We start from the raw sequence: 55,980 nt of genomic DNA on the forward strand, positions 1-55,980 counted from the left end.
AAGAGCCCGAACCGGTTCCGGACCCCTCGACGTCGAGGCTGTGACCACTACATGAAGCTGGACTCCATGGTGGGGCCGAGAGCGGCGTCGCCGCCGGTGATGATCGGCTGGCAGTTGCCGTAGCCGGCACCGCCGCCCACCGGATCGGTGACGCGCACGACGGTATCGCGGATCTGGTGCAGGTGGATGCCGTACCGGCTGCCGTCGGCCCGTTCGAGCAGCGCGGGCACCAGATCATGCGGACGGGCGCGTCGGGGACCGGATGAAACCGCTGGTCCTCCCTACTGGCCGGAGCAGCAGTCGCCATCGCAGCAACTCGGCACGGCGGGTTTGACGGCTTTGACGATCGCCGAATGCATACCGTCCGCCACGGCGTGGGTCGTCGTGATCTCGATATCGCTGAATCCCGCGGCCGTCAATTGGTCTCGGTACTCGGTGAAGGAGAGTGCGCCCGCGATGCAGCCGACGTAATCGCCGCGTTCGGCGCGCTCGGCGGGGGAGAGGGTGTCCTCGGCCACGACATCGGTGATGCCGATGCGCCCGCCCGGCACCAGAACCCGCGACATTTCGGCGAAGACGGCGGGCTTATCGGTCGACAGGTTGATCACGCAGTTGGAGATGACCACGTCGATAGTGCTGTCGGACAGGGGAATCGCCTCGATGGTGCCTTTCAGGAACTCGACATTGGTCACTCCGGCCTTGGCGGCATTCGCATTGGCCAGGGCCAGCATCTCATCGGTCATATCGACCCCGAACGCCTTACCGGTCTCCCCGACACGGCGCGCGGACAGCAGTACGTCGATGCCGCCACCGGATCCGAGATCGAGTACGCGTTCGCCCACCCGCAGGTCGGCGACCGCGGTCGGATTGCCGCAACCGAGCGATGCGGCGACGGCCTGGATGGGAAGCTCATCGCGCTCGGCGGCCGCGTACAGGCTCGCACCGAAGTTCTCGTCGAGCTCCATGGCATCGGTCGCGCAGCAGTCGCTGCCGCCGCAACAGTCTTCGGCGGTGCCGCCCGCGGCCACCGCCGTCGCCGCCGCGGCGTAGCGGGATCGCACGGTTTCGCGCAGTGCATTGTCGAGTTCGGACATGGGGATCACCCTTTCGGAGCACCCTCAACCGGAGTATTTGCCCTGCTGACCGTGCTGTATTGACGACTGTCTAATCAAGTGTGGTGGGCTGGATCGACATCTGTCAATATAGAAATGTGTCGAAACAAGAACTCCCGGCGATCGCCCTGGCGGATTGCTGCTCCACCGCGCTGTCCGAATCCCTCGATGCGGACACCGCGATCACCCTCGCGGGAGCCTTCAAGGCCCTCGGCGACCCGGTGCGCCTGCGCCTGCTATCGCTGATCGCGGCCGGCGGCGGCGACGACGTGTGCGTCTGCGAGCTGACTCCGGCCTTCGACCTGTCCCAGCCCACCATCTCCCATCACCTGAAAGTGCTCCGCGAGGCGGGCCTGCTCACCTCCGAGCGACGCGGCACCTGGGTGTACTACCGCGTGATTCCCGCTGCGCTGCAACGACTCTCCGACGTGCTCGCGCCCACCGGCCTGACCGCCACGCCCGCGTGAGCGACACCATCGCGCCGCCACTCGCGCGCCGGTTGGCGGCCGAGTGCGTCGGAACCGCGGCGCTGGTCGCCGTCGTCGTCGGTTCCGGTATTGCCGCGCAACAACTTTCGCCCGCCGATGGCGGTCTGCGACTACTGGAGAATTCCACCGCGACGGTCTTGGGTCTCGCGGTGCTGATTCTGGTGTTCGGGCCGGTCTCCGGCGCGCACTTCAATCCGGCCGTATCCCTGGCCGATTGGCTGGCCGGGCGTCGCACGCGGACCGGACTCACGGGTTCGCAAGTCGCGGCGTACTCGGCCGCGCAGATCGCCGGGGCCATTGTCGGCGCGATCCTGGCGAACCTCATGTTCAACCAGTCCGCCGGCCAGATCTCGACTCATGATCGAGTCGACAGCGGTCATCTGATCGGCGAAATAGTCGCCACCGCAGGGCTTATCCTGCTCATCTTCGCCCTGGCGCGAACCGGGCGATCCGCGCTCGCCCCGGCGGCGGTCGCGGCCTGGATCGGTGCGGCCTACTGGTTCACCAGCTCCACCTCCTTCGCGAATCCCGCCGTCACGATCGGACGGATGTTCACCGATACCTTCGCCGGTATCGCACCCGCCTCCGCGCCCGGATTCATTGCCGCGCAATTGATCGGCGCGCTGCTCGGACTCGGCGCGGTCGCGCTGTTCCATCCCGCGCCACCCGTCGCGGCCGATGATGTAGTCGTTCCGCACTGATCCGTGACACCGATGAGTTTTCCGCTCGCGCACCGTCGACAGTCATAGCCAGACGACTCACCCCGGAGGAATCAGATGACCGCTGTACCCGAACTCGTCACCCTCGATCCGGTCGTGACGGCCGCCGTCCGCGCCACGGTCCCGCTGTCCGGGCTCCGTGACTTCTTCGATGCCTCGTTCGGTGCGCTCGGGGGCGCGGTGGCTGCCCAGCGGCTCGACATCAAAGGGCCCGCCTTCGGTCTCTATCGCGGAGCCGGTGGTGACCCGCTCGACGTCGAGGTCGGGTTTGCCGTCGGTGGTCCGGTCGAACCCACCGGTGCTGTCATCGCGAGTTCGCTGCCCGGCGGTCGGGTCGCGCGTGTCATTCACTTCGGTGGATTCGACGGACTCACCTCGTCCTGGACCGAACTTCAGGCGTGGATCGAATCGCAGGGCCTGGTGCCGGCCGCCCATCGCTGGGAGGTGTACATCACCCAGCCCTCGCCCGATATGAATCCCGATGACCTGCGCACCGAGCTCAATTGGCCGATAGTCGACTGATCTTCGGCGCTCGGCGACCACCCTTGACTTTCCTACCGGGAAAGTGGGACGCTTGACTTTCCCGGTAGGAAAGTGAGGGGGTTGTCATGGAAGACATTGCCGCGGATCAGGCTCGGGCCGCATTGGATGCGGCGGAGCGGGCTCGGCGTCGGGTGGCCGACGAGGTGGGACTGCCCCGGGGTTACTGGTGGGGCATGGCGGCCGGATGGCTGGTTTTGGGGGTGATCGGCGATGTGGGGCCGGGGTGGTTGGTGATCGCCGCGACGCCGGCCTTCGGCGCCGGGCACTCGTTCGTGGCTTCGCGTCTGCTCGATGGGCGGCGGCGCACGGACGAGGTGCGGGTTTCGGCCGATACGGCGGGTCGGCGGACGCCGTTCGTGGTGATCGCCATGCTGGTCGGATTGGTCTGTGTCACGGTCGGTCTGGCGCTCGCGCTGCACGCCGACGGGGCCGGACATCCGGGGATCTGGGCGGCGGCGGTGGTCGCGGCGATCATCGGATTCGGGGGACCGGAAATGCTGCGGGTGCTGCGGCGGTGGGTGCGGGCATGACCCGGGCGCGGTTCGACGAACTGATCCATCCCAGTACCAGGCTGTCGCTGGTGGCGACGCTGGCGGCGGCCGACTGGGCGGAGTTCGCGTTTCTGAAAGACCGTCTGGCGCTCTCGGATTCGGCCCTGTCGAAACAGTTGGCAACGCTCGAGGATGCCGGATATGTCAGCACCGAGCGTCGCCTCGACGGCAGCCGCCGCAAAGTCCGGGCGCGGCTGACGGACACCGGCAGGAAAGCCTTCCTGGGGCATATCGCCGCACTGCGGGAGATTGTGGCGGCCGCCGCGCCGCCATCGGATCCGATCTAGCTCGAGGAATTCAGCGCTTGTCCCGATACGTTTCGAGGATGCGGCGAATCGACGGCGTCACCGGGAGGTCGCCGTCGAGCGGGATCCACCGGTAGTCGTTGTAGTTGCTCAGCCGGATCGGCCCGACACCGGCCACCTCGACCGCGAAATGTTCGCGGCGGACCGGTTTCCCGGCATTCGACAGATAGTCGAAACCGCCCAGATGCGTGCGGATGTCGACCACCGTCAGTCCGGTCTCCTCGAGGACCGCGCGCGCCACCGCGACGGCCAGCGCCTCACCCGGGCGCACCGTCGTGCCGGGTAGGTTCAACGGTCGAGTACCGGCCACATACTCTTGTCGCTCCAACAGCAGCACCGCGCCGTTGTTCTCCAGGACGACGCCGAGCCGCAATGCCACGCCATCGGCTTCGGCCTTCGCCTGTAGTCCGGTCAGCACCGACTCGCCGATCGACTGCCGGGGCGAAACCTCGAAATCCCACACTTGTGCACCCACATCCCGTACCGCCGGACACCGTCGACCGGCACAGTTTCTACGCTACCGCTGGAAAACCACTGGAGTGGAAGGAGATCCGCAAGTTTCGGCGCATCTCCACGGGACGGTCGCGTATGCCGGAAAGTTTTACGCATCCGATACCGACTGTCACAGTGTCCACGAGGCTGAATCCCCGCGCCAGTCAGGGCGCACTTCGGCCGAATTCAGGTGAGCACTGCGGCGAGTCGGTCGGTGATTCCCAGCGCCCGGCGGCCAATCTCGACGCGAACCCGAGACGGGCCCTCGCCGCCTCGTCACTCGCGGAGCTCGATCAGGTTCGGCGTCGGGTCCGTCCGATGGGGATCCTGGATCGCGGATCCTGGATCGCGGAAGTCTTGAGGCGGAATGGAATTTGTCACTCCGGGTGGGGGTGTGCTGGACCTTGTCGGCGCGAAAGGCAGAGACTGGGGTTATGAATGATCTCGCGGTGCGGCGGGTCGGGAATGGTCCGGAGATAGTGCTGGTGCACGGTGGGGCCGGGCCCAGTACCACGTGGGCGGGACTGGCGGGGCTGGCCGCGCGGTGGACGCTGGTGCAGGTGTATCGGCGGGGGTTCGAGCCGAGTCCGCCGGTGCGGGGGCGGCATGACTTTCTGGTCGATGCGCAGGATCTGGGGGTGTTGTTCCGGGCGCAGCGGGCGCATGTGGTCGCGCACTCCTATGGGGTGCTCGGGACATTGCTGGCCGCGGTGGCGGATCCGGGGAGTGTCCGGTCGCTGACCTTGATCGAGCCGCCGCTGTACTTCCTGGCCGGGCAGGATGCGGATGTGGTGCGGCTGAAGGAGTTGGGGGACATGGTCCTGTGCGATGGACTCGACTCCGAACCCGAGGCGCTGCGGGAGTTTCTCACTCTCGCGGGGGCTCCCGGCATCGGTGCGGGCCGACTTCCCGAATCGGTGGCGGTTGCGGTGCGGCGCGCGCAGTTCGCCCGGCTGCCGGGGGAGATCACGCTGGATCTGGAAGTGTTGCGTACGAAGGAGATTCCCGCGCTGGTCGCCTCCGGTGCGCATCGGCCGGGGATCGAGCGAATCTGTGACGGGCTCGCCGCGGCCTTGGACGCACAGCGGGTGGTGGCACCCGGCGCGGGCCATTTCGTCGCGGCCGCACCGGGTTTCGCCGACACACTGGAGCGTTTTCTGTCCGGAACCGACGCGCTCGGCTAACAGACCATACCGTGGCGCACCGCGGATTTGACGTCGAAGTTGTCCGGATCGACAGCTGTTCTGACCACCGTCTGCTTCGGCACATCGACCAGGAAGGTCCAGCCGCCGGACAGCGCGACACCGGCGGCGTCGACTCGATTGACCTGAATGTATTTGTCGCTGTTCGGAATTGGACGGGCGGTCAAGCGGCCGAACCGCGTCTCGGGCGCCTTCGCGCGCACCAGTTCGATGGCCGAATCCATAGCCGTGCGCGAAGCGACATCGGGTGCCGTCGACTGCTGTGCTTGCATGATGGTCGTTCTCCTCGCGTTTCCAACCTGTCCGCGTAGTCATACCGGTTTCGCGGCCGGAGGGCACCCGATATCGTTTCTCCGGCCGCGGAGCAGACCGCGCGGTTGACTATTGTGCCGCGCCGAACCAGGTGGTGAGCGCCGCGCGCAGGTCGGCGGGGTCGGCGGGCTCGTCCACGCCGGCGGCCCAGGCGACACAGGCGTCAGGGCGGATCAGCACGGCGTCTGCGGGGCGGTAATCCGTTTTGCCGCTGTGGATTTCGATGCGGTGCGCCCACTCCTGCGCAACCTCCCGCAGTTCGGGGCGATCGGCCAGATCGAGGAATACCGGCCGCGCCGTCCGCATCAATTCCGCGATACTCGTGGTGCCGTCGTCGGTGTGCAGGGTCAGGTCGGGGGCGAACCCGCCGATGAGATGATGATCACCGGTGAGCGGGTAGCGAACATCGCTGCCCGCGATGAAGGCTCCCATCCGCTCGAGTGCGGGCCTGTCCGAGAGCAATTCCCGGAAGACCGCGCGGAGAGCATCGGCGGCGGGATCCTGCGCACGACGCAATGCCACCTGCGCCTGGGTGTGCAGCATGGTGCGGACCCCGGCGAAATGCCGTTCGCGATGGTAGCTGTCCAGCAGTCCCTCGGGGGCCCAACCCTGCACGGCGGCAGCGAGTTTCCACGCAAGATTGACCGTATCGAGCATGCCCGCGTTCAAGGCCACGCCGGTCGCCGGGAACAGATGCGCCGCATCGCCCGCCAGCAGAATCCGCCCGGCACGGTAGCTTTCGGCTTGGCGCGCCTGAAAGGTGAAGCGCGACAGCCGAGTCGGCGATTCGATCGGCACGTCCACGCCGAGCACCCGGCCGATGCTGATCCGCATCTCTTCCAGGGTCATCGGATTGTCATCGTCGTATTCGGTGAGCTCGTCCTCGGTGGTGAAGACGCTGAGGGGCCTGCCCTCGACGGCCGGTCCGAAGGCGAAGACGCCGCGATCGGTGCGCGTGAATCCCCACTCGACCCGGCCGAGCCCGGGAATGTCGAGCGCGCCGTTGTCGAGCACCCGCACTCCGTCGCCGACCATCACCGTGGCGAACCGGTTGATCTCCGGATAGGTGGTGCCGGGGAAGGCGAGTCCGGCCATGGCGCGCACCGAACTGCGCCCGCCATCGCAGGCCACCAGGTACGGCGCGGTCACCTGATAGGCGCCCTCGGGTCCGCGCACCTCGGCGGTCACGGTGTCATCGTCCTGCCGCACCGCGACGACCGCATGTCCGCGCAGCACCTCGGCGCCGAGTTCGACGGCCCGCTGTTCGAGCACGTCCTCCACGAGCGCCTGCGCGATCGGCATGGCGTGCATGGGCGACTCCGGCAACGGCGTGAAATCGAGTTCCACACCGCCCCAGGGCAGACTGGCCGGGACCAGATTCTTGCTGCCCACCGCCTCGAACCGATCCAGGATCCCGCGATAGCCCAGCAGTTGCAGAATCTGCCCGCCCAGCCCACTGGCCTTCGGAGTCGCCCGGCGCTGCGAATGCCGTTCGAGCACCAGCGGGCGCACCCCCGCCAGACTCAACTCCGAGGCCAGCATCAGCCCGGTCGGTCCGGCACCCACGATGATCACGTCGGCTTCCACACGCATATTCGTCACTCCCAGTGCCATGGATACTTGGTTCGAGGAGTGATTCTGCGCGATGACCCGGGGGTTGCCGCAACCTAGGGGATGCGATATATGTTGAAAGGGGAAGCGAGACCGACCATTTGGATCAGGTCGGGAGACGCCCCCGTTCGGCCGGTCGTGCGAGCACTCCGCCACCGGCCGGAATCTCCCGGATCAATGACGGCGGGGGCGTGGCCTGCCCCGACGAATCAGGCTGAGGCCGTACCGGTTTCGGCGATATTGTGATCCACTCCGTCAGTTCGGGCCGACCCGGGCTTGGTGAACCGCAAGGCGAGTCGGGCTATTCGATGCCGAGGGTGACCTCGGTCGACTTGATCAGGACCTTGACCTGGGTCCCCTCGGCCAGACCGAGGTCGTCCACGGCATCGCGGGTGATAGAGGAGGTGATCTCATCACCCCCGTTGAGCCGGATACGCACAACGGCCATGGCCTCGCCGCGCGTTACCGAAATGACCGTGCCGTCGAGTTGATTACGGGTGCTCAGTCGCATAGCCGGGAGCCTACGCAGCGGTGAAACCGATCGCCGGTATTTGCCGACCGAGGCCCGAGTGGCATTTCGGCAACATATGAGCATCGGCGGCGCGGACGGGGGGCATGATGTGGTGATCGCAAGGGATTCGGCCAACGACGGGAGGCACTTCGTGTTCGGTCGCTCCATTACCGCACCACTGTTCGCGCTGGCGGGAACGCTCGGCTGCAGCGGCCTCGTCGCCGCGACCGCGACCGCGCAGTCACCCGCTTCCATCAGCGTCGATTCCGCGCTGACCTATCGGATGACCACGCTGGCCATCGGCGGCAGCGCCGACTGCTCGGGCGGCGGCACCGCCGGAATCCAGGTCGTCGACGGTTCGCTGGAGCAGATGTTCTCCGGCGGCATCGGCGGCCCGATCGCGATCACGCTGGACGGACCGGTCCGGATCGACTGCGATGGCATCGCGCACCCCTGGTACGGCAACCTCATAGCACCCGGCCGGGCGCTGCCGAAAGACTCCGGCGGAATGCTCACCGTCAACCTCTCCCAGGGCTCGACGGTCATCGCCACCACGGGATCGCGACCGATTCATATCGTGAGCTGACCTGGACGCTCGAGCGCCCGGCGGGCCGCCCGGACGGCCGAGATCTCCTCCGGTGTCCACTTCTCCATGGGCACGTCATTGACCGCGCTCGGCGCGCCGCGATAGTGCTCGAGCAGCAGGTACTTCGCCATGATGTCTTCTCCTGAGTGCCGGGTGCGATCCGGTTCCGGGCCGCTTCTACTACGAGGACGGAGCCGATCCGGAGTTCTCGACATCCGGGGCCGGAATATTTCGAGTGACCACCGCGCGCTGCCCGTCAGGCGATCCGGCCGCGGCGCTGATGCCAGGGGTGCAGCACCCAGACCGCCGCGAAGAGGCCGGCGAAGGCGGTGCCCGCGATGGCGGCGGGTATCGGCCCGGCGACCGTATCGAATATCAGCACCGCGGTACCGATCAATGCCAGGCCCAGTAATCCGAGGCCCGCTATCGCGTAGCGGTGCGCCGCGGTCACCACATTCTCGATTCGATGTCGCCGGAACAGGATTCGATGCGCGGCCACCGGTGCGATCAGGCAGACCGTGGCCGCGATGGAGGCGGTGACCACCGCGAGATAGAGCACCCGCATCGCACCCGAGAGCACTTGAAAGCGATTCTGGAAGGGGAGCGTGAGCAGAAATCCGGTCAGGAGCTGCACGCCCGTCTCCACGACGCGCAATTCCTGAATCAGACTGCTCCAATTGCGGTCCAGCCGTTCGATTCCCGTCTCATGCCGCCCGTCGGCCACGCAGTCCGCGCAGAGCCAGCGCTCGCTCTCGGGTACGGCGGGCTCCTGGCCGGGTCCGAGGTGCCGCGCCCAGGTCTCGGACACGATGCTCTCCCTTCGTTGCTCACTATGTGCCGCATACCCGCTCGGACGCGCACGACACTCGCGTGAGCCCCGCGACGCGCACTGGGAACTCACTGTGGAAATGCTGAGATTCGGGTCGAATACCCAGGTCGCCCGGGTGTGGACGGCAGGATCGAACGAAATTCGCGATCCGCCCGCGACGCGACTTGCCCCTCGCACCCCAACCGGGTGCGGCGAACGCGCCGGATACCTGGAATAGTTGGGGCGGAACGCACAGGACCAATGCGAAAGCGGGGATTTTGGTGACTTCGACTGATGGTGTGAGCGGAGTGAGTACGGTGAAGGACGCGCCGCCGCCGAACACCCTCGAGCGCGATGTCCAGACCCTGGAAAAGGCGATCTACGAAGTCAAACGGGTGATCGTCGGGCAGGATCGGCTGGTCGAACGGCTGCTGGTAGGTGTGCTCGCGCGCGGCCATGTGTTGCTCGAGGGTGTGCCCGGTATCGCCAAGACCCTGGCCGTGGAGACCTTCGCAAAGGTGGTGGGCGGCAGCTTCTCCCGCGTGCAGTTCACCCCCGACCTGGTGCCCACCGACCTCGTCGGTACCCGTATCTATCGGCAGGGCCGTGAGGAGTTCGATACCGAACTCGGCCCGGTGGTCGCGAACTTCGTACTCGCGGACGAGATCAACCGCGCACCCGCCAAGGTGCAGTCGGCGCTGCTCGAGGTGATGGCCGAGCGGCACGTCTCCATCGGCGGCAAGACCTATCCGATGCCGAATCCGTTCCTGGTCATGGCGACTCAGAACCCCATCGAGAGCGAAGGCGTGTACCCGCTGCCCGAGGCGCAGCGCGACCGCTTCCTGTTCAAGGTGGTCGTGGACTACCCCTCCGTCGAGGAGGAGCGCGAGATCATCTACCGGATGGGCGTCACCCCGCCCGAGGCCAAGCCGGTGCTGGATCCGGACGAGGTGGTACGCCTGCAGAAGGTCGCCGCCAATACCTTCGTCCATCACGCGCTGGTGGATTACGTGGTCCGGGTCATCGCCGCCACCCGCAAGCCCGCCGATTTCGGTATGCACGATGTCGCAGGCTGGATCTCCTACGGCGCTTCGCCGCGCGCGAGCCTGGGCATCATCGCCGCCGCGCGTGCGGTGGCGCTGATCCGCGGCCGCGATTACGTGGTCCCGCAGGATGTGGTCGAGGTGATTCCGGATGTGCTGCGGCATCGCCTGGTGCTCTCGTACGATGCGCTCGCCGACGAGGTGTCGCCCGATGACGTGATCAAGCGCGTCCTGCAGACCGTCGGTCTGCCGCAGGTGGCCCCGCAGGCCGTCGCCCCGGGTGGCGCGCCCGCGCCGATGCCCGCCGCGCCGCCGGTCATGGGTCCGCACGGCCAGCAGTCCGCGCCCGGCATTCCGCAGCCGCCGCAGGGCCAGCAGGGTATTCCGCAGCCGCCGCAGGGGATGCCGCAGGCCCCCAACGGTCAGGTGCAAGGGGTTCCCGGCCAGCCGCAGCCCAAGTGAGGCGGGCCTCGGATTCGGTTGCGCCCGTGACGATCTCAAATCCCAGCGGCTCCTCGCACGCCCCACCCTCGTTCCGGCAGGGCGAACTGACGGACCCGCGTCTGGCGGCGGCGTTGAAGACCCTCGAACTCACCGTGCGCCGACGTCTGGACGGCGTCCTGCACGGTGATCACCTCGGTCTCATCCCGGGACCGGGTTCCGATGCCGGTGATGCGCGCATATATCAGCCGGGTGATGATGTGCGCCAGATGGATTGGTCGGTCACCGCCCGCACCACGCACGCGCACGTCCGCCAGACCATCGCCGACCGCGAGTTGGAGACCTGGCTGGTGGTGGACCTGTCCGCCAGCCTCGACTTCGGCACCGCCTTGTGCGAGAAGCGCGATCTGGCGGTGGCGGCCGCGGCGGCGGTCACCCATCTGACCAGTGGCGGCGGCAATCGCATCGGCGCGGTCATCGCCAATGGTGAAGAGCTGGTTCGCATTCCGGCCCGCAGCGGCCGGGTGCACGCGCAGACCATGCTGCGCAAGATCGCGACCACCCCGCACGCCCGCGACGGCGTTCGCGGCGATTTGCAGGGCGCGATCGAATCGCTGCGCAGGCCGCAGCGCAAACGCGGTCTCGCCGTGGTCATTTCCGATTTCCTCGGTGATATCGATTGGCAGCGGTCGCTGCGCGCCATCTCGGGCCGGCACGATCTGCTCGCGGTCGAGGTGCTCGATCCACGCGATATCGAACTGCCCGAACTCGGTGATGTGGTGTTGCACGATCCCGAGACGGGTCGCACCCGCGAATTCAGCGTCACCGCCACACTGCGCGCCGATTACGCGAAGGCCGCGCAGCGCCACCGCGGGCAGGTGGAATCGGCGCTGCGCAGTTGTGGCGCGCCGGTGATGGAATTGCGTACCGATCGGGACTGGATCACCGATGTGGTCAGGTTCGTGTCCACCCGGCGCCATACCTTCGGCGCCTCGAATGCGGGACGGGTGCCGCGACAGTGAGCCTTTCGAATTTCACCCATCAATGGTGGCTGGGTTTCCTGGCCGTGGTGGCGATTATCGCGCTGATCTATGTGCTGGTGCAGCGGCGTCGGCGCAGGCATGTGCTGCGTTTCTCCAATATGGAGATGCTGGAGAAGGTCGCGCCGAGTCAGCCCGGTTGGTTCCGGCACGCGCCGGTGGCGCTCATGCTGGTCGGCCTGATTCTGCTGACCTTCGCCGCCGCCGGTCCGACCGCCGCGAAGAAGGTGGCGCGCAATCGCGCGACCGTCATTCTGGTGATCGACGTCTCGCTGTCCATGGAGGCGACCGATGTGCCGCCGAGTCGAATTCAGGTGGCCAAGAAGGCCGCCAGGGAATTCGCGGACGGACTCACCCCGGGAATCAATCTGGGTCTGGTCACCTTCGCGGGGACCGCGTCGGTGCAGATGTCGCCGACCACCAATCGCGAGGCCGTCAAGGCGGCCATCGACAATATGAAGCTGGCCGAGCGCACCGCCACCGGTGAAGGGATCTTGACGGCTCTACAGTCGATCGACACCTTGGCCTCGGTGCTCGGTGGCGCCGAAACTCCGCCGCCCGCACGGATTGTGCTCATGTCCGACGGTAAGCAGACCGTGCCGGACGATAAGGACGTCGACAATCCCCGCCACGGTTTCACCGCCGCGCGACTGGCGAAGGAGAAGGGCGTCCCGGTGTCGACGATCTCGTTCGGCACCACCTGGGGCACCGTCGAGATTCCGGATCAGGACGGCAAAGGCTCACAGCGCGTACGGGTTCCGGTCGATGACGATTCCCTGCGCGAGATCGCCAAGCTGTCCGGCGGCGATTTCTACACCGCCTCCAGCCTGGAAGAGCTGACCCAGGTCTACGACACCCTCGAACAGCAAATCGGGTACGAGATGACGATGGGCGATGCCAGCCGGCCGTGGTTGCTGCTGGGCCTGGTGGTGACCGCCGCAGGCGTGGTGACCGCGCTGCTCTATCGTCAGCGTCTGCCGTAAATCGGTACCGCGCGCCGAGTCCCGAACACGAACAGATAGGTTTCCCTCTATGTCGAACATCACATCCCGATCGGTACTGGTGACCGGCGGTAACCGCGGCATCGGTCTCGCGGTGGCTCAGCGCCTGCTCGCCGACGGACACAAGGTGGCCGTCACCCATCGCGGGTCGGGCGTGCCCGAAGGGCTCTTCGGCGTGAAATGCGATGTGACCGATAGCGAGTCCGTCGATCGCGCCTTCACCGAGGTCGAGGCGCATCAGGGTCCGGTCGAGGTCATCGTCGCCAATGCGGGCATCGTGGAGCACGCGCTGTTCATGCGCATGAGCGAGGACACCTTCACCAAGGTCATCGACGCCAACCTCACCGGTGCGTGGCGAGTGGCCCAGCGCGCCAACCGCAATATGCTCAAGGGCCGCTGGGGCCGGGTGATCTTCCTGGGCTCGGTGATCGGCCAGGCGGGCGGTCCCGGTCAGGTCAACTACGCGGCGGCCAAGGCAGGTCTGGTCGGTATGGCGCGCGCCATCACCCGTGAGGTCGGCAAGCGCAATATCACCGCGAATGTGGTCGCCCCCGGCCTCATCGACACCGATATGACCCGTGAGGACATGACCCCCGAGATGCGCGAGAAGGCACTCGAATTCATTCCCGCCGGTCGCATCGGCCAGGCCGAGGACGTCGCCGCGGCGATCAGCTTCCTCGCTTCGGACGACGCGTCCTACATCTCCGGTGCCATTATCCCCGTCGACGGCGGAATGGGCATGGGCCACTGAGCTTGTCGCTGTAAGACACTGTGCTCGGCTCGACCCCGAACGCACCGACTCCCAGAACTTTGAACGAGGAGAACCGAACAACCCATGAGTGGATTGCTTGCTGGCAAGACCGTGCTCATCACCGGCATCATCACCGATTCCTCCATCGCCTTCCACGCGGCCGCGGTCGCGCAGGAGCAGGGCGCGAAGGTGATCATCACCGGTATTCCGGAGCGGCTGCGGCTGATCGACCGGATCGCCAAGCGGCTGCCGCAGGAGGTTCCCCCCGCCATCGGCCTCGATGTCACCAATGAGGAGAACCTGGGCGAGCTGGCCGACAAGGTCCGCGAGCTGGCTCCCGAGGGCATCGACGGTGTGCTGCACTCCATCGCGTTCGCACCGCGCACCCTGATGGGTCCCGAGGCCATGCCGTTCCTGGACGGTCCGGGCCCGGATGCCGCCAAGGCGTTCGAGATCTCGGCCTGGTCGTACGCCTCGCTGGCGCGCGCGGTCCTCCCGGTCATGAACGAGGGCGGCTCCATCGTGGGCATGGACTTCGATCCGCGCACCGCCATGCCGTACTACAACTGGATGGGTGTGGCCAAGGCCGCGCTCGAGTCGGTGAACCGGTATGTGGCGCGAGAGGTGGGCGAGGCCAAGCGCATTCGCTCCAACCTGATCGCCGCGGGCCCGATCAAGACCCTGGCCGCCAAGGCCATCGCGGGCACCGCCACCGATGACGCGAAGCAGCTGAATATGCTCAACACCTACTGGGACGGCGCGTCGCCGATCGGCTGGGATGTCGACGACCCGACCGTGGTGGCCAAGTCCGTGGTGACCATGCTGTCCGACTGGCTGCCGGGCACCACCGGTTCCATCATCTACGTCGACGGCGGTGCCAGCCACAACACCTGGTTCCCCGCCGACGGTTTCAACAACTGAGCTGAAGGAGTTGGCCGTGGCCGCGGATGCCGCTGCTGAACAAGTGGATGCGCTGCTACTGCTGTCCTTCGGCGGTCCCGAGCGCCCCGAAGACGTGATGCCGTTCCTGGAGAACGTCACCCGGGGCCGGGGCGTACCGCCCGAGCGTCTCGCCGAGGTCGCGGAACACTATCTGCACTTCGGCGGGGTCTCGCCGATCAATGCGCTGAACCTCGACATCATCAAGGCGGTCGAGGCCGAATTCGCCGCGCGCGGAATCGATTTGCCGGTGTACTTCGGCAACCGGAATTGGCATCCGATGGTGGAGGACACCGTCGAGGGGATGCGGGTGGACGGAATCCGTTCCGCCCTGGTGTTTCCCACCTCCGCGTGGGGCGGGTACTCCGGATGTCTGCAGTACCACGAGGACATCGCGCGGGCGCGGGCCGATGTGGCCAATGCGCCCGATCTGGTGAAACTGCGCCAGTATTTCGATCACCCGCTGCTGATCGAGTCGGTGACGGACGGGATTCGCGCGGCCGTGGCCTCGCTGCCCGCCGATCGGCGGGAGGGTACGCGGCTGGTGTTCACCGCGCACTCCATTCCGGTCTCCGCCGACAATGCCTCCGGTCCGCCGGGGGAGCAGCGGCTGTACAGCCGTCAGGTCGCCGAAGCCTCTCGATTGGCCGCCGCCGCAACCGGTTTCGAGGACTACGACCTGGTGTGGCAGTCCCGCTCGGGTCCGCCGCAGGTGCCGTGGCTGGAGCCCGATATCGTCGATCACCTGGATTCGCTTGCGGCACAGGGCGTGAACTCCGTCGTGGTGTGCCCGATCGGATTCGTCTCCGATCATCTCGAGGTGATCTGGGATCTGGACAACGAGGCGAAACAGCGTGCCGCCGAACTCGGTATGGCCTTCGCGCGCGCCGCGACCGCCGGTGGTGACGCCCGCTTCGCGCGCATGGTGGTCGACCTCGTGCAGGAACGACTCACCGGAGCCGAACCGGTCAAACTGAGCGATATGCCCAGTCTGGGTTGCACTCTCAATGGCGCATCCTGTGTCCCCGGATGCTGTGCTCTGCCTCCACGCCCCACCACGCACTGACCAGGTAACGCCCCGTGATCCCGGGCCATTCCTTCCCGTCACCCCGGTGCATCCCCTCCCGTCATCCCGGCGTGCCTGTGGCCGGGATCCACACGGGCACTGGCGAGTCGGGGAATATGTCGCCGCCTCGCATGCTTGGATTCGGTCATGACAAGTGCTGATTTGCTGGTCGACGCCTTCGGTCGGGTCAAGGAGAATGTGCACGGCGCGGTCGAAGGGCTGACCGTCGCGGAGCTGTCCGAGCAGGTGGAGCCGGGCGCGAACTCGATCGCCTGGCTGATCTGGCATCTGACCCGGGTCCAGGACGATCACATCGCCGATGTCGCGGGCCTGGAACAGGTCTGGACCGCGCAGGGGTGGGCCAAACGTTTCGACCTCGTCTTCGATGACGCCGCAACGGGATACGGGCAGGACGCCGCCGAGGCGGCCGCGCTGTCCGGTGTCTCGGCGGAGCTGCTGCTCGGCTACTACGACGCCGTGCACGAGCAGACCCTGGAATACGTCTCCGGTCTGGTGGACGCCGATCTCCCGCGCATTGTGGACACCCGCTGGGATCCGCCGGTGACCCTGGGCGTGCGCCTGATCAGCGTGGTGGACGACGATATTCAGCACTCCGGTCAGGCCGCGTTCGTCCGCGGCGTCCTGTTGCGTCGCCGCTGACCCCCTCACCGCCCGCGATGGCGCGGTGAAATGTAGTGTGTCGCAGGTGGACAGGGCTAATGATGGTCGCGCACAGCGTGACCGAGGTGTCGGTGCCGGTAACTCCCGCGGCGCGGTCGTCAAGAAGCGCGCCCTAGGCGCGCCCGACTACTTCGTGTGGGCGCCGGTGCTGAGCCTGTTCCTGGCCGCCGGCATCTGCATGACCATCGGCCAGTCCATGTTCCTGGCGGTGATCCTGGTCGTGGTGGCCGTGGTCATGGTCGTGCTCGATATGTGGTTCAACCGCTAGCTATTTCAGTACGTTCACCGCGCGGGCGATCACCAGGCTCACGGTGATCAGCGAGATGCCGGACTGCATCATCATGGTCAGCTTGGCCCAGCGCGACATGGGCATCACATCGGTGGGGCTGAACGCGGTGGCATTGGTGAAGGACAGATACAGGTAATCCAGGAACTGCGGCTCCCATTCGGGATCGGCCAGGTCGGGATTCTGCATCTGCACGAACAGGAAATCGGGATAGGGCTTGCGCGCATGCGCCCGCGCCGCGGGCCCGCCCCGATCGAATTCCCAATACCAGAGCGCGAATACCAGGAAATTCGACAGCCATACCGCCGCCCCCGCGGCGAGCAGCCCGGCGGCATTATTGCTGACCTCCCCGTCGATCAGCCCGTGCACCAGATGCCAGACGCCCCAGACCATGGCGAACCCGAGCAACCCCATCAGCCCGAGTCCGACGCGCCGCAGCCGCATCTCCTCCCGATCGAGTCGATACGGACTGGCGATGACCAGCACCACCAGCAGGACGAACCCGATGGCCGGCACCACCCACCGCGGCCCCGGGGTCAACTCATCGGGCAGGAAGAACTGCAAACCCAGCAACACCACCATCGCCGCGGTGGCCCACCACCGCGATTCCCCCGCGGTCCGCCGCGCCCACGCCGGCACCTGATCATCACCCGTCTGATTCTCCGACCCACTCACCGCAGCAGTATCACCCGCGCCCGCCCTCCCCGCCGGGACCGACGCAACACCACCGGTCGCCGATCCGGGCACGGTCGCGATTGTGGCGCATACCCTTTTCATCCGCCGAACCGGATGCCAGGCTCACCGGGTGAACCTCGACAGGCCGCCACTCGTGCTGCTGCACGGCATCACCATGTCCGCCCGGGCGTGGCAGGACGTGATTCCCCTCCTCGAACCGCATCACGAGGTGGTGGCGCTGACGGCGCTCGGCCATCACGGCGGTCCGTCACCCGCTCGGCGTCCGGCGCGGGTCGCGGATCTGGTCGATGCGGCGGAGCGTGCGCTGGACGGGCTCGGGCTCGAACGGGTGCATCTGGCGGGCAATTCGCTGGGCGGCTGGATGGCCATCGAGCTCGCCCGGCGCGGCCGCGCCCTGACCGTGTGCGCACTGTCGCCCGCGGGCTTCTGGGATGCGGGCGGTCACGACCAGTCCGGCGGCGTCGCGAAACTGCGCAGGATGATCGCGATGACCCGATGGACGGCCCCGGTGCAACCGCTCGCGCTGCGCGCACCCCTCGTGCGGCGGCTGGCCCTGCGCGATATCGCACGCCGGGGTGACCGCCTCTCACCCGCACAAGCGCTCGACGCGGCACGAGACCTGCTCGGCTGCACCGTGCTCGACGACCTACTCGGCAACCACGAACAAATAGCGCCCCTTGACCCGCCCCCATGCCCCATCACCTTCGGTTGGTCCGAGCACGACGCCATCCTCCCCGTCGCGGTCAACGGCACGATCGCCCGCGAACGAATCCCGCAGGCGCACTTGGAGATCCTGCCCGGCGTCGGCCACGTGCCGATGATCGACAACCCGGCCCTGGTCGCCGAGACGATCCTGGTCAGGACGCGGTGCTCGGATCCCAACCGGTGGTGAGGCCCTCGTCGAGGTCGTCGAGCTCGCGCATATCGGCGGGGCTCAACGCGAAGCCGTCCAGCTCGAGGTTGGCGCGGATTCGATCGGGATTCGATGACCGCGGCAGGGTGATGAAGCCGTGCTGCAGGCACCAGCGCAGCAGCACCTGGGCGGTGGAGACACCGAGGCCGTCGGCAATGCGAACCAGTACCGGATGGCGCAGTCGCGCCCCCTGGGTGAGGGGGCTGTACGCCTCGATGGCGATGCCCCGGTCTCGGCAGTAGCGCACCGTATCCGCGCGGGTGCCCAGGAGGAAAGGGCTGAGCTCGATCTGGTCGACGGCCGGGGTGACCTCGGAGTGCTGTGCCAATTCGGTCAGGTGCGGCACCAGGAAGTTGCTCACCCCGATCGAGGTGGCCAGCCTCTCGTCCCGCGCCCGCACCATGGTGTCCCAGGATTTCAACCGCTGCGCGGTCGGCCAGTGCATGAGCCACAGATCCACATGATCGAGACCGAGTTTGGTCAGGCTGGTCTCGAGCGCCTTCAGGGGGTCGCCGTGATCGCCGTTCCACAGCTTGGTGGTGACCCAGATGTCTTCGCGCGCGATACCGGACTCCCGAATCGCCGCCCCGACATCCTGTTCGTTCCCATAGATGGTGGCGGTATCGATATGCCGATACCCGGCTGCCAGGGCACCCGACACCGCGGACTTGGTAATCCGTCCGGGCCGCAGCTGATAGGTGCCGAATCCGACCGCGGGGATGCGGCGTGCGTCATTGAGCTCGAAAGCTGTCATCCGCACTGAAACCCGGCCCGGCGCTCCAGCATTCCGCCCGGACCGCTTTCCGCTCTCGGTGAACGCGGCCGCGGCTATCGTTCCGGGCTGGTCGGGGCCAGTGCTCGATACCTGGTCAGGACCTCGGGAGTCGTTGGTGCGGTGTAGGTTTCGGTCTCGCCGTGCGTCCAGGGTGGGGGATCGGCGGTGCCGGACAGGGTCCATGCCGCCTGCCGCGCCGCGCCGCCGGCCACGTATTCCCCGGGAGCGGGGACCGCTATCGGGACGGCGAGCAGGGCGGGGGCCAGCCGGCGGAGCGCGGGGGAGCGCGCGCCCCCGCCGATGAGGGTGATGCGGTCGATGGAGATGCCTTGGGCGCGAACGGTGTTCATGGCTTCGGCCATCAGGCAGAGCAGGCCCTCGAAGGCCGCGCGGGCGAGGTTCTCCGGGGTCATCGCGGCGGCGGTCATCCCGTGCAGACTGCCGGTGGCATGGGGGAGGTTGGGGGTGCGCTCACCGGCCAGATACGGGATATGGGTGAGTCCGCCCGCACCGGGGGCGGCTTTCAATGCCAGGAGGCTGAGCCGGTCGAGGGTGACGCCCAGGGCGGTGGCCATGGCGTCGAGTACGCCGGTGGCGTTGAGGGTGCAGGCCAGCGGGAGGAAGCGACCGGTGGCGTCGGCGAAACCGGCCACCGCGCCGGTGCGGTCGGCGGCGGGGGTGTCCGATACCGCGGCGATGACGCCGGAGGTGCCCAGGGAGAGGAAGACTTGGCCGGTGGTCAGGCCGAGTCCCAGTGCGGCACCGGCATTGTCGCCGCAGCCGGGTCCGATCAGCAGGTGGGACAGGCCGAGTCGGGGGTCCGCGGTCCCGGCCGGTTCGGCGGGACCGCGCACGTGTGGGAGTACGAGATCGTGGGTGTCCTTGCGGCGCAAGGCCAGTGCGAGCAGGTCGCGCCGGTAGGCGTTGGCGGCGGCGTCGAAGTAACCGGTTCCGGAGGCGTCGGAGCGGCCGGTGGTCAGGGTGTCGAGGGATTCGGCACCGCGCAGTCGCCAGGTGAGCCAGTCGTGGGGCAGGGCGATGGCGGCGATGCGCCGGGCGTTCTCGGGTTCGTGATCGGCGAGCCAGCGCAGTTTGGTGACGGTGAGCGAGGCGACGGGGACGGTGCCGACCGCGTCGGCCCAACGGCGCGCACCGAGATCGCGATCGCCGTCGCCGAGTTCGCGCACCAGGGCCTCGGCCGCCGCGGCGGAACGGGTGTCGTTCCACAGCAGGGCGGGGCGGATGACTTCGCCCCGCGCGTCGAGGCAGATCATGCCGTGCTGTTGACCGCTGATCGAGAGCGCGGAGATATCGTCGAGTCCGCCCGCTCGGTCGCACGCGCGCCGCAGCGCACGCCACCAGTGGTGCGGGTCGATCTCGGTGCCGGGCGGGTGCGCGGCGGTGCCGTGCCGGAGCAATCGGCCCGAATCCGCGTCGCGCACCACGATTTTGCAGGATTGGGTCGAGGAGTCGACACCGGCCACCAGCATCGCGGTACCCCTCAGCCCAGCAGATGTTCGAGTGCGAGCTGTTGCAGGCGCACGAATCCGTAATCGCGTTCGGCGGCACTGTCCGGATCGAATTTCTCGTCGGCGGACAGGAAGGATTCGATGGTCTCGCCCGGGTCGAGGGTGGGGTTCGCCAGGTCCAGCACCCCGGCGTATTCCATTGCCGCCGCGACGCGGGCATCGTCGCGGAACGCGCGCGCCTTCTCCGCCAGCATCAGGTACGTCGTCATACACGCCCGCGCCGAATCCCACACGCCCGCCATATGTTCGGTGCGCGAGGGCTTGTAGTCGAAATGCCGCGGACCGGTGTAGCGGGGGCCGTCGGGGCGGCTGGGGAAGCCGTTCTCGAGCAGGTCGACGGTGAAGAACGCGGAGATCAGGTCACCGTGTCCGAAGGCCAGATCCTGATCGTATTTGAGACCCCGCTGACCATTGAGGTCGATATGGAACAGTTTGCCGCTCCACAGCGCCTGCGCGATGCCGTGCGTGAAGTTGAGATTGGCCATCTGCTCGTGACCGGTCTCGGGATTCACCCCGACGATATCGCCGTGGTCCAGTTCGGCGATCAGTGCCAGCGCGTGTCCGACGGTGGGCAGGAAGATATCGCCGCGCGGCTCATTGGGCTTGGGCTCCAAGGCGATTCGCAGCGCGTACCCCTGCGATTTGATGTAGGCGGCGACCGTGTCCACGCCCTCCCGATAGCGATCCAGCGCCGCGTGCGGATCTTTGGAGCAGTCGTATTCGCTGCCCTCGCGACCACCCCACATCACGAAGGTCTCCGCTCCTGCCCGCGCCGCCAGATCCACCGCGCGCAGGATCTTGCGCAGTCCGAATCGGCGCACGGCCCGATCGTTGGCGGTGAGCGCGCCATCCTTGAAGACCGGATGGCCGAAGGTGTTCGTGGTGACCATCTCGATGGTCAGTCCGGCGCGCTCGGTGCAGGCCAGCAGCCGGTCGACGATCCGATCCTTGACGGCGTCGTCCGCGTCGAACGGGAACAGGTCGTTGTCGTGGAAAGTGATTCCCCAGGCGCCGATTTCGGCCAGACCCTCGACATAGTCCCAGGGTTCGAGGGCGGGTCGGGTGGCCACGCCGAAGGGGTCGATGCCGGTCCATCCGACCGTCCAGAGTCCGAAGGAGAACTTGTCCCGGGGGTTCGGCAGGCGAGTCATGGCGCATCCCTCCATTTTGTTTATCGATTGAACATAAAGTTATCGCGGGATAAGGTCAATGGGTGAATCACCGCTCCCCGCGGCCGGAGGCCGATCGGACCGTCGCACGGCAGTCGACCCTGCGCGAGAGCAATCTGGCCCTGGTCATCCGCACGTGCTTGACTGCGGCGCAACCGATCTCGCGCGCGGGTGTCGCGGCGGCGACGGGGATGACCCGCGCCACCGCCGCCCGCCTGGTGGATGAGCTGATCGCGGCGGGCGTCCTGGCCGAATCGCAACCGACCGCGGCGGGTGGGCGGGGAAGACCGGGCATGTCGATCATCGCGGGGCGCGGATTCGCCGCCCTCGGGTTGGAGGTCAACGGAACCTGTTTGGCCGCACGCGTTATCGCGTTGTCGGGCGAGATCCTCGCCGAGCGAATCGAGGGCGGTGACTTCAGGGCGAGCGAACCCGCACCCGTGCTGGCCCGGCTCGGCGCCATCGCCGAGGCGCTCTTGGCCGGCACACACGGCGGGACACACCTTGTCGGCGTCGGCCTGGCCTTGCCGGGCCTGGTGTCCACGGAGTCCGGCCGTCTGCTGATCGCGCCGAATCTGGGCTGGTCGAATGTCGAGCCGCGGCGCTATCTCGCCCTCGAAATCCCTGCGGGCCTGCCGATCTCGATCGGCAATGAAGCGGATTACGCGGCGCGCGCCACCGCCGAACTGGCCCCGGGCCGCCCCGAGGAACTACGGGACTTCATTTACCTGTCCGGTGAAACCGGTATCGGCGGCGCGGTGGTCCGCGATGGCGTGGTGATGCGCGGCCGACACGGCTGGGCGGGTGAAATCGGCCATGTCACAGTCGATCCCGGTGGCCCCGTCTGCCGCTGCGGCTCCACCGGCTGCCTCGAACTCTACGCGGGCAGGCATGCCCTGCTCGCCGCGGCGGACCTCCCGGAGACCGGCGCCGTCGACCTCACCGCCCGCGCGCTCGACGGCGATCCGGCGGTGATCCGCGCCCTCGAACGTGCGGCCTGGGCGCTGGGCGTGGCCCTGGCCGTGGTGATCAATATCGTCGACATCCCGGTGATCGTGCTGGGCGGACATCTCGGTGAACTCTCGGAATTCCTGATCCCGCTCATGAAAGGCCATCTCCAGGATCGGATGCTGTCCTCGCACTGGGTGGCCCCGGAGATCCGGGCGGGCAGCCCGGACCCCGTCCCCGGCGCGACCGGTGCCGCGTACGTCGAACTCGGCGAACTGATCGACAATCCGGCGCGGTGGATCGGCTAGCGGCCGGGACGCGGTGTCATCGATGATCCGGGCGGCGTGCGCCGACTATGCGCAGGGCCAGGTCGACGTAGTATTCGCCGAGATCTTCCGGTGTCCAGGGACCATTGTCGTGGTACCAGCGGGCGATATCGATGCCCAGGGACAGGATGGCGACCGCGGCCATATGCGGGTTCGGATTGTCGAAGGAGCCGTCGGCGACGCCGTGTTCGATGAGGGTGCGGACCTCGGTGTCGATGGTGTGGCGGATGTCCTTGATCTCGCGCTGATGGTCGGGGGACAGGGCCGCGAGCTCATAGTTGATGACGCGGGCGACGGTATGCGCGCGGGCATGGTGGATCGCGAAGTCCCGCATGAGGGCGATGAGCTGTTCGGTCGGCTCGGCCGACGAGGCGATCGCCGCCCGCACCCGCTCCAGGGTGTCCAGGTGCCCGGTGCGCGAAATCTGGTAGAGCAGTTCCTCTTTGGAGCGGTGGTGCACATAGATCGCGGCGGTGCTCAAACCCGCGATCGAGGTGACGTCCCGGGTGGTGGACCCGTGGAAGCCGCGTTCGGCGAAGGCGATCACGGCGGCGTCGAGCAGCCGTGCGCGAGTGTCGTCCGCGCGCGAGCGGTCCGCTGATTCGATCACGTGGCCAGTCTCCCATCACTCGGACCAGGATATGTCAGGCGGCCGCGCGTCCCCGGCCGCGACGGGAGCCGGGGACGCGGCCCGGTGTCAGAGCGCCAGCACGAGCTTGCCGGTGTTCGCGCCCGTGAAAAGCATGTTCAGTGTGTCGCCGAATTGCGCCACACCGCCTTCGACGACGTGCTCGCGGCTCTTGATGCGCCCCTCGGCCAGCCACCGCGCCAGTTGCGCACCGGCCTCGGGGTAGCGGTCGGCGTAATCGAACACCACGAACCCGATCATGGACGCCCGGAACACCAGCAGCGACATATAGCGCGAGGGCCCCGGCGGCGGCTTCTGCTCGTTGTAGGCCGAGATCGCACCGCACAGCACGACGCGCGCACCGCGGCGCAGATTGGCCAGGGCGGCATCGAGGATCTCACCGCCCACATTGTCGAAGTAGATGTCGATGCCGTCCGGGGCCACCTCGCGCACCTGCCGCAGCACATTGCCCGCCCGGTAGTCGATCGCCGCGTCGAAACCCAGTTCCTCGGTGAGCATCCGGCATTTCTCCGCACCACCGGCGATACCGATCACGGTGGCGCCCTTGGCCTTCGCGATCTGCCCGGCCACACTGCCCACCGCACCCGCCGCCGCCGAGACCAGCACGGTATCGCCCGGTTGCAGTTTCCCGACCTCGAGCAGACCGAAATACGCTGTCATACCGGGCATTCCGAGCGCACCCAGCCAGGTGGGGCCGGACGCGGCATTCAGATCGACGCGTTGCACACCGCGGCCGTCGCTGATCGCGTACTCGGTGACCCCGAAGGTGCCGCTGACCGTATCGCCGACGGCGAAGTCCGGATGCCTGGACTCCACGACGGTGCCGATATCGAGCGCGCGCATCACCTCGCCGATGCCCACCGGCGGCAGATACGAGCGCACATCATTGAGCCAGCCGCGCATGGCCGGATCCAGTGAGATGAAGGAGATCTTCACCAGCATCTGTCCCGCGGTGAGCGGGGGCAACTCGGTGGTGACCACGCTCCAGGTGTCCGCGGTGGGCAGTCCGGTCGGCCGTTCGGCCAGCAGTACCTGCAGGGTTTTCGTCATGCGGGGCTCCTTGTCGTCGAATTCACTGGGGCGGCTGGGTCTTTCCGGTGGGCGGCTCGGTCTTTCGGATGGGCGGCTCAGGCTTTCCGGCCCCAGGACGGATCCCGGCGCCGCAGTTCACGCTGTGCGATGGTGCGCTTGTGCACCTCGTCCGGCCCGTCGGCCAACCGCAGCGTCCGCACATGCGCGTACATGGCGGCGAGGGGGAAGTCACCGGAGACGCCACCGCCGCCGTGCACCTGAATGGCCCGGTCGATCACCTTGAGCGCCATCTCCGGCGCGGCGACCTTGATGGCGGCTATCTCGGTGCGCGCGTTCTTGTTTCCGACGGTATCCATCAGATACGCGGCCTTGAGAGTCAGCAGCCGGACCATCTCGATCTCGATGCGGGATTCGGCGATCCAGTCCTGGATATTGGCCCGATCGGCCACCGGCGCACCGAAAGTGGTGCGCGCCTGGGCGCGATCGATCATCAGGTCCAAGGCGCGCTCGGCCATGCCGATGGCGCGCATGCAGTGGTGGATGCGGCCGGGACCCAGTCGGGCCTGGCTGATCATGAACCCGTCGCCCTCCCCGGCCAGCAATGCGGTACGGGGCACCCGGACATTGTCGAAGACGACCTCGGCGTGGCCTTCTCGATCCTGGTAGCCGAACACGGTCAGGCCGCGCACGACGGTCACCCCGGGCGTATCGATCGGGACCACCATCATGCTCTGCTGCCGGTGCACCGGTGCGTCGAGGTCGGTCTTGCCCATGACGATGAGCACCTTGCAATTGCGGTGTAATGCGTTGGAGGTCCACCATTTACGGCCGTTGAGCACGTAGTCGTCGCCGTCGCGATCCATCCGCAACTGGATATTGGTGGCATCGGAACTGGCGACCGCGGGTTCGGTCATGGCGAAGGCGGAGCGGATCTCACCCGCCAGCAGCGGCGTGAGCCATTCCCGCCGGTGTTCCTCGGTGCCGAACAGGGTCAGCACCTCCATATTCCCGGTGTCGGGGGCACTGCAATTGGTGGCCTCGGGCGCGAGATGCGCACTGCGGCCCATGATTTCGGCCAGCGGCGCGTATTCGGAATTGGTCAGCCCCGCGCCCAGGCCGGGGTGCGGATGGAACAGGTTCCACAGCCCGCGCTTGCGCGCCTCGGTCTTGAGTTCCTCGAGGATCGGCGGATGGTAGTGCGGGTCACCGGATTCGGTCATCTGCGCTTCGAAGATCGGTTCCGCCGGATAGACGTGCTCGTCCATGAAGGCGAGCAGATCGTCCCGGTACCGCTGGGCCTTGCCCGAGAGTTCGAACATCGCTACTCCTGATCGTCGTTGGTGGTGCGGCGCATGCGGTGTCAGTCCCGGCCGAGTGGCAGGTCGATCAGCCCGGCGAGCACGGATCGATGGTGTGCGGGAGCGCCCAGCCCGATCTGATCGGCCTTGGCCCGCTTGAGGTACAGATGGACCGGATACTCCCAGGTCATACCGATGCCACCGTGCAACTGGACCGCCTCCTCGGCGGCGTGCACCGCGATCTCGGCGCAGTACGCCGCCGCCACGGCTCCGGCGATCGCGGCGTCCGGATCGTCGGCCGCGAGCGCACCCGCCGCGTATCGTGCTGTCGCACCGGCGGATTCGAGCTCGACGTACAGATCGGCGAGTCGGTGTTTGAGCGCCTGGAAGCCGCCGACCGCGCGCCCGAACTGCCGCCGCACCTTCAGATATCGCACGGTCGTGTCCAGGCACCACGCCGCGATCCCGACCTGTTCGGAGGCCAGCAGCGCCGCGCCGGTCGCCAAACCCGTACGCAGCGCGGGCAATCCGGCCCCCGCCGCCACGACCACCCGCCCGGGCGCGGCATCGACGGTGATATCGGCCAGGGGCCGGGTCATATCGAGCGAGACCACCGGTTCCACCGTCGCCCGCGAGGTCGCGAGGGCATGCACCTCGGTGCCCTGCGGGGTCTGCACCGCCGCGAGCAGCACCTCCGAGTCGAGGGCTCCGGCCACACTCGTCACCCGGCCGGACAACCGGCCCTCGGCGTCCTGGACCAGGGTGGGGATCTGCTCGACGGTCGCGGCCGAGAACGGTGCGAGCAGGGCCGCGGTGCACTCACCCGTGGCCAGGCGGCCGACGAGGTCGGAATCGCCCGCCAGCAGTACGGTCGCCGCGATCACGCCGCTGGTCAGAAACGGCACCGGCGCGGCGAAACGCCCCAGCTCCTCCAGCACCACCGCGGCATCGCGTGCGGAACCGCCCGCACCGCCCCGGTTCTCGGGGATGTAATCCGGCCAACCCCAATTCGGCGGTGATTGTCTTCCACAGCGAGCGCGTGAGCGACCGGTCTCCGGCATAGGCCGCCAGCACCGCCGCCGGATCGCAGCGGTCGTTCAGCAGAGTTCGCACCGTCGCGCGCAGCGCGGACTCGACATCGGTGTCGAGCAGCAGGATGTCCTCGCTCATCGGATCAGGTCCTTCCAGGCGATGTCCTTGTCCGCGCGCGCTTCACCGGGCAAACCCAGCACCCGTTCGGCGACGATATTGCGCATGATCTCCGACGTCCCGCCCTCGATGGAATTGCCCTTCGCGCGCAGGTACCGGTAGCCCGCGTCCCGGCCCGCGAAGTCGACGCGATCCGGGCGCACCATGGTCCAGTCCTCGTAGCGCAGCCCGTCCTCACCGAGCAGTTCGAGTTCGAATCCGCTGAGCTGCTGGTTGATTCGGGCGAACGACAGCTTCAGGGCCGAGGTCTCCGGACCGGGCTGCCCGCCCGCGACGCGCTGGCGCAATCGGGTGGCCGCCAGGCGCGCGGCCTCGGCCTCCACCCACAGGCGCAGCAGCCGATCGTGCAGTTCCGGGGTGTGCCTGTCGGCATGCGCGCGCCAGGTGCGGGTCACCACGCCCAGGATCCCGCTCTCGTGCGGCATCGGGCGTCCGCCGATGGAGACTCGCTCGTTATTGAGGGTGGTGGTGGCCACCCGCCAGCCCTCGCCTTCCCGGCCCAGGCGATTCGCATCCGGGATGCGCACATCGGTGAGGAACACCTCATTGAATTCGGCCTCGCCGGTGAGCTGGCGCAGCGGTCGCACCTGCACGCCCGGGGCGGTCATATCGCAGATGAAATACGTCAGTCCAGCGTGTTTCGGGCGATCGGGATCGGTGCGCGCCACCAGGATCGCCCGCTGCGCCTTATGCGCCACCGAGGTCCAGACCTTCTGCCCGTTGACGATCCAGTCCTCGCCGTCACGCACGGCGCGGGTGCTCACCGCGGCCAGATCCGATCCGGCGCCCGGTTCGCTGAAGAGCTGACACCAGATCTCCTCCCCGGCCCACAGCGGCCGCAGATAGCGGTGGCGCTGTTCGGGTGTGCCGTAGGCGAGGATGGTCGGCGCGGCCATACCGAGCCCGATGCCATTGAGTTCGGGATTGTTGCCCGGCGCTCCGGCCTGCTCGAACAGGGCGTCGACGAAGGGTTGCAGTTCCCGGTCGACACCGAGACCGCCCGCGCCTAGCGGGTGGTACACCCACGCCAGCCCCGCGTCGAAACGCGCGCGGTGGAAGGTCACCGGATCGGTGGTGGCCGGATCATGGTCGGCGAGCAGGGCGCTCACGCGCCGGCGCAGATCCTCGCGTACCGCTTCGGGATTGGTCATCTGCCGTTCTCTCCGAGCGCGGCGATCCCGGCACGCAGCAGCGGGTCCACCATCTCGCCCATCTTCTCGAAACCCGCGCCGACGGTCTGGCCGTGCAGATAGCGGTAGTGAATGCCCTCGGCGATGACCGCGAGCTTGAATGAGGCCAGCGCGACATAGAACCCGATATGCGTCAGATCCAGATCCGCCAGCCGCGCATAGCGTTCGAGCATCTCCGGTTCGCTCAGAAAGCCCGGTGCCGCGGCGACATCGGTGACACCGGGGATGCGATGCATGCCCATGCGCTGGTAGACCAGCAGCAGGCCGATATCGGTGAGCGGGTCACCGAGCGTGGCCATCTCCCAATCCAGCACCGCCGCAACCTGATCGGCCGCGTCGACGAGCACATTGTCGAGGCGGTAGTCGCCGTGCACGATCCGCGTCGCCGATTGCGCCGGTTGCGCCGCGGCGAGCAGCTCGTGCAATTCCATCGCGGCGGGCAGCTCCCGGGAGTACGAGGCGTCGAGCTGTTTCCTCCAGCGCCGCACCTGTCGTTCCAGGAAGCCCTCGGGCCGCCCGAAGTCCCCGAGACCCACCGCGGCCGGATCGACCGAATGCAATGCGGCGAGGGTGTCGATCAGGCCGGTCGAGATCGCGGTCGTACGCTCCGGACCCAGTTTCTCGAGTTCGGCGGCGGTGCGATACGGCGTGCCCGCCACCAATTCCATCAAATAGAAAGGCGCACCGATGATTTCGGTGTCCTCGCAGAGCGCGTAGGTGGCGGGCACCGGAACATCGGTCGGGGCCAGCGCGCTGATCACCCGGTGTTCCCTGGACATATCGTGCGCGGTCGCCAGCACATGGCCCAGCGGGGGCCTGCGCAGCACGAATGATGTTGTGCCGGTAGTGATCGCATAGGTGAGATTGGACTTCCCCCCGGCGATCACCCGGCCGCGCAATGGCCCCGCGGCCAGGTCCGGTCGTTGTGCGGCAAGCCATTCGGTGAGCCGGTCGAGGTCCAGGCCGGGCAGGGCGGTATCAGCGGAATTCATCGTGGCACCGGGATCGATCAGACGCCGCCGGTCAGCGTGACGCCGCCGTCTACGACCACGAGTTGTCCGGTCAGCCAGCTGGCGTCCTGGGAGAGCAGGAACGCCACCACGCCGCCGATATCCTCCGGTACTCCCAGTCGCTTGAGCGGATAGTTCTCCGCCACTTCGGCTTCGTGCCCCTCATAGAGCGCACTGGCGAATTTGGTCTTCACCACCGCGGGGGCGACCGCGTTGACCCGAATCGTGGGGCCGAGTTCGACGGCGAGTTCCTGGGTGATGTGGGTGAGCATCGCCTTGCTGGCACCGTAGAACCCGATGCCCGGCGCGGGTTTTGTGCCCGCTACCGAGGAGATGTTCACGATCGCGCCGCCGTGCTCGTGCATCCACCCCTTGTAGATCTGCTGCACCCAGGACAGGGCGGCCAGGCAGTTCACCTCGACGATCTTGCGGGCCGCGGCCAGGTCGAGCTCGACCATCGGCCCGAAGACCGGATTGATGCCGGTGTTGTTGACCAGCAGATCGGCGCTGCCGAAGGTGTCGATGGCGCGGGCGATGGTCTCGGCCTGATGGTCGGCGTCATCGGCGCGCCCGGCGACGGCCAGCGCGTGGGCGGGTCCGCCGAGCGTGGCGACCGCTTCGTCGAGCGCCTCTTTCTTGCGCGCGGTGATCACGACCTGCGCGCCCTCGTCCACCAGGCGCTGCGCGATCCCGAGACCGATACCCCGGCTCGCGCCGGTGACAATCGCGGTCTTGCCGTCGAATCTGTTCACAGAGTGGTCCTTTCGGAGTACGGGCGATCCGCGCGAGATGCTTACTAAGCGCTTGGTAAGTACTGGCCACGATGCGTGACGCGGGCCTCATCGGTCAAGGGTGTGCGGTGCCGAGACCAGTGTGACTCGTGACACATTCGCATCAGCCTAGCGCTCTCACCAGTGCTGATGCTCCGAATGTCGAATCCGGATTCGGGTATTCAGGACTTGGCGTCCTCCAGCAGGCGGCGCTGGTACTGCCGCATCCCGGACAGCCAGCGGTCGTAGTCGGCGCCCTTGCGCCGGTACATCTCCAGCACCTCGGGGTGCGGCAGAATCAGGAACCGCTCCTCGTCGAGCGCGGCCAGCACGATCTCGGCCACCTCGTCCGGGGTCAGCACCGCGCCCGCCGAGGTCACGGCTCGGGTCGCGGCCGCGCCGAGCGCATCGCCGGAATTCTCCCCGGCGCGCAGCAGGGCGGTCTCGACGCCCATCGGGCACAGGCAGCTCACCCGGATGCCGCGATCGCCATAGGTCACCGCCAGCCACTCGGCGAATCCGACGGCGGCGTGCTTGGTGACCGAATAAGCGGCGGAACCGATTTGGGTGAGCAGTCCGGCGGCGGACGCGGTGCTGACGAAGTAGCCTTCGCCGCGTTCGAGCCAGCCCGGCAGCAGCAGGCGCGCGGCGCGCACATGGGCCTGGAGATTGACGTCGAGGGCGGTCGCCCACGGACCATCCTCGCCGAGCCCGACCGGCCCGGCGACACCGGCATTGGCGAAATACACATCGACCGGGCCGAATTCGGCCTCCGCGCGGGCGATCAGCGCTTCGAGCTGCGCGATATCCGAAACATCCGCACCCACCGCCACCGCCGTTCCGGGGTGCTCCCAGGTAATCGCGGCCGCCACGTCCGCAGCGGCGTCGGCATCGAGATCGGCGATGACGACCCGCGCCCCGTCCCGTACCAACCGCGCCGCGAGCGCTCCACCGATTCCGCCGCCGCCTCCGGTCACCACCGCGATCTTTCCCGCGACCTGCACGAGTACTCCTCTTCGAGTCCGAATGATCCCGCCTGTCTACCCGCCTCCGCGCCCGCATTCAAGGGCGGGAATCCGGGGGAGTGGCGGAACAGGATATGAAAAGGGCTGCGGCGCAGTATGTCTCAGCGCATAGTTGAACTCGGCGTCAATTTTGCCTACCGTGTGTCCCACCCCGGACCGGTAGCGCAGCATGAAGGGCAACGTGACCACACGAGATCTACGCGAGGATTGGCAGCGCCTGGGCAGCCGTCAGGTGCGGGCCAATGGCATCGAATTGCGGGTCGTCGAGCACGGCGACGGCGTGCCGGTGGTGTTCTGCCACGGCTTCCCCGAACTCGGATTCTCTTGGCGGCACCAGGTTTTCGCGCTCGCCGCGGCGGGCTTTCGCACCCTGACCCCGGATATGCGCGGTTACGGCGGCAGTTCGCGACCCGAGCGGATCGAGGATTACGACATCCTGACCGTCTGCGCGGATCTGATCGGCCTCCTGGACGCCACCGGCATCGAGGACGCGATCTTCGTCGGCCACGACTGGGGCGCGTCGGTGGTCTGGCAGCTCGCCCGCGCCTATCCGGATCGCGTGCGCGCGGTCGCCGGGCTCAGCGTTCCGGCCACACCCCGCTCCTGCGGCCCGCCGGTGGCGATTCTGCGTGCACGGCTCGGCGACGACTTCTACATGTGCTGGTTCCAGGAACCCGGGGTCGCGGACAGGGCGCTCGCCGCGGACGTGCGCCGCACGCTCCTGCAGGACGAGGTACTCAGCGCACGAGCATTCCTGGACACCGACACCGCCGAACCGCCCCTGCCGCCGTGGCTCACCCCCGCCGAATTCGACTACTACGTCCAGACTTTCTCGGCCACCGGATTCACCGGCGGCCTCAACTACTACCGCACGCTCGACCGCAGCTGGGAGCGCACCGCGCATCTCGCCGACACCACGATCGCCCAGCCGTCCCTGTTCATCGCAGGTTCGGCCGACCCCGTCATCCGCTTCACGCCGCTGGCGAAAATGCCCGCCGTGCTGACCGATCTGCGCGGCTCCATCATTCTCGAGGGCGCGGGCCACTGGATTCAGCAGGAGCGCCCGCGCGAGGTCAATGCCGCCCTCATCGACTTCGCGCGCGAGATCGCCTAGTCGTGCGCGGAATCCTCGTCCGTGGGCTCGGCCGGTGTCAGCTGTAACCCGTTGATCCACAACTGGTTCAGCGTCGTCACCAGTTTCTCGAACGAAATGCGCTGGTGCTGCACGAAAACCGTGTACGCCATCCGGCTCACCATCGCCGACAGCGCATGCGCGGTAATGCTCGGATCCAACTCGGCACTGGCCTGCCCCGACTCCTGCAATGCGCGAATCATCCGCGCGTTGCGCTGCACGAACGCCTTCCCGCGCTCGACCCGCATCCGCCGAAAGTTCTCATCGACCTGCGCGACCTGTTCGAACAACCCCATCAGCCGGGCATTGCGCCGGTACGACTCCAGATAATCCCGATTCGCCGCCTCGATCAGGCTCCGGGCATCGGTGATCCCACTGCGCTCCCGCAGATGCGGATGCAACATCTCCTCCCGCACCTGCTCGACCAGCGCCGCGAAAACCTCTTCCTTACTGTCGAAGTACGTATAAAACGACCCCGACGCCATCCCCGCGGCCTTCGCGATATCCGAGATCCGAGAATCGATATACCCATCCCGCTCGAACACCTCCCGCGCCGCCGCAACCAACGCTTCCCGAGTCCGCACCCCCCGCCGAGTCCGCGGCCCCACCCGCCCCGATCCCCCCTCTCCAACCCCGTCTCCGCCCACCACCCACGCACAACCTGTCGATCGACGGACATTTTCGAGGTGGTCACAGTATCACCGCCCCGAACCCGCCCTGCTCAGCCGTGCCTTTCGTGCGTTGAGCCGAGCCCTTCGAGGGAGCGTATGTCCAACAACTCTTCCTGGCGCGCTCGTGCCGAATGGAGTCACTAGGCATGTCTCCCGCGAGCCACTCGCGGTGGTCGCTTATGGCACGCGAACACCTGGTTCCAGTCGGATCACGCCGCCCGGCCTGTCGTGTCGGTGCGGCACAGTGAGGGACTGCTGCAAGATCAGGTGACAGGTTGACCTGCCCCTGCGGCAGTCCCCGGTTCAGTGCACGCACACGGCGAGCTGAGTGTGGTGGATTGAAGCCGTGCACTGTCGAATGCGTTTGGCTCACTTGACAATCCGGATCGTGTGTCAGAGGTTGTCGATCGCCGAGCCCAGGTCATCGCCGTAGCTTGACCAGCACAGGATCGGCTCGTGCGGAGAGGTCCGTTGGCCCATATGCCACTCGCCGTCGTCGACAGAGCGTGCGAGATATAGGCCGGAGAGGTCCACGACGAGGTCGACATTCAAAGGCGCGCCCTGCTCGGGTCTGCTGGGAGTTCGATATACCAGCGTGCTCGGGTCCGCCACCGTGCGGCGTCGTCCTGAGAACGTTGCCGCACACCGTCAATCGTCCAGGAATCTGGAAGTGACGTGTTGTCGGTGAGGTTCTCCATACTCACCGTGAATACCCTGTCATGCCGCTGGCCGCGCCGACCGTGCACCGCGCCACCTTCGGCCAATCCAATCCCGGTAACAACACCTACGCCATTGTCGAGGGCCTGCCCCACGGTGACATCCTGTTCCACAGCATCGGCGGACCCTTCCGAGTCAAAATCGCCAATAGCCCCTGGTCGGCCCGCCGCACGATCGAAACAGACGGCGGGCCGACCCGGTGACCACACGATCCGCACTCCGCGATCCGCACACCTTCGGCCCGGTGTGCGAACGGTACGACCGCGGCGAATCAATCGTTCGCCAGGCTCCGGGCGATGACCAAACGCTGAATCTGGTTGGTGCCCTCGAAGATCTGCGTGATCTTGGCTTCGCGCATGTAGCGCTCGACCGGGAAGTCCTGGGTGTAGCCGTAGCCGCCGAAGACCTGGACGGCGTCGGTGGTGACCTTCATGGCCGCGTCCGTGGCGATGAGTTTGGCGACGCTGGCCTGGCGGGAGTAGGGGAGGCCGGCATCGCGGCGGCGCGCGGCATCGAGGTAGGTGGCGCGGGCGGAGTCCACGGCGGCGGCCATATCGGCCAGGACGAAGCCCAGGCCCTGATGGTCGATGATGGGGCGGCCGAAGGCTTCTCGCTCCCTGGCGTAGGAGACGGCGTCGTCGAGGGCGCGCTGGGCGATGCCGGTGGCCACCGCGGCGATGCCGAGGCGGCCGGAGTCCAGGGCGCTGAAGGCGATCGAGAGGCCCTGGCCGGGAGCGCCGATGAGACGGTCGGCGGGCAGGAAGGCGTCGTCGTAGGCGGCGGTGGTGGTGGGGACGGCGCGCAGGCCCATCTTCTCCTCTGGCTTGCCGAAGGACAGGCCGGGGGTGTCGGCGGGAACCAGGAAGCTGGAGATGCCGCGCGAGCCCTCACCGGTGCGGGCGAAGAGGGTGTAGTAGTCGGCCTTGCCGCCGTTGGTGATCCAGGCTTTGGTGCCGGTGACGCGGTAGCCGCCCTCGGTTTCGGTGGCGCGGCAGCGCAGGGCGGCGGCATCGGAACCGGCGTGCGCCTCGGAGAGGCTGTACGCGCCGATCAGGTTGCCGGACAACATGTCCGGAAGCCAGCGCTGCTTCTGCTCATCGGTGCCGTAGACGAACAGCGGATGGCACGACAGGCTGTGCACGCTCACCGCGACGGCGACCGCGGCCCAGCGCGCGCCGAGCTCCTCCAGGACCTGGAGGTAGACCTCGTACGGCTGACCGCCGCCGCCGAACTCCTCCGGATACGGCAGGCTCAGCAGCCCCGCCTGGCCGAGCGCGCGGAAGGCCTCGTCGGGATAGCGCTCCTGCTTCTCGTACAGCGCGGCGTTCGGTTCCAGGACCTTGTCCGCGATATCGCGGGTCAGCTCGATGAGGTCGTGGGCTTCGGACGTGGGGAGCAGGCGGTCGACGGGCATGGCTTCCATTCTCCGGTGGGTGCGGGCGGGGCTGTCGTCGCCGGTCGACCGGCATGAGCCCGTGCCTGCACAGTACGTCCAGCATCCAATTGCGTGCAAGGGTGCACGCAATTGCCGGGTGTGGCTAGACTGACCGGGTGGTATCCGCCCTGCCCCCGAACAAACATCAGGAGAAGAGTCTGCGTACGCGGGCGCTGCTGCTGGACGCGGCCGTCGACAGCCTCGCCGAGGTGGGGTATGCGAGCGCGTCGATCGCGGATATCACCGCGCGGGCGGGGGTCACCCGGGGCGCGCAGCTGCATCACTTCCACACCCGGCAGGAGTTGTTCGCGCAGACCATCGAACATCTGACGCAGCGGCAGCACGAGGCATTGCAGCGGCGGATGCGCACGCTCGGGACCGCCTCGCGCGGTGAGACCCTGGTGGAATTGGTGACCGCGCCCTTCGCGGGCAAACTCGGCAAGGCTTCGGTCGAACTGTACGTCGGCATCGCCAATGAGAAAGAGTTGCGCCGCAATATGTTACGCGTGCAGCACGAGCTGACCGTCGAACTGCTCGACGCCTGCGCCGCGCGCATCGACATCTCCCGCGACCGCCTCGAATCGGCCTTCTGGCTGACCATCAACCTGGTGCGCGGCGCCACCCTCGACGAGATGGTGGGCCGGGATCGGTTGCGGCGCAAGCAGGTTCTCGCCGAATGGGCGCGCCTGGCCGACGGATTGCTTGCCTGAGAAGCGAAACGGGACTCTCGGCGGCCGCGATACACCGGTGGTAGGGACTTTCTGAACAGTGCTCGGCGGGTCGCGAGCGCGAGCCTCGGGGGAGGACATCGCCATGGCGATGAATCGGCGCAGCCTGCTGCGCACCGCCGCAGTGGGTGCGGCCTATTCGGCACTGGGCGCGGGTGCGCTCTCCGGGTGTATGCCGGAATCGGTTGCGGGGCAGGTGGATTGGGCCGCACTGCGGCGGCGGCTCACCGGCGCGCTGAGCCTGCCCGCCGATGCCGATTACGCGACGGTGAAGCGGGCGTACAACCCGGGCTTCGACACCCGGCAACCGGCGGCGGTCGCGCGCTGCGCGAATGCGGCGGATGTACAGGCGTGCGTCGGCATGGCGTCGCAGTCCGGCACGCGGATCGCCGCGCGCGGCGGCGGGCACAGCTACGCCGGGTATTCGACCCCCGATGGTGCGCTGATCGTCGATGTGGGGCAGCTGAATTCGGTCGAGGTCGGCGCGGCCGGGACGGCGGTCATCGGTGCGGGCGCGCGATTGATGGATGTGTACTCCGGGCTGGCGCGGGCCGGTCGCTGTCTGCCGGGCGGCTCGTGCCCGACCGTCGGCATCGCCGGGCTGACCCTCGGCGGCGGGTTGGGCGTGCTGTCCGGCAAGTACGGATTGACCTGTGACTCCCTGATTTCGGCGCAGGTCGTCACCCCGGACGGCGTCCTGCGCACGGCCTCCGCCGAGTCGGAACCGGACCTGTTCTGGGCGCTGTGCGGTGGCGGCGGCGGAAACCTGGGCGTGGTCACCTCATTCACCTTCGAGACCGTCGCCGCGCCGCAGCTCGCGGTCTTCCAGGTGAAGTTCCCCGCGGGCACGCTCACCGAGGTGTTGGGCGGCTGGCAATCCTTCACCCGGTCGGCTCCGGACGAATTCTGGTCCACCCTCGGTACTTCCGCGGGTAATCCGCCGACCTGCCGGATCAATGGCTGCTATGTCGGCGGTGAGAGCACGCTGAATGCTCTGGTCGACAAGCTGGTCGCGGCGACCGGCGTGCAGCCCTCGAATCGGTATTCGCTATCCAAGGATTACCTCTCGGCCATGATGTATTTCGGGGGATGTTCGAATTACACGGCCGAACAGTGCCGGCCGAACTGGAATGGCGGGGGAGCGCTCGGCCGGGAATCATTCACAGCCTCGTCACGAGTGTTGAATCAGCCGCTCTCGGATCCGTCCGAGCTGACCGCATTACTCACCGGACGCACCGGTATGGATATTCTGCTGGACAGTATGGTCGGCGCTCCGAGTCGAATCGGGGCCGCGGACACCGCATTCCCGCATCGCGGAGCACTCGCCACCGCGCAGATATACGTCGGCGCGACCACACCCGCCGCACGAAACGCGGTGAACGAGGTCCGGGACGCGCTCGGCGATCTCGTCGGCAATACCGCGTACGTGAACTACATCGACCCGGATCTGAGCGACTGGTCCACCGCCTACTACGGCACCAATGCACCCCGGTTGCGCCGAATCGCCCAGAAGTACGATCCGCACGGGCTTTTCACCTTCGACCAGTCGGTCACCAAATGCTGAAGTCGGAACGGGGCGGGCAGGCGGGTGTACACGCCGGGATACCCCGGCCGCGCCGCACCGCGACCCCATGAGGTGATCCCGACGAGTTTGCCCTCGGCGAGTAGCGGCCCGCCGCTGTCGTATTCGCCGGTATCGGTCTCGGTGGAACCGGCGCACACCATCTCTCGTACGCGTTCGCCCGCGCCTCGCCGCCGCCGATGACGGCGTGCGCGGCCAGCGGAGCCGCACAGCCGAGGAACACCGCGGTCAATGCCGCGATACGGCGGGGAGCGACACCATCGCACCTTCCGGAGCCGGGCTCGAATGTCCCATTCGAACAGATCACGGCCGGTCGTTGCGGGTTCAGCCTGTCGGTGCCGGTGAGTATGGTCGGGGTATGACGTCTTGGATCGAGTTCGCCGGGGCCGCACCCCGCATCGCCGAGATCTTCACTCGCCGTCACGCCGCTACCGGCAATCTGTGCATGCTCGCAACCCTGCGCGCGGACGGGTTCCCGCGCATCAGTCCCATGGAGCCGCGGTTCTTCGAGGGCGAACTCTGGCTGGCCGGTATGCCGCACACCACCAAATTCGATGATCTGGCTCGCGATCCGCGCTTCTGCCTGCACACCGCCACCGTCGACACCCATGTCGCCGACGGTGATGCGAAGCTGTTCGGCCGGGTCCGCGATGAACGGGATCCGGCGTTGCATCAGCGCTTCGCCGAGGCGCTCTATGCCGAAACCGGGTTCGATATCCGCGGGTCAGACCTTCGACCACTGCTACGCGGCCGAACTCACCGGTGCGTCCTCGGTCGAGGTCGGTGACGGTCATATGGATGTGACAATCTGGAAGCCGGGGCAGCCGGAACGCGTCGTCCGCAAACACTGATGAACAGCCCCGAGCGATGGCAGACCATGCAAGAGTGCAGCGAATGCAATTGTGCGCGAGGTGCATTCACGCACGACGTGCCGAACAGGGGCGGTTTCGACGGGTCTCATTCACTCCGACCGGGTGATTCGCCGGATATTGCTGCGCCGCAGGGCTATCGAGAACGCCCGTCCGCCATCCCGGGCGCGATCGTCTGGGTGCGCGATATGTCGGTCGACACCGCGATGCCGGTGCTACCGGACGGATGTATGGACCTGCTCTGGATCAACGGCAAGCTCTCGGTCGCCGGTCCCGACACCCATGCGTATCACCCGCCCGCCGATCTGCCCGCCCGCATCGCGGGCATCCGCTTCCCGCCCGGAGCGGCCCCCGCCCTCCTGGGCGTGCCCGCCGACGAACTCCGCGACGGCCGACCGGATCTGGCCGACCTGTGGTCGGTCCCGGATACCCGCAACGCCCTTCGGCTCGTGGAATCCGCGTCCTCTCCCACCGCCGGGCTCGAGGCGATCGCGCACCGGCGCGCAGCCGACACCGACCCCGTCGACCCGATCCTCACCCGTATCGTGACGGAACTCCAGTCGGGCACAACCACTGTCGGGGCACTGGCCGCCGGCCTGGGATTGGGCCCGCGCCGACTGCACCGCCTGTCGCTCACGGCCTTCGGCTACGGCCCGAAAACCCTCGCGCGCATTCTCCGCATGCAACGAGCCCTGGCCCTGGCCCGCACCGGCGTCCCACCCGCCGAGGTCGCCGCCCGCACCGGCTACGCCGACCAGCCGCACCTCTCCCGCGAAATCCGGGACTTCGCGGGGGTGCCCCTCTCCGAACTACTGCGCGGGTAATCGCGATTATCGATTCGCGATCCCCTCAGCCAAGGGCCGCGAACAAATCCACCCCATTCCCATCGGGATCGAGCACCGTCGCATACCGCTGCCCCCAGAACGCATCGAACGGCGGCAATTCGCCCCGATACCCCGCTCCTACCAATTCCTCGTATTTGGCATCGACCTCGGCCGGTGATTCACACCGGCAAGCCAACCCCATCCGCCCCGTCCCGCCCCGCCACTCGGGATGAAACGACCGAATCGTCTCCTCGGTATCCAACAACAATCGAACCCCACCCCCGAGCGAAGCCTCCACATGCGGCTCCCCCTCCGCCCCCGCCCCGATCTCCACCCCGAGCCGCCGATAGAAATTCACGGCTGCCCCCATATCCGAAACAACAATCCCGACCGCATCAATCCGAAATGTCATACCCCGAACCGTAATCCCGCCCACCCGCCCGGGTCTTGATCAAATCGGACACCGGCATGGCCGCTGCCTCGCTCTAGCCGCGGGCGTGGACCGCGGCCAGGCGGGCGGAGCGGATGGCGTTCCAGAGGGGGCGGAGCAGGGATTCCTGGGCGGCGATCGCGGTGGCGGAGGTGGGGGCTGAGGCGGGGGCGCGTTCGGCGACGGTGAGGATGGCGGCCACCTGGTCGGCGGTGTCGAGGATGCGGCGGGCGCGCAGGGGGAGGGAGTCGGGGTAGTGGTGTTGGGAGAGGGCTTCGAGTTCGTCTTCGATCAGGTCGCGGGGGCTGGGGCCGGTGGGGTCGACCTGGGTGGTGTGCAGTTGTTGGAGGGCGTCGGCGGCGTCGCGGACGGCCTGGCGCATGGCGTATTCGGCTTCGCCGAGGGGCATATCGGGTTCGATGGCGTAGGGGATGGGGGTGGCGTAGACCCGCCACTGCAGGGTTTCGTCATCGGTCCAGATCGGGACCAGGCCGGTGCCGTCGCTGCCGGGGGCGCCGATGAACAGGCCCTCACCCGCTTCGGTTGCGGCGGAGGCGAATTCGGTGCCGACGGGGACGCCACGGACATCGCCGGGGATGGGGAGCACCAGGCGCAGCTGAGCGGTGGGGGCGGTGAAGGCCTCCCGAATGAGTTTGAGCAGCACCATGATTCCGGCCCCGGTGGGTTCCTCGGATTCGTCGGCGGCCCACGGTAGTCCGGTGTGGCCGCCGGTGACGGGATCTCCGGCCGCGACGGTTTGGCGGGGCGCCCAGGCGCGCAGTGCATCCAGCACATCGTCGGGGGCGCTGCGACCCGCCAGCCAGGAGCTGGCCCAGACCGTCAGCGTGGCGCTCGGCGTACTCATGATTTCAAGAATAGCTGGCGAGCAACTATGGGCTGGATCGGAAATCGATCAACCGTTCGACGGCGTGATCACCTCCGGTTCGGGACAATGGGTCCGGTGCTCGACGATCGAAGGCCGGGGAGATGAACGATTCCATGGTGCTCGGCCTGCTCTCATCCCTGTTCGGCGGGTTATGCGTCGCCCTGGTCACCTACCTGACCACGCGTAAACGCACCGCCGCCGAAACCCGCAAGCTCGAAGCCGATACCGAACGGGTGCGCATCGAGACCACGAAGGTATTCCTGGAGACCAAGGCGCTGCCCGGTTTCGCCTCCTCCGAAGGCCGTCTGCTCACCGGATGGGTGCTGAGCGAAAGCGATCCGGGCAAGTACGAGATCGGCATCGACCGCACCGTACGCGGCCGCCACAGTCCCGCGGGCTACCTGCGCTCGCGTCCGAACGCGAGTGGCTTCGGCACCCTCATGCAGATGGTCAAGGCGGAGCAGTACCGCGGCAAGCGCATTCAACTCTCGGGCAATATCAAGACCACCGCCCCCGACACCTCGGCTGTCGGCCTGTGGATGCGGGTCAACGGCCGCAAGGGCGAGATCCTGGTCTTCGACAGTATGGAGAACCGCCGCATCCACGGCACCACCCGGTGGACGCATCATCAGATCGTCTCCGATGTCCCGGAAGCCGCGCACTACATAGCCTTCGGCCTACTGCTGGAGGGATCGGGCGAGGCCCGCATCAGCGATCTGGACCTGGATCTGGTGGGCGCCGATATCGCGGCCACGGCCACCGAACTGCTCAATGCCGACGAATTCCCCGACCGCCCGGTGAATCTGGATTTCACCATCGACTGAACGGCTCTCCGCGCCCGGGTGAACCGCGGCCCCGACACCCGATGACAAGTTCGAGAGTCTTTGGTCGGCAGGGTCTTTCGCTCTCGGCCGATCGATTCCGGTAGTGGCACGATGAAGTCGAACCGGGCGCGGCCCGATCGCGCTCGAGTGAGCAACGCGCCCAGGGTTACTCGGGTTCGGTGACGAAATCGATGAGGCGTTCCACCGCGCCGATGAGGTGCGGTTCCAGGTCCCGGTAGGAGTTGACGGCGTTGTAGACGCGCCGCCATCCCTCCTGCGGGGTGCCCCAGTTCAGCCGCCGGCAGACGCCGGTCTTCCAATCCTCACCGCGCGGCACCTCCGGCCAGGCGGCGATACCCAGCACCGCGGGCCGAACCGCCTGCCACACATCGATATACGGGTGCCCGGTGACCATCACGTGCGGGCCGAGCCCGGTGGTCAGCCCGGTCTCCTTGGAGCCGGTGACCAGATGGTCGACCAGTACGCCGACCCGGCTGCCGGGTCCGGGCTGGAATTCGGTCAGCCGCGCGGCCAGATGGTCCAAACCCTCGAGCTGTTCCACCACCACACCCTCGATGCGCAGGTCATGCCCCCACACCCGCTCGACGATCGCCGCGTCGTGCACGCCTTCGACCCAGATTCGGCTGGCCCGCGCGACCCGGGCGCGCGCACCCTCGACGCGGGTGGATCCGGAGGCCGAGCGCGTCGGCTGCTTCGGTGCGACGGCGGTCGGCCGGATCAGCGTGACGGGTTCCCCGTCGATCAGGAACGCCGCCTCGCGCATGGCGAACAGGCGCACCCGCCCGCGCCCGTCCTCGAGTTTGACGAAGTCGCCGTCGTAGGTGCGGTCGAAACCGACTACCGCGCCGCAGAATCCGCTGGCGGCGTCCTCGGCGACCAGGTCGCGTTCGGCGATCACCTGCGGTATTTCGCGCTTTCGCGTCCGCGCATGTCCGGAGAAGATGTCGCCGCCATAGTTGTCACGCCCGTTCACCGCATCGAAGGTACCGGCAGATCCGGGAAACGCCCCGCTCCGACGCGCGTTTTCGGGGCAGGTACCGATTCGGGGGTCGGCGCGCTCGATCTTGCGCAGGGTGTGGCGAGAGCGATTACTGTGGTGTCGTGGCCGCAATCGTTTGGCTGGTCGCGGGGATACTCCTCGCGGCGGCGGAGATGCTCACGGGTGATCTCACGCTGCTCATGCTGGGTAGTGCCGCGGTGATCACCGCCGGTGTGAGTGGTCTGGCCGGTACCCCGCTGGTGGTGGATGCGGTGATCTTCGGTGTCACCGCCATCGCGCTGCTGCTGCTGGTTCGCCCATTTCTGTTGCGCCGCTACTCGATTCCGCCGCCGACGCCCACCGGCATGGACGCGCTGCCGGGTAAGACCGCGCGCGTGCTGGAGGCGGTCGACGAGCATGGTGGCCGGGTGAAGCTCGATGGTGAAGTGTGGAGCGCGCGGGCCTTCGATCCGGATGAGACGTATCCGGAGGGTTCGACCGTCTACATCATGAGGATCGACGGCGCGCACGTCGTCGTGTGGAAGGGGCCCTAGATGGCTGTACTCATAGTCGCTCTTGTTCTGGTCCTATTGGTGGTGGTGATCGTCTTCAAGTCGGTGGCGCTGGTGCCGCAGGCCGAAGCCGCCGTCATCGAACGCCTGGGTCGCTATTCGCGCACCGTCTCCGGACAGCTGACCTTCCTGGTGCCCTTCGCCGACCGCGTACGCGCCAAGGTGGATCTGCGCGAGCGGGTGGTGTCGTTCCCGCCGCAGCCGGTGATCACCCAGGACAACCTGACCGTGCAGATCGACTCGGTGGTGTATTTCCAGGTCACCAGTCCGCAGGCCGCGGTCTACGAAATCAGCAATTACATTGCCGCCGTAGAGCAATTGACCATCACCACACTGCGCAATGTGGTCGGTGGGATGACCCTCGAGGAGACGCTGACCTCCCGCGATCAGATCAACCATCAGCTGCGCGGCGTACTCGACGAGGCGACCGGCCGCTGGGGTCTGCGCGTCTCGCGGGTCGAACTCAAGGCCATCGATCCGCCGCCCTCGATTCAGGAGTCGATGGAGAAGCAGATGAAGGCGGACCGCGAGAAGCGCGCCATCATCCTCACCGCCGAGGGCCAGCGCGAGGCCGCCATCAAGACCGCCGAGGGCCAGAAGCAGGCGCAGATCCTGTCCGCCGAGGGCTCCAAACAGGCGTCGATCCTGTCGGCCGAGGGTGAGCGGCAATCCCGTATCCTGCGCGCCCAGGGTGAACGCGCCGCCGCGTATCTCCAGGCCCAGGGCCAGGCCAAGGCCATTGAGAAGGTCTTCGCCGCCATCAAGAACGGCAAGCCGACCCCCGAACTGCTGGCCTACCAGTACATGCAGACCCTGCCGCAGGTCGCCAAGGGCGATGCCAACAAGGTGTGGCTGGTGCCGAGCGATTTCGGCAAGGCCCTGGAGGGTTTCGCCCGCAATTTCGCCAAGGAGGGCGCGGACGGCACCTTCCGGTATGAACCGGCCGCCGACAGCGAGGTCACCGAACGTCCCGAGGATGACGCCGACGAGGTGGCCGACTGGTTCAATACCGCCACCGATCCGGCCGCCGAACGCGCGGTCCGCGCCGCGGAGGCCGATGCCCGAGCTCCGGTCGACGCGACCGCGATGCCGCCGACGCGTCCGCGCGCGGAAACCGCACCGCCGCAACAGCGTGCGGTGCCCCGGCCGCCGGAACAACAGCGGCTCGGCCAGGATCCGCAGCAGCCGCGCCAGGATCCGCCCGGTGATCAGCGCTGGCAGCAGCCCCCGCCGCCGGGACGCCCACTCGGGCGTTGACCCCTCGCATGCGGGCTCGGTGATCATCGATCACCGAGCCCTCGGCATGTCCGGATCAGGCGATCGCGCAGGCCACCGCGGTCACCGTGCCGGAGAACCGATCATTGGTATCGGAGGTGTTGATGCTGATCGCCGCCGCGTTGCCCTGGGGCGTGGCGATGGCCAGGGTGGTGAATCCGGGAATGCCGCCGGAGTGCCCCCAGAGCTCCTTGACGTCCTTTCCGGCTGTCCCGCAGGGTATCTGGAATCGGATCAGTCCCAGTCCGTAGTGCATCGCGGTGGAGGGTGACATCGGCACCGTCGGTTCCATCTGCACGAGTTGCGGTGCGGGAAGCAGCTTTCCGGTGACCAGCGCGGTGAAGAACCGGTTCAGTTCCGAGCCCGTGGAGATGATCGTCCGGCACACGGCGGGAATGTCAGTCCGAGCTCACGCCCGGCTTACCGTCCTCGATCCGTCCGGTGACGCGCCGCCGGAACTCCGCGTCGGCGACGGCGGTGATCTCCAGGTCGTACCAGCCGTCGTGGGTGGGCCACTCCAGGCGCTGTGCACTGCCCGCCGCCAATTCGACCCGCCGCGCATCGCCGCCGCCGCGACGCGGGGTGATGGTCAACACCACTACGCGCCCACCATGATTGGCGAGTGTGAGCACCAGGGCCGAACGAGCACCGGGTTCGGTGCCGACCCGGACCCCGGCCGCGACTCCCGTGGTGTCCCCGCGCAATTCGTGCCAGAACCGGTTCGGCCCCTGGACGACGAGATCGTATTTCCCGGTGACCGCGAACTGCACCGTCGTCTTGCCGTCCACGTCGTAATGCCGTGGATCGCCGCCGACGCCCGCGAACGGATAGAGGGTGAAATGCGCGTAGGCCCTGCCGGTATCGATGAGCGTCACCGACAGTGCTGACCCGTCCACCGTGCTGGAGACCGCGGGTTGATAGGGGAGCGGCCGGGCTTTGCGCGTGCCCGGCTCCTGGATCGGCAGTGATTGCGAGGCGGGCGGTTCGGCCTTCCACCGCGAGACCGCGGCCGGAACCGGTCCGGGTCTGCCCAGTCGCGGCCGCTTGCCCTTGGCGGCGAAGTCGAAGACCGAGGTCATATCGCCGCAGACGGTGCGCCGCCAGGCGCTGATATTCGGCTCGCCGACCCCGGTCCAGAGTTCGAGGAAGCGCAGGACCGAGGTGTGGTCGAAGACCTCCGAGGAGACGAATCCGCCCATGGTCCAGGGTGATATGACCGTCATCGGCACCCGCACGCCCAGTCCGATGGCCTGTCCGTCGTACCAGTCCTCCCCATTGCCGTCGGCGGGTCGCGGTGGCACCGGCGGCGGGACGTGGTCGAAGTAGCCGTCGTTCTCGTCGAAGGTCAGGAATATCGCCGTCTTGGACCAGGTGTCGATATCGGAGCCGATGATATCGAGCAGTCGGTAGATGAAATCGGCGCTGCCCACCGGGGTGGACTCCGAGGGATGTTCGGAGTACCGCGCGGGCGGCACCAACCAGCTCACGGCCGGAAGCCGGTCCGCCGCAATATCATCGGCGAAGCGCTGGAGCAGACTGTCGGGTTCGCCGCGGTACATGGCGCGATCGAAGAGGCTGCGCTCGGCGTCGGAGAGCTTGTCCCGCCCGGCCCGCAACTGGTTCAGCAGTCGCCGCTGATCCGCGAGCGGTCGCCCCGCGAGCGATTCGTAGAACTTCTCGGTGGTCTGATAACGCCCGTCCACCTCGGCGAGCACCTTATGCCCGATGCGCTTGAACGGCAGGAAGTATTCGACCGGGTTGTCGGTGAAGTTGTCCCACTCCTGATAGATCTGCCACGACACCCCCGCCGCCTCCAGGCGTTCGGGATAGGTCCGCCAGTCGTATCCGCGATGCCGGGCGTCATAGGCGGCGTTGTCCACCGCGCGCTTGCTCCCCCACGGCTCGAATCCCGTTGTCCCCGTAAAGAAGTAGTTCCGATTGGGGTTGGTTCCGCCGAACATCGAACAGTGGTAGGCGTCGCAGATGGTGAAGGTGTCCGCGAGCTCGTATTGCAGCGGCAGGTCCCGGCGCTCGTAATAGGTCATGGTGGCCGGGGATTTGGCCTCGATCCACCGATCCCACCACCCCTGCCCCCACGCCTTGGTGCTGCCCTTCCATTCGTGATCGAGACTGTCCAGATACTGGATATCGCTGTCCGGCCGTCCCGCGTGCGCCGCCGCCGCGCGTGCGGAGAAGGGCAGTACCTCACCGCCGGGTCCGCCCGGTTGCCGGAAGGCGTTGGCGCCGTTGCGCAATCGTAGCGGGGTCTCATCGCCGAACCCGCGCACGCCCGCGAGCGACCCGTAGTAGTGGTCGAATGACCGGTTCTCCTGCATGAGCAGGACGACATGCTCGATGGCATTCAATCCGCCCGCCCGCACGGGCGCGGCCATGGCGCGGTGCAGCGAAGACGGCAGGAGTGAGCCTGCCGCCGCACCCGCCGCGATGGTCGTCGCCGAGCCGAGCAGCCGTCTGCGGGAGACGTTGACCATATGTCGAAGTAGAGCAGCCGGACCGGAACTCCGGGTGATCGCCGAATGATCGCGGGATGAAAGCAAATAGGGCAAAGGTGGCCGTAGCTGGTCGAGTGCGTGCCGCAGATGTGTCGCGCATGAACGGCAGGCGGCGTATCCGCGCGCGGCGCAGGCCCGGCACAGGCCGAAGGCCCTCGACGGGGTGTGGTCGAAGGCCCTCGGCATAGGTTCGGAGCGTATCAGCCGGTTACCCCGGCGAAGCGTTCTCCGGAGATGGCGCGCGAGGGCTCTCCGGCCACGCCGACGCTAATATCGTCTGCGGTACAGCACCCGGGTGACATCGAGATGGTTCAGATCGCCGGGCGCGAGGTGTGCGGTGGCATGATTGTCCCAGAACGCGAGACTGCCCTTCTCCCAGCGGAATCGGACCGTGTACGCCGGATCCGGCAGCTCGGCGTAGAGCAGCTCCGGGAGCGCGTCGTTCTGGCGCGGGCTCGGCCCGACGATGCGGGTGGTGAAGCCCGGGTTCACGAACAGCACGCGCTCCCCGGTCACGGATGCACCCACACCACCGGATGATCGGTCACCAGCGGCGCCTTGGCAACCTTCTTGGCGTAGTCGCTATTGGCATCCCAAGCGGCTGCTTACCGCCGCCCCAGTGCAGGTCGATCCCGCTGAAGTAGCCCAGATCCGCCGCGGGTTCGAAGTGCGTCACCTGTCCGGTCTGACCTTGGTAGCGCACAACGGTTTTCCCGTCTGCGGTCTTGGCCGGCTCGGGCTTACCGCAACCGGTGAGTACGCCCACCGCACCGGTAATGGCGAATGCGGCCGCGAGGATTCGCAATGCCCGTGACGATCGAAAAGGAGAGCCATAGTGATTCTTTCGATGAATGCGTTTGCCGCAACGCGTATTCAGGAATGACCGGTTGATCAAAGAGTGCGGTGCCCGGGGGAACCGGGCAACCGGCTTTTCACGATATGGAAATCAGCGTGTTTCCAATTCGGCGGCGGAATTCGTTGCCGCGCCGACGGTTTGGAACAGGGGCGCGATGCGTCCGGCGGTGATTCGCATGGCGGGCAGGATGCTTCGCATCGAGCCGCGCCGAGCGCGCCTGCACCGCGAGCGCGCCGCGCACCCGTTTATCGGTCCCGACACTGGGTACCGCGATCGCGCGAATCGGATCGTCGGCGGGACGAGTCCGGTCCGGCGCACCCGATCGAGTTCGCTGTGCAGCTTGCCCGGACGCGCCGGGCGGGTGTTCTGCCGGGCCGCGTGCTCCTCGGCGATGGTGGTGAACGGCGAGAACGCGAGCAGGGCGTGCCCGGCCGCGCCGGTGCGCAGCGGCTGCCGGGCTCGCGGCACCTGATTGGGGCGGAAGAACACCGGTGGCCTGGCCTGGAACACCGTGACCGCATCCCGGTCCTGCGCCACGCTCACGCTCACGGTGATGCGAATCCCGGCCGCCGGCGCGGATAGGTAGGGCGCGGCGGACTCGATGCCCAGACGGCCCAGGGCGGGGCGCGCAAGCGACGCCAGACCGTGACCTATTCGGTAACGGTCGGTGGTGTCGTCCTGTTCGAGCAGTCGCCCGCGCACCAGCGCCCGGGCGAGCCGGTGCACGGTGCTCACCGGGAGGTCTGCCAGCTGCCCCGGCACGCTCACCGACAGCTCGGGATCACCTTCGAAGCAGCTCAGCACCTGGATCGCCCGATCGACGGCACGGGCGCCGGAACGTGGTTCCTCGGTGGCCATGGTTCCTCCGGTGGGGAGTGCGACGGTGTCGCGGGAACTACGGTCATGGCTCTGACCGGCGGCAATGGTTCCGCGCAGCGCGATCTCAGTTCACCGGAAACCCACCGGAAAGGGGGCGGCCGGAGTCGTCTCGCGCAGGTCCGCATCGCGGAAATTCGATGGGTATTACGCGACTCGGATCACTATTTTCCAGTGGCGTCCGTCACATTATCGGCGCTGAATTCGAATAATGTAATTCACCATTCGCCCGGCACTGTCTGCGCAAACTCGAGGAGTGCGGCCGACATCAATTTGTCAACCGACCGTGATCGCTCCGTGATTAGTTGTGATTGTTCCGTTACCGTCGTTCACGGCTCGAATCAACGAGTCCGAAATCGAACCGCCGAACACCGGCAACTCCGTCCCGCGGTTCGAACGAAACCGACATCCCTGGGGACGGGGACCCGCAGCCATAGGGCGCGGGCCGGAAGGGCGCAGGCAGGGAATTCCTCTATGACTCGCAAGTTCAGCACCCGCATGCTCGTCGCCACCGCCGCCACCGGCATTCTGGCCGCCGTTCCGTTCGCGCTGACCACCGCGACCGCCTCCGCCGCCTCGGGCGACTGGGACGCCGTGGCGCAGTGCGAGAGCAGTGGCAACTGGGCCGCCAACACCGGTAACGGCTTCTACGGCGGTCTGCAGTTCACCCAGAGCACCTGGAACGCCTACGGCGGCCAGGGTAACGCCGCCAACGCCAGCCGCGAGGAGCAGATCCGCGTGGCCGAGAACGTGCTCGCCGGCCAGGGCCGCGGCGCGTGGCCGCACTGCGGCGCGTACCTGTAAGGCACCGCTTGCCTCCGGATGACCGGCACGGATAGCTGACGATGGCCCCGGATCACTGGGGATCCGGGGCCATCCTCGTGTGCTCAGGGGTTAGCGGTGGGCGTCGTAGATCGCCTGCGCCAGTTCGGATTTCACCGCCTGGAACTCGGGGGTCGCGGTGACCCGCAGGTCGCGCACCCGGTCGGCGTCGTCGCCGGGCAGGTCGATGCGGCGATCGACGATGATCCGGCCCGGCCGCGCGCTCATGACCAGCACCCGGGTGGACAGGAACACCGCCTCTTCCACCGAGTGCGTCACGAAGACCACGGTCTTGCCCGCCTGTCGCCACAGGCGCAGCAGTTCGACCTGTAGGCGTTCGCGGGTGAGCTGATCCAGCGCGCCGAACGGCTCGTCCATGAGGATGATGCGCGGGTCGTTGGCCAGCACCCGCGCGATCTGTGCCCGCTGCTGCATGCCGCCGGACAGCTCGTACGGTCGCTTTGCGCCCACATCGCCGAGCCCCACCAGGTCGAGCAGTCGATCGGACTCCGCGCGCCGGGTCCGCTTGTCCACGCCCCGGCACCTGGGGCCGAACTCGATATTGCCGCGCACCGAAAGCCACGGGTACAGGGTCGGCGCTTGGAACACCACGCCCCGATCCGGGCTCGGACCGTCGATGCGATCCTCACCGACCAGCAGCGCGCCGGAGGTCGGGGCGAGGAAGCCGCCGAGCAGTTGCAAGAGTGTGGTCTTACCGCAACCGGACGGTCCGACAATGCTCACGAACTCCCCGAGTTCGATGACCAGATCGGTGGGGGACAGCGCCACCGTGGCGCCGGTCGCGGTGTCGTAGGTCTTGGCTACCTCGGTCAGCACGACCCGATCACGCTGTGCGACAGCGGTACTCACTTCGCGCTCGCCGCCGTGGCCGCCTCGGCGTAAACCGCCCCGCTGTACTTCTCCGGTGCGGCCAGGCCCTGAATCTCGCCCTGGCTCAACAGGAATTGCGCCGAACCCTGGAGATCGGTGCCGAGTTGCCTGCCCAGATACGGCGCACCGGCCTGGGTCGCGGCATCGAGGTAGACGTATCCGCTCAACTGCCGGCGGACCGCGTCGACCGGAATGCCCAGCTGTGCGGCGATATGGGTGGCCGCGCCCTGCGGATCACCCGCGAGCTGGTGCACGGCCCAGTTCTGCGCCGCCGTCCACACCGTCAGGAACTTCGGATTCTGCGCGACGAAATCGGCGCGCGCACCCTCCAGGTCGAAGGTCGGCTTACCCGCCTTGGCGGTCTCGGCGGCGGTGGTAACGGTATGCCCGTTCTTCAACAGTTCGGTGAGCGTGGGCTCCCAGATGAACGCGGCGTCGACTCCGCTGTCCCGCCACGCCCCGAGAATCGCGTCGGGAGAAAGGTTTACGAGCGTCACATCCCGTTCGATTCCGGCGGCGGCGAGTGCGCCGAGCAGGCTGTAGTGCGAGGTGCTGGCGAACGGCACCGCGATCTTCTTCCCGCGCAGGCCCGCCACCGAGGTGATGGCCGGATCCTTTACCACGAGCGATTCCGCGGACCCGATCACATCGTGGATCCACACCACCTTCATATCGATATTCAGCGGAGCCGAAATCGCCCGTGCCGCAGCGGCACTCCCGAGCAGGCCCAGGTCGAGGGAGTTGGATCCGAACGCCTGAATCACCGTCGCGCCCGAGGCGAACTTGCTCCAGGTGATCTTGGCCTTGGGCAGGCAGGTCTCGAGCAGCCCGGCGTCCTTGACCACCAGCGCGCCATTGGGAATGTCCTGATATCCCAGACGCACCGCGCCGGTGAAGGATTCGTCGATCGGAACCGGGCATGCCACCTTGTCGCCGCCCGCCCGCGATTGATCGGTGCGCCCGGACTCCACGCACCCGGAGAGCGCCGCGGCGAGGACTCCGGCCAGCGCCAGGGCGACGAGCTTGCGTTTCATGCTTTGCCTTTCCACGGAACGGCGAGATCGCCGATCCTCTTGATCACCGCGTCGAGAGCGAGCGCGGTGAGACCGATAACGATGACGCAGGCCAGGGTCAGCGCGGTGTCGAGGCGCTGACCGGCCAGGTAGGCGAGACCGCCGATGCCCGGAATGCCATTGTCGAGTTCGGCGGCGACCACGGTGGTCCAGGCGAACCCGACCGCCACCCGAATCCCGCCGATCACCTCGGGGAGGGTGGCGGGCAAGAGGATTCGGGTGATGACCTGTCGCCGATTCGCGCCGAGCGAGCGCGCGGAATTGATGCGATCGGCCGAGACGCCGTGCACACCGGTCATGGTCGCGATCACCACGGGCGGGAAGGCGGCCAGGAACAGCAGCCAGATCTTCGAGGTGTCGCCGATACCGAACCAGACGATGAGCAGGCCGATATAGCCCAGCGGCGGCAGGGCGCGCAGGAAGTTCAGGTAAGGCTCGACAATCGCCGCCAGCGTGCGCGAGGTGCCCAGCCCGAATCCGGCCAGGGGACCGAGGATTACGGCCGCGCCCGCCCCGAGGCCGATGCGCTGGAGGCTGGCCAGCAGATGTTCCCAGAGGAAATAGTTCTGCTCACCGCGCACCTCGCGCGGTACGCCCGGGGCGAGTTCATGCCAGCTGTTGGCCCGCACGAAGGCGCGCCACACCGCACCCGGCGTCGGCAGGAATTGCTGGTCGACGACCTTGGCCGCGCTGGCGGCCCACCACAGCAGCAGCAGTCCGGCCAGCGATCCGGCCCGCACCGCGATCCTGCGCAGTCCGCGCGGCGACCCGGTGGAATCGGCCTTTCCGAATTCCACCGGGCGCGTGCCGGTTCGGGTCGCCCCGATGCTGATCATGCCGTCCATCCTCCGATTCGTTCGCGGTCCGAGGGCGTTCTCCGATGCGTCCGCACCGGGGCCAAGACCGTCCGGTCCGATCCTGTGCCCTCGCCTCCCCGCCGCACAGATCCACGATCACCGTGATTTGAAAGCAAAGGCGGCCGGACTGCGCGCCACCGACTCGTGGGATCGATGCGCGAAGTGGATGCCCACCGAGCGGTAAGCATGATCGGTGGAGCCGCGGCCCGGGAATCGGGGCGGTTCGTGGGCCGGGCGGCGTGGGTGTGCGGCGCGGGCGCGAAGCCCCCGTCATCCCGGCATGCTTTCGGCCGGGATCCACACAGGTTATGACTCAACAGATTTCGATGGATCCCGGCCAAAAACGCGCCGGGATGGCGGAAAGGTTCTCCCTCATCGAGGCTCGCGCGGAACCGTGATTCGAAGCACCCCACCCCTTGTGCCATGAGGGTGCCACTCGCCCGAGATGAGAAGGTTGCCCCATGGAGAGTGCCGAATCCACCAGGAGCGCCGAGTCCCGAGAAGGCGATTCCGCACCCCACGAGCGCGCGCCTGAGTCGGAGCCGGATTCGGTATCCGCGCCGGAGTTGGCCTCGGGTGCGGTCCCGGTGCTCGAGCCGAGCCCGAGGGCGAAACCGGTGGACGAGTCGAGCCGCACCGCGGGGCCGGTGGCCGAGCGAACTCCTCCCGTGACGATTCTCGGTCTCGACTTCGTGGGTTCGGTCTTCGCATTGGGTTTCTTCGCCTGGAGTCTGAGTCCCTCACTTCTGCCGCGCGACTGGATATTCCAGGGCATCGTCACCGGCGTCACCAGTGTGACGGGTTACGGAGTCGGTGTGGCGCTGGCGTATCCGGTGCGCCGATGGGTCGCGCCGCGGTTCTCGTGGTGGCGGCTGCGGTATCGCGTGGAATTGGCGGCGGAGATCGTGGTGGCGGTGCTCGCGGTGTCGGCGGTGATCAGCACGCTGCTGGCGGCGGCGAAGTGGCAGCGTCACGTCGACGCGCTCATGGGTATGCCCCCGACCGCCGGAATCGGCTATCTGCGTACCGGATTGATGATCCTGGCCATCTTCACCCTCATCCTGCTGATCGCGCGCGGGCTGCGCCGGGCCGCACGCGGACTGGCGAATGTGCTCGCCGCGCGGCTGCGGGTGCCCATGCCGGTCGCCCATGTGCTCGCCCCGATCACGGTCGCGCTACTGGTGGTGCTGTTCGTCGACAAGGTGCTGCTGGCGGGCAGTTCCGATGCCGCGCGAGTGGTCTTCACCGGGCAGAACAGCGGCACCGAACATGGTGTGCTGCAACCCGTTCAGCCCGAGCGCTCGGGGAGTCCGGCCTCGGCGGCGCGCTGGGACACCCTGGGGTTGCAGGGCCGCACCTTCGTCGCGGGAGGTATCGGGTCCACCCGGCTGGCGCAGATCAACGGTGCGCCCGCGCGCGAACCGATCCGGGTCTACGCCGGACTCGAGTCCGCCCCCGACCTCGATGCCCGCGTTCGATTGATCGTCGAGGAACTCGACCGCGGTAAAGCCTGGGACCGCAAGGTTCTGGTCGTTGCCGGCACCACCGGCACCGGCTGGGTGAATCCGGCCGCCGCGCAATCCCTGGAGTTGATGTACAACGGCGATTCCGCCATTGCCGCCCTTCAGTATTCGTTCCTGCCGAGCTGGATCTCCTTCCTGGTCGACCGTTCCGCCGCCGCCTCCGCGGGTGCCGCGCTCATCAATGGAATCCACGACCGCTGGGCGCAACTGCCCGCGGATCACCGTCCGCGCCTGATCGTCTTCGGTGAAAGTCTCGGATCGCAGTCGGCGGAGAGCGCTTTCGACAACCTGTCCGACCTCCGCCGCTCGGTGGACGGCGCGCTGTTCGTCGGCCCGCCCAACTCCAACCGCATGTGGCGCGAGATCGAGGACCGCCGCGACCCCGGCACACACGAAGTCCTGCCCTCCTACGCGGGTGGCCTGATCGTGAGATTCGCGGCGGGCAAACAGGATCTGGGCATCCCCGCCCCGGATTCGCCGAACTCGGCCACCGATCCCTGGTCGGCTCCGCGCGTGCTGTACCTCCAGCACGCCTCCGACCCGGTGGTCTGGTGGAACCCGAATCTGCTGTTCACGCGCCCGGATTGGCTCACCGAACCCCCGGGCCGCGATCGCACCGCCTCGATGCGCTGGTTCCCGGTCGTCACCTTCTGGCAGGTCAGCGCCGATCTCGTGCGCGCCCAGTCACCGCCTTCGGGCCACGGGCACAACTATGAGGACCTGCTGCCCTACGCCTGGGCCGAGGTCGCCGCACCCCCGAACTGGACCCCGGCCGACACCGACCGCGTCGATCGGGCCCTGAAAACGCTCCAGGAGGAGCAGAAGCGCGCGAACGACTAGACGGTCTCGACGGCGGGTTCGGGCACCGGGACCCGCGCATCGATGACGAGTCCGAGGACGCCGACCGCCAAACAGGCTGCGGTGAGCGCCAATTGGCCCGGTGAGGTTTTGCCGGTGAGCGCGTTGCCGAGCAGCACCGTGCCGATGGTGCCGGGCAGAATCCCGAGCACCGTCGCGGCGAGGTACGGCTTCATGCGCACCGAGGACAGGCCCGCGCAGTAGTTCACGATCGAGAACGGCGCGAAGGCGATGAGCCGCAGCGACCCGATGGCCAGCCACCCGCGCCGCGCCAGGCGAGCATCCACCGCACGCACCGCCGGATGGGTCAGGCGCGCCCGCACTCGATCATGATCGAGTGCCCGGACCAGCAATAACGCCAGTACGGCACTGAGCGTGGTCGCGCCGACCGCGATGGCCAGACCCTCGGCCGGACCGAAGAGCATGCCCGCGCTCAATGTGAAGATGGTGCGCGGGAACGGTCCGATACAGACCAGGGTGTGCACCGCGAAGAACACCAGCGGGAGCAACGGCCCCACCGAATCCGCCCATGCGCGAATCTGCTGCGGAGCCGGATGCGGGGCGAAGGCGGCCACGCCGAAGAGCAGTACGAGGCCGACGATCGTCAGCAGCACCCGGGGTTGGCGAAGCCGGCCGAGTAGTCCGGCCAAACCGCCCAGTCGTTCGCGAATGCCGCCATCCTCCTCGTGCACACCCTGCGTTTCCGCTCGGACATTACCGACCCGGGCGGTATCGGTGGGCATCGCCTGCCGCCTCGACCCCGCGACTACGTCGACTCCCGTTCGGGTCGCGCGCGGATCCCGATGTGTGGGAAGGCATTGCGTGTGTCAGTGGCCTCGCCGAGTATTTCCCGGGGGCGCGTCGATCGCCGTCGTGTCCCCGCTGACCTGCCTGGACTCCGGTTCGCGGGGCCGCGGGGGCGTTGTTGGCGCATTGCCAGGTTACCGGCGGGTAGTGAGAGTCAATGGACGGGAATCACAATCGTCCCGCTAGCATCAGGGGAAAGACGAGGAATGCTCGTTAACCGAAATGACCTCTGAGCAGTGCGGATGTACTACAAACCGGTCGTTTGGTCAGTGAGTGGAAGAAGGAACAGCAGCTATGCCGATTGCTTCAGACCCGGACACCGATCCGGTGCCCGGGTACGCCGCCTGGCGCAAGGGTGTTGCCGGAGTGCTGGCCAAGGCCCGCAGGGTCGAGGTCTCCGAACTTCCGGACGAGCCGGAGAAGCTGCTCGCGGTCACCACATATGACGGCCTGACCGTCAACCCCCTCTACACGCGTCGCGATGAGCTGCCCGAACAGCCGCTGCCGGGCGCTTTCCCGTTCGTGCGCGGCGGTGACGCCACCCGCGATGTACACCGCGGCTGGTTCGTCAGCCAGCGCTTCGGCGGATCCGACGGGGCCACTGTAAACCGCCACATACTGGACGCGCTGGAAAACGGCGTGAGTGCGGTGTGGCTGGGCGTCGCCGACCGCGGCGTACCCGTGGATCAGCTGCCCGCGGCCCTGAACGGACTGCTCTTCGAACTGGCCCCGCTGGCCCTGGACGCCGGTCCCGCCGCGGCGGAGGCTGCGGCCCAGCTGTTCTCGGTACTCGACGGCTACGAGGTCGCCGACCGCACCGGAATTCGCGTCTCCCTCGGCGCGACCCCGCTGACGAGTCTGTTCGCCGGTTCCTCCGCCCTCGACCTGGACGGGGCCGTCGCCCTCGCCCAGCAGGCCGTGGCGCGCCCGGA

The 55,980-nt window shown here is 67.5% G+C and carries 61 protein-coding genes and 3 pseudogenes (1 of these 64 only partly in view); 29 read left to right on the forward strand and 35 right to left on the reverse strand.

The genetic code is table 11. From position 1 onward, the window contains the following. Positions 1-47 precede the first annotated feature (47 nt). Both NA10_RS16250 and arsM read right to left on the reverse strand, forming a co-directional pair. Positions 48-230 (reverse strand): hypothetical protein, encoded by a 183-nt coding sequence (locus NA10_RS16250; protein WP_067568689.1) that lies wholly within the window; start codon positions 228-230, stop codon positions 48-50. A gap of 51 nt (positions 231-281) precedes the next feature. Then, positions 282-1,094, reverse strand: coding sequence for an arsenite methyltransferase (arsM, locus tag NA10_RS16255; protein ID WP_067568690.1), 813 nt, complete (start codon positions 1,092-1,094; stop codon positions 282-284). A 116-nt stretch (positions 1,095-1,210) separates the two neighbouring features. On the opposite strand from arsM, the gene NA10_RS16260 reads away from it, so the two are divergent. The 5 genes from NA10_RS16260 to NA10_RS16280 all read left to right on the forward strand — a co-directional run bounded on the left by NA10_RS16260 (position 1,211) and on the right by NA10_RS16280 (position 3,700). Continuing rightward, positions 1,211-1,579, forward strand: a complete 369-nt coding sequence (locus NA10_RS16260) for an ArsR/SmtB family transcription factor (RefSeq protein WP_067568691.1) — start codon at positions 1,211-1,213, stop codon at positions 1,577-1,579. Continuing rightward, positions 1,576-2,301: an aquaporin gene (locus NA10_RS16265; RefSeq protein ID WP_067568692.1), complete on the forward strand. Its 726-nt coding sequence runs from the start codon at positions 1,576-1,578 to the stop codon at positions 2,299-2,301. The genes NA10_RS16260 and NA10_RS16265 overlap by 4 nt, the downstream gene beginning before the upstream one ends. 75 nt (positions 2,302-2,376) lie before the next feature. Further along, positions 2,377-2,841, forward strand: coding sequence for a GyrI-like domain-containing protein (locus NA10_RS16270; protein WP_067568693.1), 465 nt, complete (start codon positions 2,377-2,379; stop codon positions 2,839-2,841). Positions 2,842-2,927: 86 nt separating this feature from the next. Then, positions 2,928-3,392, forward strand: coding sequence for a hypothetical protein (locus NA10_RS16275; RefSeq protein ID WP_067568694.1), 465 nt, complete (start codon positions 2,928-2,930; stop codon positions 3,390-3,392). Then, on the forward strand, positions 3,389-3,700 hold the full coding sequence (locus tag NA10_RS16280; RefSeq protein ID WP_067568772.1) for a transcriptional regulator: 312 nt from the start codon (positions 3,389-3,391) through the stop codon (positions 3,698-3,700). The genes NA10_RS16275 and NA10_RS16280 overlap by 4 nt, the downstream gene beginning before the upstream one ends. Positions 3,701-3,710: 10 nt before the next feature. On the opposite strand, the gene NA10_RS16285 is transcribed toward NA10_RS16280, so the two are convergent. Then, positions 3,711-4,193: an NUDIX hydrolase gene (locus tag NA10_RS16285; RefSeq protein ID WP_084514781.1), complete on the reverse strand. Its 483-nt coding sequence runs from the start codon at positions 4,191-4,193 to the stop codon at positions 3,711-3,713. A 451-nt stretch (positions 4,194-4,644) separates the two neighbouring features. Between NA10_RS16285 and NA10_RS16290 the strand changes: the two genes are divergently transcribed. Next, complete coding sequence (locus NA10_RS16290; protein ID WP_067568695.1) at positions 4,645-5,394, forward strand: alpha/beta fold hydrolase; 750 nt, start codon at positions 4,645-4,647, stop codon at positions 5,392-5,394. Here the strand turns inward: NA10_RS16290 and NA10_RS16295 are convergent. From NA10_RS16295 to NA10_RS16305, 3 genes are all read right to left on the reverse strand, one after another. Then, positions 5,391-5,684, reverse strand: a complete 294-nt coding sequence (locus tag NA10_RS16295) for a hypothetical protein (protein ID WP_157556551.1) — start codon at positions 5,682-5,684, stop codon at positions 5,391-5,393. The genes NA10_RS16290 and NA10_RS16295 overlap by 4 nt on opposite strands. Before the next feature lie 109 nt (positions 5,685-5,793). Beyond that, positions 5,794-7,317, reverse strand: a complete 1,524-nt coding sequence (locus tag NA10_RS16300; RefSeq protein WP_067568774.1) for an FAD-dependent monooxygenase — start codon at positions 7,315-7,317, stop codon at positions 5,794-5,796. A 319-nt stretch (positions 7,318-7,636) separates the two neighbouring features. Then, positions 7,637-7,846: a TOBE domain-containing protein gene (locus NA10_RS16305; RefSeq protein ID WP_067568697.1), complete on the reverse strand. Its 210-nt coding sequence runs from the start codon at positions 7,844-7,846 to the stop codon at positions 7,637-7,639. A gap of 58 nt (positions 7,847-7,904) precedes the next feature. On the opposite strand from NA10_RS16305, the gene NA10_RS16310 reads away from it, so the two are divergent. Next, positions 7,905-8,432, forward strand: coding sequence for a hypothetical protein (locus tag NA10_RS16310; RefSeq protein WP_157556552.1), 528 nt, complete (start codon positions 7,905-7,907; stop codon positions 8,430-8,432). A gap of 35 nt (positions 8,433-8,467) precedes the next feature. On the opposite strand, the pseudogene NA10_RS38670 reads toward NA10_RS16310, so the two are convergent. Both NA10_RS38670 and NA10_RS16315 read right to left on the reverse strand, forming a co-directional pair. After that, positions 8,468-8,647 (reverse strand): annotated as a pseudogene (locus NA10_RS38670) (YciI family protein); the annotation flags it as partial. Between the two features lie 41 nt (positions 8,648-8,688). Continuing rightward, a complete protein-coding gene (locus NA10_RS16315) occupies positions 8,689-9,156 on the reverse strand; it encodes a DUF6328 family protein (protein ID WP_067568775.1) in 468 nt (155 codons plus the stop codon). A 383-nt stretch (positions 9,157-9,539) separates the two neighbouring features. Here NA10_RS16315 and NA10_RS16320 point away from each other — a divergent pair, with 383 nt between their 5' ends. The 8 genes from NA10_RS16320 to NA10_RS16355 all read left to right on the forward strand — a co-directional run bounded on the left by NA10_RS16320 (position 9,540) and on the right by NA10_RS16355 (position 16,470). Then, the gene (locus NA10_RS16320; RefSeq protein ID WP_084514783.1) at positions 9,540-10,745 is read left to right on the forward strand and encodes an AAA family ATPase; all 1,206 of its coding nucleotides are present in this window, start codon (positions 9,540-9,542) and stop codon (positions 10,743-10,745) included. A gap of 32 nt (positions 10,746-10,777) precedes the next feature. After that, positions 10,778-11,746 carry a DUF58 domain-containing protein gene (locus tag NA10_RS16325; RefSeq protein ID WP_067568776.1) on the forward strand — a complete coding sequence of 323 codons (969 nt, stop codon included), beginning with the start codon at positions 10,778-10,780 and terminating at the stop codon, positions 11,744-11,746. Beyond that, positions 11,743-12,747: a VWA domain-containing protein gene (locus NA10_RS16330; protein WP_067568699.1), complete on the forward strand. Its 1,005-nt coding sequence runs from the start codon at positions 11,743-11,745 to the stop codon at positions 12,745-12,747. The genes NA10_RS16325 and NA10_RS16330 overlap by 4 nt, the downstream gene beginning before the upstream one ends. 49 nt (positions 12,748-12,796) lie before the next feature. Then, positions 12,797-13,516, forward strand: coding sequence for a 3-oxoacyl-ACP reductase FabG1 (gene fabG1, locus NA10_RS16335; RefSeq protein WP_067568700.1), 720 nt, complete (start codon positions 12,797-12,799; stop codon positions 13,514-13,516). A gap of 84 nt (positions 13,517-13,600) precedes the next feature. Then, entirely contained in the window at positions 13,601-14,437 is an 837-nt protein-coding gene (inhA, locus tag NA10_RS16340) for an NADH-dependent enoyl-ACP reductase InhA (RefSeq protein ID WP_067568701.1), read from the forward strand. Between the two features lie 16 nt (positions 14,438-14,453). Further along, the gene (locus NA10_RS16345) at positions 14,454-15,521 is read left to right on the forward strand and encodes a ferrochelatase (protein WP_157556554.1); all 1,068 of its coding nucleotides are present in this window, start codon (positions 14,454-14,456) and stop codon (positions 15,519-15,521) included. A gap of 147 nt (positions 15,522-15,668) precedes the next feature. Then, positions 15,669-16,181 (forward strand): mycothiol transferase, encoded by a 513-nt coding sequence (locus NA10_RS16350; RefSeq protein WP_067568703.1) that lies wholly within the window; start codon positions 15,669-15,671, stop codon positions 16,179-16,181. 46 nt (positions 16,182-16,227) lie between these two features. Beyond that, entirely contained in the window at positions 16,228-16,470 is a 243-nt protein-coding gene (locus NA10_RS16355) for a hypothetical protein (protein WP_157556555.1), read from the forward strand. On the opposite strand, the gene NA10_RS16360 is transcribed toward NA10_RS16355, so the two are convergent. After that, entirely contained in the window at positions 16,471-17,163 is a 693-nt protein-coding gene (locus tag NA10_RS16360) for a DUF1345 domain-containing protein (protein ID WP_067568705.1), read from the reverse strand. 130 nt (positions 17,164-17,293) lie between these two features. Here NA10_RS16360 and NA10_RS16365 point away from each other — a divergent pair, with 130 nt between their 5' ends. After that, positions 17,294-18,076 carry an alpha/beta fold hydrolase gene (locus NA10_RS16365; RefSeq protein WP_084514787.1) on the forward strand — a complete coding sequence of 261 codons (783 nt, stop codon included), beginning with the start codon at positions 17,294-17,296 and terminating at the stop codon, positions 18,074-18,076. Here NA10_RS16365 and NA10_RS16370 read toward each other — a convergent pair. The 3 genes from NA10_RS16370 to xylA form a co-directional block, all read right to left on the reverse strand. Further along, positions 18,042-18,851 carry an aldo/keto reductase gene (locus tag NA10_RS16370; protein ID WP_067568706.1) on the reverse strand — a complete coding sequence of 270 codons (810 nt, stop codon included), beginning with the start codon at positions 18,849-18,851 and terminating at the stop codon, positions 18,042-18,044. The two genes, NA10_RS16365 and NA10_RS16370, sit on opposite strands and share 35 nt — an antisense overlap. A 74-nt stretch (positions 18,852-18,925) precedes the next feature. Beyond that, positions 18,926-20,362: a xylulokinase gene (gene xylB, locus NA10_RS16375; RefSeq protein ID WP_067568707.1), complete on the reverse strand. Its 1,437-nt coding sequence runs from the start codon at positions 20,360-20,362 to the stop codon at positions 18,926-18,928. 11 nt (positions 20,363-20,373) lie between these two features. Continuing rightward, the gene (gene xylA / locus NA10_RS16380) at positions 20,374-21,552 is read right to left on the reverse strand and encodes a xylose isomerase (RefSeq protein ID WP_067568708.1); all 1,179 of its coding nucleotides are present in this window, start codon (positions 21,550-21,552) and stop codon (positions 20,374-20,376) included. 62 nt (positions 21,553-21,614) lie between these two features. Here xylA and NA10_RS16385 point away from each other — a divergent pair, with 62 nt between their 5' ends. Continuing rightward, positions 21,615-22,826 (forward strand): ROK family protein, encoded by a 1,212-nt coding sequence (locus NA10_RS16385; protein WP_067568709.1) that lies wholly within the window; start codon positions 21,615-21,617, stop codon positions 22,824-22,826. A 16-nt stretch (positions 22,827-22,842) separates the two neighbouring features. On the opposite strand, the gene NA10_RS16390 is transcribed toward NA10_RS16385, so the two are convergent. From NA10_RS16390 to NA10_RS16425, 8 genes and pseudogenes are all read right to left on the reverse strand, one after another. Continuing rightward, a complete protein-coding gene (locus NA10_RS16390) occupies positions 22,843-23,454 on the reverse strand; it encodes a TetR/AcrR family transcriptional regulator (protein WP_067568710.1) in 612 nt (203 codons plus the stop codon). A gap of 87 nt (positions 23,455-23,541) precedes the next feature. Then, positions 23,542-24,543, reverse strand: a complete 1,002-nt coding sequence (locus NA10_RS16395; protein ID WP_067568711.1) for an NADP-dependent oxidoreductase — start codon at positions 24,541-24,543, stop codon at positions 23,542-23,544. Between the two features lie 77 nt (positions 24,544-24,620). Beyond that, positions 24,621-25,844: an acyl-CoA dehydrogenase family protein gene (locus NA10_RS16400; protein WP_067568712.1), complete on the reverse strand. Its 1,224-nt coding sequence runs from the start codon at positions 25,842-25,844 to the stop codon at positions 24,621-24,623. A 41-nt stretch (positions 25,845-25,885) separates the two neighbouring features. Beyond that, a pseudogene (locus NA10_RS16405) lies at positions 25,886-26,993 on the reverse strand (acyl-CoA dehydrogenase family protein). After that, positions 26,990-28,183 carry an acyl-CoA dehydrogenase family protein gene (locus NA10_RS16410; protein WP_067568713.1) on the reverse strand — a complete coding sequence of 398 codons (1,194 nt, stop codon included), beginning with the start codon at positions 28,181-28,183 and terminating at the stop codon, positions 26,990-26,992. Before NA10_RS16410 ends, NA10_RS16405 begins: the two are co-directional and overlap by 4 nt. Continuing rightward, on the reverse strand, positions 28,180-29,214 hold the full coding sequence (locus NA10_RS16415; RefSeq protein ID WP_067568714.1) for a phosphotransferase family protein: 1,035 nt from the start codon (positions 29,212-29,214) through the stop codon (positions 28,180-28,182). The genes NA10_RS16410 and NA10_RS16415 overlap by 4 nt, the downstream gene beginning before the upstream one ends. A 17-nt stretch (positions 29,215-29,231) precedes the next feature. Then, positions 29,232-29,984, reverse strand: a complete 753-nt coding sequence (locus tag NA10_RS16420) for an SDR family oxidoreductase (RefSeq protein ID WP_067568715.1) — start codon at positions 29,982-29,984, stop codon at positions 29,232-29,234. Positions 29,985-30,184: 200 nt separating this feature from the next. Further along, positions 30,185-31,006 (reverse strand): SDR family oxidoreductase, encoded by an 822-nt coding sequence (locus NA10_RS16425; protein ID WP_067568716.1) that lies wholly within the window; start codon positions 31,004-31,006, stop codon positions 30,185-30,187. 202 nt (positions 31,007-31,208) lie between these two features. Here NA10_RS16425 and NA10_RS16430 point away from each other — a divergent pair, with 202 nt between their 5' ends. Further along, the gene (locus NA10_RS16430) at positions 31,209-32,141 is read left to right on the forward strand and encodes an alpha/beta fold hydrolase (RefSeq protein WP_157556556.1); all 933 of its coding nucleotides are present in this window, start codon (positions 31,209-31,211) and stop codon (positions 32,139-32,141) included. Here the strand turns inward: NA10_RS16430 and NA10_RS16435 are convergent. Next, on the reverse strand, positions 32,138-32,809 hold the full coding sequence (locus NA10_RS16435) for a TetR/AcrR family transcriptional regulator (protein WP_307188396.1): 672 nt from the start codon (positions 32,807-32,809) through the stop codon (positions 32,138-32,140). The two genes, NA10_RS16430 and NA10_RS16435, sit on opposite strands and share 4 nt — an antisense overlap. A 740-nt stretch (positions 32,810-33,549) precedes the next feature. Here NA10_RS16435 and NA10_RS16440 point away from each other — a divergent pair. Further along, positions 33,550-33,750, forward strand: a complete 201-nt coding sequence (locus tag NA10_RS16440; RefSeq protein ID WP_067568718.1) for a hypothetical protein — start codon at positions 33,550-33,552, stop codon at positions 33,748-33,750. Between the two features lie 68 nt (positions 33,751-33,818). Here NA10_RS16440 and NA10_RS16445 read toward each other — a convergent pair whose 3' ends face one another. Then, positions 33,819-34,961 (reverse strand): acyl-CoA dehydrogenase family protein, encoded by a 1,143-nt coding sequence (locus NA10_RS16445; RefSeq protein ID WP_067568780.1) that lies wholly within the window; start codon positions 34,959-34,961, stop codon positions 33,819-33,821. Positions 34,962-35,098: 137 nt separating this feature from the next. Here NA10_RS16445 and NA10_RS16450 point away from each other — a divergent pair, with 137 nt between their 5' ends. Next, the gene (locus NA10_RS16450) at positions 35,099-35,692 is read left to right on the forward strand and encodes a TetR/AcrR family transcriptional regulator (RefSeq protein ID WP_067568719.1); all 594 of its coding nucleotides are present in this window, start codon (positions 35,099-35,101) and stop codon (positions 35,690-35,692) included. Positions 35,693-35,795: 103 nt separating this feature from the next. Beyond that, positions 35,796-37,274 carry an FAD-binding oxidoreductase gene (locus tag NA10_RS16455; protein WP_084514791.1) on the forward strand — a complete coding sequence of 493 codons (1,479 nt, stop codon included), beginning with the start codon at positions 35,796-35,798 and terminating at the stop codon, positions 37,272-37,274. Here the strand turns inward: NA10_RS16455 and NA10_RS35640 are convergent. After that, positions 37,181-37,684: a trypsin-like serine protease gene (locus NA10_RS35640; RefSeq protein WP_307188397.1), complete on the reverse strand. Its 504-nt coding sequence runs from the start codon at positions 37,682-37,684 to the stop codon at positions 37,181-37,183. The genes NA10_RS16455 and NA10_RS35640 overlap by 94 nt on opposite strands. Here NA10_RS35640 and NA10_RS16460 point away from each other — a divergent pair. Beyond that, a pseudogene (locus NA10_RS16460) lies at positions 37,651-38,143 on the forward strand (pyridoxamine 5'-phosphate oxidase family protein). The gene NA10_RS35640 and the pseudogene NA10_RS16460 overlap by 34 nt on opposite strands. A 206-nt stretch (positions 38,144-38,349) precedes the next feature. Next, a complete protein-coding gene (locus tag NA10_RS16465; protein WP_067568782.1) occupies positions 38,350-38,985 on the forward strand; it encodes a helix-turn-helix domain-containing protein in 636 nt (211 codons plus the stop codon). 25 nt (positions 38,986-39,010) lie between these two features. Here NA10_RS16465 and NA10_RS16470 read toward each other — a convergent pair whose 3' ends face one another. Together NA10_RS16470 and NA10_RS16475 are read right to left on the reverse strand one after the other, a co-directional pair. Beyond that, on the reverse strand, positions 39,011-39,397 hold the full coding sequence (locus NA10_RS16470; protein ID WP_084514824.1) for a VOC family protein: 387 nt from the start codon (positions 39,395-39,397) through the stop codon (positions 39,011-39,013). Between the two features lie 73 nt (positions 39,398-39,470). Continuing rightward, positions 39,471-40,280, reverse strand: a complete 810-nt coding sequence (locus tag NA10_RS16475) for an Rv1486c family protein (protein WP_067568721.1) — start codon at positions 40,278-40,280, stop codon at positions 39,471-39,473. A 122-nt stretch (positions 40,281-40,402) separates the two neighbouring features. Here NA10_RS16475 and NA10_RS16480 point away from each other — a divergent pair, with 122 nt between their 5' ends. Then, the gene (locus NA10_RS16480; protein ID WP_067568722.1) at positions 40,403-41,125 is read left to right on the forward strand and encodes a hypothetical protein; all 723 of its coding nucleotides are present in this window, start codon (positions 40,403-40,405) and stop codon (positions 41,123-41,125) included. Positions 41,126-41,291: 166 nt separating this feature from the next. Here NA10_RS16480 and NA10_RS16485 read toward each other — a convergent pair whose 3' ends face one another. Further along, entirely contained in the window at positions 41,292-42,119 is an 828-nt protein-coding gene (locus NA10_RS16485) for a DUF3097 domain-containing protein (protein WP_067568723.1), read from the reverse strand. Positions 42,120-42,247: 128 nt separating this feature from the next. Here NA10_RS16485 and NA10_RS16490 point away from each other — a divergent pair, with 128 nt between their 5' ends. Continuing rightward, the gene (locus tag NA10_RS16490) at positions 42,248-42,679 is read left to right on the forward strand and encodes an NfeD family protein (RefSeq protein ID WP_067568724.1); all 432 of its coding nucleotides are present in this window, start codon (positions 42,248-42,250) and stop codon (positions 42,677-42,679) included. Beyond that, positions 42,680-43,954: an SPFH domain-containing protein gene (locus tag NA10_RS16495; RefSeq protein WP_067568725.1), complete on the forward strand. Its 1,275-nt coding sequence runs from the start codon at positions 42,680-42,682 to the stop codon at positions 43,952-43,954. It begins immediately after the preceding gene. Between the two features lie 55 nt (positions 43,955-44,009). Here the strand turns inward: NA10_RS16495 and NA10_RS16500 are convergent, their stop codons facing one another. The 5 genes from NA10_RS16500 to NA10_RS16520 form a co-directional block, all read right to left on the reverse strand. Then, complete coding sequence (locus NA10_RS16500) at positions 44,010-44,360, reverse strand: serine hydrolase (protein WP_067568726.1); 351 nt, start codon at positions 44,358-44,360, stop codon at positions 44,010-44,012. A 10-nt stretch (positions 44,361-44,370) separates the two neighbouring features. Continuing rightward, positions 44,371-46,464: a phosphocholine-specific phospholipase C gene (locus NA10_RS16505; protein ID WP_067568727.1), complete on the reverse strand. Its 2,094-nt coding sequence runs from the start codon at positions 46,462-46,464 to the stop codon at positions 44,371-44,373. A gap of 288 nt (positions 46,465-46,752) precedes the next feature. Then, positions 46,753-47,013 carry a TauD/TfdA dioxygenase family protein gene (locus tag NA10_RS36780; protein WP_373862383.1) on the reverse strand — a complete coding sequence of 87 codons (261 nt, stop codon included), beginning with the start codon at positions 47,011-47,013 and terminating at the stop codon, positions 46,753-46,755. A 16-nt stretch (positions 47,014-47,029) separates the two neighbouring features. Then, positions 47,030-47,290, reverse strand: coding sequence for a hypothetical protein (locus NA10_RS36785; RefSeq protein WP_067568729.1), 261 nt, complete (start codon positions 47,288-47,290; stop codon positions 47,030-47,032). 141 nt (positions 47,291-47,431) lie between these two features. After that, positions 47,432-48,199, reverse strand: coding sequence for an IclR family transcriptional regulator (locus tag NA10_RS16520; protein WP_067568730.1), 768 nt, complete (start codon positions 48,197-48,199; stop codon positions 47,432-47,434). Between the two features lie 492 nt (positions 48,200-48,691). Between NA10_RS16520 and NA10_RS16525 the strand changes: the two genes are divergently transcribed. Next, positions 48,692-49,021 carry a transglycosylase family protein gene (locus NA10_RS16525; RefSeq protein ID WP_067568731.1) on the forward strand — a complete coding sequence of 110 codons (330 nt, stop codon included), beginning with the start codon at positions 48,692-48,694 and terminating at the stop codon, positions 49,019-49,021. A gap of 90 nt (positions 49,022-49,111) precedes the next feature. On the opposite strand, the gene NA10_RS16530 is transcribed toward NA10_RS16525, so the two are convergent. Genes NA10_RS16530 through NA10_RS16540 form a run of 3 tightly spaced genes read right to left on the reverse strand, consistent with a single transcriptional unit; the run spans position 49,112 to position 51,839 of the window. Further along, a complete protein-coding gene (locus NA10_RS16530) occupies positions 49,112-49,909 on the reverse strand; it encodes an ABC transporter ATP-binding protein (protein ID WP_067568732.1) in 798 nt (265 codons plus the stop codon). Then, entirely contained in the window at positions 49,906-50,964 is a 1,059-nt protein-coding gene (locus NA10_RS16535; protein WP_067568733.1) for a taurine ABC transporter substrate-binding protein, read from the reverse strand. The genes NA10_RS16530 and NA10_RS16535 overlap by 4 nt, the downstream gene beginning before the upstream one ends. Further along, entirely contained in the window at positions 50,961-51,839 is an 879-nt protein-coding gene (locus tag NA10_RS16540; protein ID WP_084514826.1) for an ABC transporter permease, read from the reverse strand. The genes NA10_RS16535 and NA10_RS16540 overlap by 4 nt, the downstream gene beginning before the upstream one ends. Before the next feature lie 482 nt (positions 51,840-52,321). Between NA10_RS16540 and NA10_RS16545 the strand changes: the two genes are divergently transcribed. Next, a complete protein-coding gene (locus NA10_RS16545; RefSeq protein ID WP_084514794.1) occupies positions 52,322-54,223 on the forward strand; it encodes an alpha/beta hydrolase in 1,902 nt (633 codons plus the stop codon). On the opposite strand, the gene NA10_RS16550 is transcribed toward NA10_RS16545, so the two are convergent. Then, positions 54,220-54,855, reverse strand: a complete 636-nt coding sequence (locus tag NA10_RS16550) for a TVP38/TMEM64 family protein (RefSeq protein ID WP_067568785.1) — start codon at positions 54,853-54,855, stop codon at positions 54,220-54,222. The two genes, NA10_RS16545 and NA10_RS16550, sit on opposite strands and share 4 nt — an antisense overlap. Before the next feature lie 487 nt (positions 54,856-55,342). Between NA10_RS16550 and NA10_RS16555 the strand changes: the two genes are divergently transcribed. After that, a protein-coding gene (locus tag NA10_RS16555) for a methylmalonyl-CoA mutase family protein (RefSeq protein ID WP_067568734.1) crosses the window boundary here: on the forward strand, positions 55,343-55,980 show its 5' portion. 1,222 nt of this gene lie beyond the right edge of the window; only the first 638 of its 1,860 coding nucleotides appear in the window; the start codon lies at positions 55,343-55,345; its stop codon lies off the right edge, out of view.

This window comes from Nocardia acidivorans NBRC 108247, assembly GCF_001625085.1.
GTDB classification, from domain to species: Bacteria; Actinomycetota; Actinomycetes; order Mycobacteriales; family Mycobacteriaceae; genus Nocardia; species Nocardia acidivorans.

Coding starts and splice junctions, on each gene's coding strand:
- arsM (WP_067568690.1), bottom strand. CDS start 1,094: ATGTCCGAACTCGACAATGCACTGCGCGAAACCGTGCGATCCCGCTAC.
- NA10_RS16270 (WP_067568693.1), top strand. CDS start 2,377: ATGACCGCTGTACCCGAACTCGTCACCCTCGATCCGGTCGTGACGGCC.
- NA10_RS16275 (WP_067568694.1), top strand. CDS start 2,928: ATGGAAGACATTGCCGCGGATCAGGCTCGGGCCGCATTGGATGCGGCG.
- NA10_RS16280 (WP_067568772.1), top strand. CDS start 3,389: ATGACCCGGGCGCGGTTCGACGAACTGATCCATCCCAGTACCAGGCTG.
- NA10_RS16290 (WP_067568695.1), top strand. CDS start 4,645: ATGAATGATCTCGCGGTGCGGCGGGTCGGGAATGGTCCGGAGATAGTG.
- NA10_RS16295 (WP_157556551.1), bottom strand. CDS start 5,684: ATGCAAGCACAGCAGTCGACGGCACCCGATGTCGCTTCGCGCACGGCT.
- NA10_RS16300 (WP_067568774.1), bottom strand. CDS start 7,317: ATGCGTGTGGAAGCCGACGTGATCATCGTGGGTGCCGGACCGACCGGG.
- NA10_RS16305 (WP_067568697.1), bottom strand. CDS start 7,846: ATGCGACTGAGCACCCGTAATCAACTCGACGGCACGGTCATTTCGGTA.
- fabG1 (WP_067568700.1), top strand. CDS start 12,797: ATGTCGAACATCACATCCCGATCGGTACTGGTGACCGGCGGTAACCGC.
- inhA (WP_067568701.1), top strand. CDS start 13,601: ATGAGTGGATTGCTTGCTGGCAAGACCGTGCTCATCACCGGCATCATC.
- NA10_RS16350 (WP_067568703.1), top strand. CDS start 15,669: ATGACAAGTGCTGATTTGCTGGTCGACGCCTTCGGTCGGGTCAAGGAG.
- NA10_RS16370 (WP_067568706.1), bottom strand. CDS start 18,851: ATGACAGCTTTCGAGCTCAATGACGCACGCCGCATCCCCGCGGTCGGA.
- xylB (WP_067568707.1), bottom strand. CDS start 20,362: ATGCTGGTGGCCGGTGTCGACTCCTCGACCCAATCCTGCAAAATCGTG.
- xylA (WP_067568708.1), bottom strand. CDS start 21,552: ATGACTCGCCTGCCGAACCCCCGGGACAAGTTCTCCTTCGGACTCTGG.
- NA10_RS16395 (WP_067568711.1), bottom strand. CDS start 24,543: ATGACGAAAACCCTGCAGGTACTGCTGGCCGAACGGCCGACCGGACTG.
- NA10_RS16400 (WP_067568712.1), bottom strand. CDS start 25,844: ATGTTCGAACTCTCGGGCAAGGCCCAGCGGTACCGGGACGATCTGCTC.
- NA10_RS16410 (WP_067568713.1), bottom strand. CDS start 28,183: ATGACCAATCCCGAAGCGGTACGCGAGGATCTGCGCCGGCGCGTGAGC.
- NA10_RS16415 (WP_067568714.1), bottom strand. CDS start 29,214: ATGAATTCCGCTGATACCGCCCTGCCCGGCCTGGACCTCGACCGGCTC.
- NA10_RS16440 (WP_067568718.1), top strand. CDS start 33,550: ATGCCGCTGGCCGCGCCGACCGTGCACCGCGCCACCTTCGGCCAATCC.
- NA10_RS16445 (WP_067568780.1), bottom strand. CDS start 34,961: ATGCCCGTCGACCGCCTGCTCCCCACGTCCGAAGCCCACGACCTCATC.
- NA10_RS16455 (WP_084514791.1), top strand. CDS start 35,796: ATGGCGATGAATCGGCGCAGCCTGCTGCGCACCGCCGCAGTGGGTGCG.
- NA10_RS16465 (WP_067568782.1), top strand. CDS start 38,350: ATGTCGGTCGACACCGCGATGCCGGTGCTACCGGACGGATGTATGGAC.
- NA10_RS16470 (WP_084514824.1), bottom strand. CDS start 39,397: ATGACATTTCGGATTGATGCGGTCGGGATTGTTGTTTCGGATATGGGG.
- NA10_RS16475 (WP_067568721.1), bottom strand. CDS start 40,280: ATGAGTACGCCGAGCGCCACGCTGACGGTCTGGGCCAGCTCCTGGCTG.
- NA10_RS16480 (WP_067568722.1), top strand. CDS start 40,403: ATGAACGATTCCATGGTGCTCGGCCTGCTCTCATCCCTGTTCGGCGGG.
- NA10_RS16495 (WP_067568725.1), top strand. CDS start 42,680: ATGGCTGTACTCATAGTCGCTCTTGTTCTGGTCCTATTGGTGGTGGTG.
- NA10_RS16505 (WP_067568727.1), bottom strand. CDS start 46,464: ATGGTCAACGTCTCCCGCAGACGGCTGCTCGGCTCGGCGACGACCATC.
- NA10_RS16520 (WP_067568730.1), bottom strand. CDS start 48,199: ATGGCCACCGAGGAACCACGTTCCGGCGCCCGTGCCGTCGATCGGGCG.
- NA10_RS16525 (WP_067568731.1), top strand. CDS start 48,692: ATGACTCGCAAGTTCAGCACCCGCATGCTCGTCGCCACCGCCGCCACC.
- NA10_RS16535 (WP_067568733.1), bottom strand. CDS start 50,964: ATGAAACGCAAGCTCGTCGCCCTGGCGCTGGCCGGAGTCCTCGCCGCG.
- NA10_RS16540 (WP_084514826.1), bottom strand. CDS start 51,839: ATGATCAGCATCGGGGCGACCCGAACCGGCACGCGCCCGGTGGAATTC.
- NA10_RS16545 (WP_084514794.1), top strand. CDS start 52,322: ATGGAGAGTGCCGAATCCACCAGGAGCGCCGAGTCCCGAGAAGGCGAT.